Annotated in this window: 43 protein-coding genes (1 of these 43 only partly in view); 16 read left to right on the forward strand and 27 right to left on the reverse strand. The window is 41.3% G+C overall.

Annotated features, from left to right (window positions below; all coding sequences use genetic code 11):
- A protein-coding gene (locus H5058_RS05650) for an OmpA family protein (RefSeq protein WP_182677254.1) crosses the window boundary here: on the forward strand, positions 1–738 show its 3' portion. 141 nt of this gene lie to the left of the window's left edge; 738 of the gene's 879 nt are visible here — the last part of the coding sequence; the start codon falls outside the window, past its left edge; it ends in the stop codon at positions 736–738.
- A gap of 10 nt (positions 739–748) precedes the next feature.
- On the opposite strand, the gene H5058_RS05655 is transcribed toward H5058_RS05650, so the two are convergent.
- Positions 749–1,639 carry a DMT family transporter gene (locus tag H5058_RS05655; RefSeq protein ID WP_182677256.1) on the reverse strand — a complete coding sequence of 297 codons (891 nt, stop codon included), beginning with the start codon at positions 1,637–1,639 and terminating at the stop codon, positions 749–751.
- A gap of 220 nt (positions 1,640–1,859) precedes the next feature.
- On the opposite strand from H5058_RS05655, the gene H5058_RS05660 reads away from it, so the two are divergent.
- Both H5058_RS05660 and H5058_RS05665 read left to right on the forward strand, forming a co-directional pair.
- Positions 1,860–3,062, forward strand: coding sequence for an aromatic amino acid transport family protein (locus H5058_RS05660; RefSeq protein ID WP_182677258.1), 1,203 nt, complete (start codon positions 1,860–1,862; stop codon positions 3,060–3,062).
- A 194-nt stretch (positions 3,063–3,256) separates the two neighbouring features.
- A complete protein-coding gene (locus H5058_RS05665) occupies positions 3,257–3,622 on the forward strand; it encodes a hypothetical protein (RefSeq protein ID WP_058373827.1) in 366 nt (121 codons plus the stop codon).
- Between the two features lie 73 nt (positions 3,623–3,695).
- On the opposite strand, the gene H5058_RS05670 is transcribed toward H5058_RS05665, so the two are convergent.
- Entirely contained in the window at positions 3,696–5,882 is a 2,187-nt protein-coding gene (locus H5058_RS05670) for a TonB-dependent receptor (protein ID WP_011328776.1), read from the reverse strand.
- Between the two features lie 385 nt (positions 5,883–6,267).
- On the opposite strand from H5058_RS05670, the gene H5058_RS05675 reads away from it, so the two are divergent.
- The gene (locus H5058_RS05675; protein ID WP_182677260.1) at positions 6,268–6,858 is read left to right on the forward strand and encodes a LuxR C-terminal-related transcriptional regulator; all 591 of its coding nucleotides are present in this window, start codon (positions 6,268–6,270) and stop codon (positions 6,856–6,858) included.
- Here H5058_RS05675 and H5058_RS05680 read toward each other — a convergent pair.
- From H5058_RS05680 to H5058_RS05705, 6 genes are read right to left on the reverse strand one after another with little or no spacing between them, the layout of a single operon-like run.
- Complete coding sequence (locus H5058_RS05680) at positions 6,848–7,699, reverse strand: hypothetical protein (RefSeq protein WP_182677262.1); 852 nt, start codon at positions 7,697–7,699, stop codon at positions 6,848–6,850. The genes H5058_RS05675 and H5058_RS05680 overlap by 11 nt on opposite strands.
- A complete protein-coding gene (locus tag H5058_RS05685; protein ID WP_182677264.1) occupies positions 7,689–10,094 on the reverse strand; it encodes a fimbria/pilus outer membrane usher protein in 2,406 nt (801 codons plus the stop codon). Before H5058_RS05685 ends, H5058_RS05680 begins: the two co-directional genes overlap by 11 nt.
- 5 nt (positions 10,095–10,099) lie before the next feature.
- Positions 10,100–10,825 carry a hypothetical protein gene (locus tag H5058_RS05690; RefSeq protein WP_041454511.1) on the reverse strand — a complete coding sequence of 242 codons (726 nt, stop codon included), beginning with the start codon at positions 10,823–10,825 and terminating at the stop codon, positions 10,100–10,102.
- The gene (locus H5058_RS05695; RefSeq protein WP_179807442.1) at positions 10,825–11,523 is read right to left on the reverse strand and encodes a molecular chaperone; all 699 of its coding nucleotides are present in this window, start codon (positions 11,521–11,523) and stop codon (positions 10,825–10,827) included. Before H5058_RS05695 ends, H5058_RS05690 begins: the two co-directional genes overlap by 1 nt.
- A gap of 56 nt (positions 11,524–11,579) precedes the next feature.
- Positions 11,580–12,056, reverse strand: a complete 477-nt coding sequence (locus H5058_RS05700) for a hypothetical protein (protein WP_089368583.1) — start codon at positions 12,054–12,056, stop codon at positions 11,580–11,582.
- A gap of 51 nt (positions 12,057–12,107) precedes the next feature.
- Positions 12,108–12,578 (reverse strand): hypothetical protein, encoded by a 471-nt coding sequence (locus tag H5058_RS05705; protein ID WP_182677266.1) that lies wholly within the window; start codon positions 12,576–12,578, stop codon positions 12,108–12,110.
- Positions 12,579–13,738: 1,160 nt separating this feature from the next.
- Between H5058_RS05705 and H5058_RS05710 the strand changes: the two genes are divergently transcribed.
- Positions 13,739–14,944 (forward strand): acetyl-CoA C-acyltransferase, encoded by a 1,206-nt coding sequence (locus H5058_RS05710; protein WP_182677268.1) that lies wholly within the window; start codon positions 13,739–13,741, stop codon positions 14,942–14,944.
- Between the two features lie 55 nt (positions 14,945–14,999).
- Positions 15,000–15,794 carry an SDR family oxidoreductase gene (locus tag H5058_RS05715; protein WP_011328786.1) on the forward strand — a complete coding sequence of 265 codons (795 nt, stop codon included), beginning with the start codon at positions 15,000–15,002 and terminating at the stop codon, positions 15,792–15,794.
- A gap of 205 nt (positions 15,795–15,999) precedes the next feature.
- On the opposite strand, the gene H5058_RS05720 is transcribed toward H5058_RS05715, so the two are convergent.
- From H5058_RS05720 to H5058_RS05745, 6 genes are all read right to left on the reverse strand, one after another.
- The gene (locus H5058_RS05720) at positions 16,000–17,193 is read right to left on the reverse strand and encodes an acyl-CoA dehydrogenase family protein (protein WP_179807447.1); all 1,194 of its coding nucleotides are present in this window, start codon (positions 17,191–17,193) and stop codon (positions 16,000–16,002) included.
- Between the two features lie 25 nt (positions 17,194–17,218).
- Positions 17,219–18,376: an acyl-CoA dehydrogenase family protein gene (locus H5058_RS05725; protein WP_182677270.1), complete on the reverse strand. Its 1,158-nt coding sequence runs from the start codon at positions 18,374–18,376 to the stop codon at positions 17,219–17,221.
- Positions 18,377–18,397: 21 nt separating this feature from the next.
- Entirely contained in the window at positions 18,398–20,008 is a 1,611-nt protein-coding gene (locus H5058_RS05730) for a FadD3 family acyl-CoA ligase (RefSeq protein WP_182677272.1), read from the reverse strand.
- A gap of 10 nt (positions 20,009–20,018) precedes the next feature.
- On the reverse strand, positions 20,019–21,743 hold the full coding sequence (locus H5058_RS05735; protein WP_182677274.1) for an FAD-binding protein: 1,725 nt from the start codon (positions 21,741–21,743) through the stop codon (positions 20,019–20,021).
- A 79-nt stretch (positions 21,744–21,822) separates the two neighbouring features.
- Positions 21,823–23,517 carry a class I adenylate-forming enzyme family protein gene (locus H5058_RS05740; RefSeq protein ID WP_182677276.1) on the reverse strand — a complete coding sequence of 565 codons (1,695 nt, stop codon included), beginning with the start codon at positions 23,515–23,517 and terminating at the stop codon, positions 21,823–21,825.
- Positions 23,514–24,617, reverse strand: a complete 1,104-nt coding sequence (locus H5058_RS05745) for an MBL fold metallo-hydrolase (RefSeq protein WP_182677278.1) — start codon at positions 24,615–24,617, stop codon at positions 23,514–23,516. Before H5058_RS05745 ends, H5058_RS05740 begins: the two co-directional genes overlap by 4 nt.
- Positions 24,618–24,770: 153 nt before the next feature.
- On the opposite strand from H5058_RS05745, the gene H5058_RS05750 reads away from it, so the two are divergent.
- Together H5058_RS05750 and H5058_RS05755 are read left to right on the forward strand one after the other, a co-directional pair.
- A complete protein-coding gene (locus H5058_RS05750) occupies positions 24,771–26,171 on the forward strand; it encodes an MFS transporter (protein ID WP_182677280.1) in 1,401 nt (466 codons plus the stop codon).
- An 18-nt stretch (positions 26,172–26,189) separates the two neighbouring features.
- Positions 26,190–27,284 carry a Rieske 2Fe-2S domain-containing protein gene (locus H5058_RS05755; RefSeq protein WP_011328794.1) on the forward strand — a complete coding sequence of 365 codons (1,095 nt, stop codon included), beginning with the start codon at positions 26,190–26,192 and terminating at the stop codon, positions 27,282–27,284.
- 79 nt (positions 27,285–27,363) lie between these two features.
- Here the strand turns inward: H5058_RS05755 and H5058_RS05760 are convergent, their stop codons facing one another.
- Both H5058_RS05760 and H5058_RS05765 read right to left on the reverse strand, forming a co-directional pair.
- Positions 27,364–29,532 (reverse strand): TonB-dependent receptor, encoded by a 2,169-nt coding sequence (locus H5058_RS05760; protein ID WP_011328795.1) that lies wholly within the window; start codon positions 29,530–29,532, stop codon positions 27,364–27,366.
- Between the two features lie 352 nt (positions 29,533–29,884).
- A complete protein-coding gene (locus H5058_RS05765; RefSeq protein WP_182677282.1) occupies positions 29,885–31,324 on the reverse strand; it encodes a coniferyl aldehyde dehydrogenase in 1,440 nt (479 codons plus the stop codon).
- A gap of 400 nt (positions 31,325–31,724) precedes the next feature.
- Between H5058_RS05765 and H5058_RS05770 the strand changes: the two genes are divergently transcribed.
- Genes H5058_RS05770 through H5058_RS05800 form a run of 7 tightly spaced genes read left to right on the forward strand, consistent with a single transcriptional unit; the run spans position 31,725 to position 39,129 of the window.
- Positions 31,725–32,705 carry a flavin reductase gene (locus H5058_RS05770; RefSeq protein ID WP_182677284.1) on the forward strand — a complete coding sequence of 327 codons (981 nt, stop codon included), beginning with the start codon at positions 31,725–31,727 and terminating at the stop codon, positions 32,703–32,705.
- Positions 32,702–33,490 (forward strand): fumarylacetoacetate hydrolase family protein, encoded by a 789-nt coding sequence (locus tag H5058_RS05775; RefSeq protein WP_011328798.1) that lies wholly within the window; start codon positions 32,702–32,704, stop codon positions 33,488–33,490. Before H5058_RS05770 ends, H5058_RS05775 begins: the two co-directional genes overlap by 4 nt.
- Before the next feature lie 24 nt (positions 33,491–33,514).
- On the forward strand, positions 33,515–34,417 hold the full coding sequence (locus H5058_RS05780) for an acetaldehyde dehydrogenase (acetylating) (RefSeq protein ID WP_058373846.1): 903 nt from the start codon (positions 33,515–33,517) through the stop codon (positions 34,415–34,417).
- Positions 34,418–34,428: 11 nt separating this feature from the next.
- Positions 34,429–35,463: a 4-hydroxy-2-oxovalerate aldolase gene (dmpG, locus tag H5058_RS05785; RefSeq protein WP_011328800.1), complete on the forward strand. Its 1,035-nt coding sequence runs from the start codon at positions 34,429–34,431 to the stop codon at positions 35,461–35,463.
- Positions 35,460–36,773 carry an MFS transporter gene (locus H5058_RS05790; RefSeq protein WP_182677287.1) on the forward strand — a complete coding sequence of 438 codons (1,314 nt, stop codon included), beginning with the start codon at positions 35,460–35,462 and terminating at the stop codon, positions 36,771–36,773. The genes dmpG and H5058_RS05790 overlap by 4 nt, the downstream gene beginning before the upstream one ends.
- A 49-nt stretch (positions 36,774–36,822) precedes the next feature.
- Positions 36,823–37,590: an SDR family oxidoreductase gene (locus tag H5058_RS05795; protein ID WP_011328802.1), complete on the forward strand. Its 768-nt coding sequence runs from the start codon at positions 36,823–36,825 to the stop codon at positions 37,588–37,590.
- A gap of 33 nt (positions 37,591–37,623) precedes the next feature.
- A complete protein-coding gene (locus tag H5058_RS05800) occupies positions 37,624–39,129 on the forward strand; it encodes an FAD-dependent oxidoreductase (RefSeq protein WP_011328803.1) in 1,506 nt (501 codons plus the stop codon).
- Between the two features lie 246 nt (positions 39,130–39,375).
- Here the strand turns inward: H5058_RS05800 and H5058_RS05805 are convergent, their stop codons facing one another.
- The 8 genes from H5058_RS05805 to H5058_RS05835 form a co-directional block, all read right to left on the reverse strand.
- A complete protein-coding gene (locus H5058_RS05805) occupies positions 39,376–40,302 on the reverse strand; it encodes a TauD/TfdA family dioxygenase (RefSeq protein ID WP_011328804.1) in 927 nt (308 codons plus the stop codon).
- Between the two features lie 39 nt (positions 40,303–40,341).
- Entirely contained in the window at positions 40,342–41,112 is a 771-nt protein-coding gene (locus H5058_RS05810; RefSeq protein ID WP_011328805.1) for a class II aldolase/adducin family protein, read from the reverse strand.
- Between the two features lie 130 nt (positions 41,113–41,242).
- On the reverse strand, positions 41,243–41,653 hold the full coding sequence (locus H5058_RS18460; RefSeq protein ID WP_257025469.1) for a helix-turn-helix transcriptional regulator: 411 nt from the start codon (positions 41,651–41,653) through the stop codon (positions 41,243–41,245).
- A 26-nt stretch (positions 41,654–41,679) separates the two neighbouring features.
- Positions 41,680–42,258 carry an AraC family transcriptional regulator gene (locus H5058_RS18465; protein ID WP_257025470.1) on the reverse strand — a complete coding sequence of 193 codons (579 nt, stop codon included), beginning with the start codon at positions 42,256–42,258 and terminating at the stop codon, positions 41,680–41,682.
- 152 nt (positions 42,259–42,410) lie between these two features.
- A complete protein-coding gene (locus tag H5058_RS05820) occupies positions 42,411–42,872 on the reverse strand; it encodes a MaoC family dehydratase (protein ID WP_179807452.1) in 462 nt (153 codons plus the stop codon).
- 9 nt (positions 42,873–42,881) lie between these two features.
- On the reverse strand, positions 42,882–43,667 hold the full coding sequence (locus H5058_RS05825) for an SDR family oxidoreductase (protein ID WP_058373853.1): 786 nt from the start codon (positions 43,665–43,667) through the stop codon (positions 42,882–42,884).
- Positions 43,668–44,125: 458 nt separating this feature from the next.
- Complete coding sequence (locus H5058_RS05830) at positions 44,126–45,046, reverse strand: glyoxylate/hydroxypyruvate reductase A (RefSeq protein WP_182677289.1); 921 nt, start codon at positions 45,044–45,046, stop codon at positions 44,126–44,128.
- A gap of 50 nt (positions 45,047–45,096) precedes the next feature.
- Entirely contained in the window at positions 45,097–46,515 is a 1,419-nt protein-coding gene (locus H5058_RS05835) for an MATE family efflux transporter (protein WP_011328811.1), read from the reverse strand.
- Between the two features lie 242 nt (positions 46,516–46,757).
- On the opposite strand from H5058_RS05835, the gene H5058_RS05840 reads away from it, so the two are divergent.
- Positions 46,758–47,411, forward strand: coding sequence for an OmpW family protein (locus H5058_RS05840; protein WP_182677291.1), 654 nt, complete (start codon positions 46,758–46,760; stop codon positions 47,409–47,411).
- 95 nt (positions 47,412–47,506) lie between these two features.
- Here the strand turns inward: H5058_RS05840 and H5058_RS05845 are convergent, their stop codons facing one another.
- From H5058_RS05845 to bcsG, 3 genes are all read right to left on the reverse strand, one after another.
- Positions 47,507–48,043, reverse strand: coding sequence for a thioesterase family protein (locus H5058_RS05845; protein ID WP_179807456.1), 537 nt, complete (start codon positions 48,041–48,043; stop codon positions 47,507–47,509).
- Between the two features lie 128 nt (positions 48,044–48,171).
- Positions 48,172–49,728: a transcriptional regulator TyrR gene (gene tyrR / locus H5058_RS05850; protein ID WP_011328814.1), complete on the reverse strand. Its 1,557-nt coding sequence runs from the start codon at positions 49,726–49,728 to the stop codon at positions 48,172–48,174.
- A gap of 128 nt (positions 49,729–49,856) precedes the next feature.
- Positions 49,857–51,434 (reverse strand): cellulose biosynthesis protein BcsG, encoded by a 1,578-nt coding sequence (gene bcsG, locus H5058_RS05855; protein ID WP_182677293.1) that lies wholly within the window; start codon positions 51,432–51,434, stop codon positions 49,857–49,859.
- Positions 51,435–51,623 lie beyond the last annotated feature (189 nt).

Genomic DNA, 51,623 nt, shown 5'->3' on the forward strand with positions numbered 1-51,623 from the left:
CAGTTAAATCATGAAGTTCCATATTATGGCGAAGCCATATTTAATGTTAATGCAAGTAAAAACAAAGACCTTACTTTTAATTTAGATATGGTTGTTCGCCCTGATAATTACGCTATTGCGGGCTTAAAAGCAGTGCCACCAGCATGGCGAGCCGGTACGCCAGTTCGCGATATAGCTGACATGAAGTTACTTAAAAAGTTTGACGGCGAACTGGGTAATAAAACCGCATGGGAAATGCTCACCGAACTTGAAAAAGGTAATCAGCCTACTTTTTATTATCAAGACTGGCAAAATAGTGCCGATAAAATTGCCGTAGGCATGTCGGGGGTTAATTTTAAACAAGCCTATTGGGCCTTTTTACAATGCCGCGATGAATTATTGCCATATAGCTTTGAAGATATTTCGTTTACGGTAATGAACTATCAGTCTAACAGCAGTAAATTAACTAAATCTTCGCAGCAACGTTTAGATAAAATTGCTGAATACTTAAAAAATGATCCAAGTATTAAGTCAATTAATATAGCGTCTTATACCGATAGCTATGGCGGTCGATGGAATAACCTAGACCTTTCTAAAACACGCGCTAAAGCAATTAAAGATTATATGATTAGTTTAGGTGTTGATGAAACTAAAGTGCATACCGATGGGTTAGGTGAAAAACGTTTTGTAGACACTAACGATACTATTTTAGGGCGCAACAAAAACCGTAGATTAGTAATTCAAATAGCGAAAATATGATGCTTTAACATCATATTTTTTGCTTATTTCGATTAACTATTTGCTCGCCAAACTGAAACACACCTAAGCTTAGTAAAATAATAACCGCACCACTAATAAGCTCCTTGCTAAGCGGTTCATTATTAAGCCATGCGCCAAGCCCTAATGCAAAACTTGGGGTAATAAGCGTGGTAAGTGCAACAGTACTGGCATTTAAGTTTTGTAATACATGAAAATACGCCAGCGCTCCTAACAATGAGCCAAATACTCCTAAATAACCAATAGCCCATATTGATTTAGCACTCCAATTTTGTATATTTAATTCACCGTCTAGCAGCAACCAAGCAATAAAAAATAAAGGTGTTACAAACACCAGAGCACCAAATGTAGTTGCCATAGGATGAATAGCAATTTTAACCCGCTTGATCATCACTCCACTTAAACTAAAAAAACACACCGCTATAAACACATATAACAAACCAAGCCCCTGAGTTTGCGAGTGCTTAATTTGGTTATAGCTGACAAAATATAATCCGATTAGGGCACATGCAAGTGCGATTAGCTTAATTGCACTAAACTTAGGCTCGTTAAGGAGTTGCTGGGCAAGTAAGCCCGATAAAATAGGCGCTAAGCCAAACATTAATGAAATAATGCCTGAGGGCACTGTTTTAGCCGCCATATAACTAAGTAACATGCCACCAAAAATACCTATGCTAGAGTAAAAATAAAGTAAGCAGGCATTTTTATTCCACGGCACCCTAATACGCGTAATAGCTATAATTACAGCACCTAAAGTAAGCCCTACCAACATACGTAATAAAACCGCTAATGTTGGCGATACTGTATCGCTGCTCCACACTATACCTAATGGTGTGGTTGACCATATAAGAACCATTATAAAGTACGATACTTTAATTGGCACATGCCGCTCCTTAGCCATTAACAATAAAACTCAAAAAACTTCAAATAAACTATACGCTTAAAGCACTTTTTTAATAGTTAATATTAATAAAAGATGCATTTAAATTACAGTTGTAAATAGATAATTACACTTTATTTTATTTCTTTTATAACAAAACTATTTAAGTTTTGGTTAACTAGTTATATCTTGCGTACCTCTCAAGATTGATCAGGATCATTAAGTGCTTAAAAATAAAACAATAGGTAGCATGTTAATTGTTGCAGGTACTACCATAGGTGCAGGTATGCTGGCCTTACCAATTGCATCAGCCGGACTAGGGTTTAGTACTGCGCTGACATTAATTGTCGGTTGTTGGTTATTAATGACCTACACTGCACTGCTAATGCTTGAGCTCCATCAATATGCTCCTCGCGATGCGACGCTAAATACCTTAGCTAAACTTTGGCTTGGCAAACGTGGGCAATATGTAGCTAACTTTTCGGTGATATTTTTATTTTACGCTTTGTGTGCAGCTTATATTGCTGGTGGTGGCGCACAACTTCAAGATCGCATAAACACGGGGTTTAACGTGAGTATTGCACCGCAACTGGCCTCTGTTTTACTGGCGGTTTTAATTGCTGGTGTCGTAACTCTGGGTACCAGTAAGGTCGATAAATTTAATAGAGTGCTGTTTTCAATAAAAATAGTGGTACTTGCCAGCCTGTTTTATATGTTAACGCCTTATGTACATGGCCAACATTTACTTGAAATGCCAGTAGAGCAAGGCTTAATACTCTCGGCTATTCCGGTGGTATTTACCTCATTTGGTTTTCATGGCTCTATTCCTTCAATTGTTAAATACGTAGGATTAGAAATAAAAACACTGCGTAAAGTAATGATAGCGGGTGCAACGCTACCGTTAGGTATTTATATTTTTTGGCAAATATTAAGCCAGGGTATTATGAATCAAAATGATTTGCTCAATAGCCAAGGTTTAAGTGGCTTTGTACAAAGCATGGCGAGCATAGCGCACAACCCAAACGTTGCCACTGCCGTTAAGTTATTTGCTGATCTTGCATTGGCCACTTCATTTTTAGGTGTAAGTTTAGGTTTGTTTGACTTTTTTGCCGACACTTTCAAAAAAGCAGATACAAAAGCGGATCGAATTAAAACGGCATTAATTACCTTTATACCCCCTCTTGGCTTTGCCATATTTTATCCGCAAGGATTTATTATGGCGCTTGGCTACGCGGCTATTGCTTTAGTTATTTTAGCCGTTTTTTTACCCGTTGCTATGGTTTATAAGCAACGTAAAAGTACAGAAAAAACAGGTTATAAAGTACGCAGCGGTAATATTGGCTTAGCCATTGCGACATTATGCGGTTTAACTATTATTAGTGCCCAAGGCTTACAAATGGCCGGATTAATACCCGCAATTGGCTAATTCGAATAAGCCTCAAGCTCAATGCTCGGGGCTCAATAAAACGTAGTTACACCCGAGTATTTAGCCAACTTAAACAGCTTAGACCAATCATTTTTATTCATTCATTTAAAATTTAATCGCCTTGTTACGGGTATGTTCATTTTCGTTATTTATAATAGTGTTAAATATTATTTTATATCGATGGAAAATTACACATGAACAAATTAGCAGGTTTAGCATTACTAGGCACTTTAATTACATTAACCGCGTGTGAAGATGCCAAAGAGATCAAAGAAGACGCTAAAGACACTGGTGCTCAAGTACAGCAAGAGCTAGATAAAGCGTGGACTAAAGTAAAAGAAACCACTCACGAAATTAAACATGACGAGTCGCTTAATCAGTTATTACAGCAAAGTAAAGCAATGGGTTTAGATATGTACGATGACGGCAAAGAAGTTGCTGTTGATGCGTGGATAAAAAGTAAAGAAACGGCAGGCGAGCTAACCGAAAAAACCAAACAAAAAGCACGTGAAATTGCCGAAGAAATTGAGCAAGCACGTAAAGATCTAAACAAAGATTAATTTTGCCCTACTAATATTAAAAAAGGTAAGCCGCGGCTTACCTTTTTTGTTTAAATGCGTTAGCTAAATTAGTTTACAGCTCGAAGTCTTTTTTGAACTTTAAACCAAATTCACTGCGGTCATTACTGCGCATAACGCCAACAAAACCAGTTTGTTGTAGGCGTCCTACATCGTACACTTCGTTTAATACGTTTTCACCATATAGCGTTACTTCCATATCGCCGTACGGGTTAGTGTAAGAAATATTAAAGCCAACTAACTCACGAGAATCAATTGTTTCGCTATAGTTAAATACTGACTGACCTTGCATTTCACTGCGGTACGAGTAGTTTGCATTAAAAGCCAGAGTGCCACCGTTATTTAAATCCATAAAATATGAAGGCGCAATCATCACAGTCCAGCGTGGTGTTAATGCAGGCGAATCGCCTTTACCAATTCCTTGTACGCCTGCTGCTACTTCACTAATTTCTGAATCTAAGTAACCCACTGCACTGCGAATAGTAAAGTCGTCAGTAATGGCTACTGTTGTTTCAAGCTCAATACCTTGCGCTTTTGATTGACCAGCATTTTCAACGATAGTTACAAAACCACCGCCCGAAGTAGGGTCTGAAAATGGCAGCGCTAAATCTGTGTAGTCAGTTACAAATACAGCCAACATCATAGATACATTTTCGTGTACTTGGCCTTTCAAGCCGATTTCGTAGTTAATTGCTTTTGTTTCATCAAATGATGAAAACTGATCAGGCCCGCCAAATGGACGCGGTGGAAAGCCACCTGTTTGGTAACCTTTTTGAACTTGACCATACACATTCATATTATTACTAAGCTGGTACGAAGCATTTATATCCCATGTCACAGCATCAAAGTCTGCAGATACATATTTACGTTCGGCAAAAGATGGAAAAATCGCATTCGCTTCTTTTTTATCTTTTGAGTAGCGCAGGCCACCACCAATGCTTAAATCGTCGGTTAAATCGTAGCCGGCATTAAAGTAAGCAGCATAAGAGTTGGTTTCTTGATTTATTTCGAAGAAACCAAAACTGTCTGGCGTATTGTATGGGCTAAATACAAAGTCTTCTGAACGGGTAAAGCCATCTTCATTAAAGAAGTACAAGCCAGATACAAAGTCCATGTTGTCAAACGTTGCGTTTAACTGAACTTCAAATGAGTATTGATCAGCACCACCTTGCTCTGGAAACTCAGATAAATTAAGCGCTGATGCATCATCATCTAAACCACCTTCATACTCAGAGGTACGGTAGCTTGAGATAAACTTACTTGTATAAGTGTCGTTAATTGCCCAATCAGCAGCAAATGAAGTACCCCAACCTGAGTAAGAAGTTGATTCAATACCCGCAACGGTTGTGCCTAAATCATCTGGATTTGCCGGAATTAAATCTGGTGTTAATAATGGGAAATCGCCATTGTTCTGATCATTTGGATCAAGTGGTGCGGTAAGCTCAATTGTATAAGGCGATTGGCCCGATTCGTTATCAACGCCATCTAAAGAAAAAGTAAATGCAAGGTCGCTAGTTGCTTGGTATTTAAATGCAACACGGCCACTAAACTCTTGCTCTTCACCAATTTCCTTTTCTGGGTTAGCTAAATTAACTGCTGTACCCACCCCATCACGCTGCTTGTAAGACGCACTTGCCGACATACTCAAATCATCAGTTAATGCGTTATTAAAGTAAATATCGCCTGCTACACGACCGCGGCTACCCACTTTTGCAGTCGTTGTTAAAATGCCTTCATCACCTGGTTGCTTGGTTATTACATTAACCGCGCCACCTAAAGTATTACGGCCATATAAAGTACCTTGAGGGCCACGTAATACTTCTACACGCTCAACATTCGGTAGCGATAAATTTGACCCCATTTGACGGCCTAAATACACACCATCTAAGTAAACCCCAACACCAGGATCGGTAGTAATAACATGATCTTGAAGGCCTATACCGCGAATAAACACAGATGCATGTGCAGAGTTACCCACGCCATAACGAGTAATATTTAAATTAGGTACATACTTACCAATATCTTCTAAATTACTCATATTGGCTTTATCAATGAGGTTTGCACCAATTGATGTAATTGCGGTTGGAGACTCAAATAAGCTTTCTGTACGTTTACGAGCGGTTACTTCTATTTTTTCAAATGCGTCTTGCTTTGCTGTTGTTTTGGTTTCTTCTGCATTTACTGAGGTAGTGAGTGCAGCAATAATTGCTAAGCTTAACGGTGAGAGGTTGCGTAATTTCAAAAATAATCTCCAAAGGGTATAGGTTTTGTTATGCGTTATATTTTTATAAAATATAAATTGTAGGCATAAAAAAAGATGCGTTGTAGCATCTTTCCTCTGGATGTAAATTATATGATATAAACAAGATGATATGTATCATTTTCTAATATTTTATTAATAAAAACCCTGCCGCGCCACAACTCCTCGCTAAAAGTTATTCAGTAAAACGCTATTCACCTTAAATTATTAAAATGAAGAGGTAAATAAACCCACAGAGCCTATTGCGTATACTACAATTAAATAAGCGATTTAAGTTAAACAACAAACAATTTGTACATTATTCCGCCGTTGATATTAACTGAACTTAGGAATATAGTATTAATACTTAAGTATATGGAATAAATTTATGGCAATTGAAAATGTAACGAATAAACAGATAAAGTGTTTAGATACTTCCGGGTATACTTCTTTATTTTGTGTGGCGACACAATACAATATACTGCTGGTAAATTATCAAGCACTTAACGTTATCACTAACTATGAACTAATTAATCAGTTTATGTTAAAAAATGAGCACCAAGGGCTTGTTATTTTTGACGTGCCTAAAGACAGTGATGTTATTCCATTAAAAGAATGGCCTAACTTAAAGGGCTTATTTTATGCTAATACAGACGAAGCTCTTTTTCACCAAGGGTTAGAAGCGATTAATAAGGGAGAACTTTGGTTTCCTCGCGCGGTTACCGATTGTTGGATGAGGCAAATGCTGGCTAGCGAGCAACAAACAACTCTGCAGTCGAATAATCTTACCTGTAAAGAAATTAAAGTTTTAAACTTACTGTTTTCAGGAATGCACTCCAGTGCGATTGCCGATAGCCTGTTTATCAGCGAAGCAACTGTGCGAGTTCATTTACATAAGGTGTATCAAAAAATCGCCGTTAAAAATAAGCAGCAAGCACTTGCATGGTGTCAAAAAAACTTAAACAAAGTTAATAGTTAAGTGGGCTAATTTGAAACCTTATAGTATCTGTATACTCACCAGCGGCTTGCTCTTTAAAGTCAGCTAACTGTATTTTAAGTGGCAATAAAAACACAGTTTGCCCAGCGTATGAAAACGTTTTATTTGTATCTTGACTCAATACTAACCAATTACCCGCCAAATCTAAATTATAATCTATCGCATATTGTTGCTGATACATACTGTGCACTAACTTACCTTTATTATCAGAGCTAACACGCAGCCGAACATCTGAATTAGTCACTACTTGCAGGCTAGGTAACATAGCGTATTCTTGCAGAGGTATTAACTCTCCTAAGTTAATGGTATTTGCAAAAGTATTATAACCAAGCACCGACAGGCTGGTTCTTGGGGCAATATCTGTTTCAATGTCAAGTTGACGCTCATCGAGCAGCTGATTATTTTGATCATAAAGTTTTATTTGCAATCTATCTGTGTATAACCCTGCCTTTACCGGTGTACCCGATGGGATCAAAAGTTCAACTTCAGCCGCTGACTCTACTAGTTGTAAACGACTAATTGATGAGCTGACTAATTGCTGAGTATCGCTGCGAAATTGATAAGCAATACTTTGAAAAGCGCCTTTTAGCTGCGCTTGGTTTTCACTGGTTAGTATAATATGTAGCTGGCACTGTTCGTCATTTATTACATTAATGCGCAGCTGCTTTTTTGCATCTACTTTTTGTAATGCATGGTACTGATCAAAGTCATCAAATAAGTGGTCAATATTATTTAACCTTGCATCACACTGTGCGTAGCTAATATAAGGTAAAAGTAATAAAGCTAAGCCGCTAATAAAGGTAACCGTTTGTTTAGTGTACATAAATCTTTCCTTTTCTTTGTAGTTGCTCACCTTCTTTTACATCTAAAATAAATTGCGATTTTTCGCTATTATTTAATGTCACTTCATAGCTACAAGGGGTAAGCCCAGTTAATGCAAAACGACCCGATTTATTTGTAAAAAACTTATGTTCTTTTTCAGTATTATCTGAACATACAGCAACACCCACTTGTAATGCTAACGGCTGTTGTTGTTGATCTAGTAAAGTGGCGATAACCGATATATTTGCAGCAGTACCAATCATTACACTATACCCACTGCGATAAGATGGGAAAAACACCACTAAACCCGCCCCAATATCATACCCAGGCTCCAAATCTTCTACATCTACTGAAATAGCCGAATTATCGTATGAGCTAATATCATGTAATAAAATAGTATCAAAATCTGCATTGTTTGCTCTGTATTGATCTTTGTATTGGCCCAAGGTTATTTTTTTATCTTTTAGGCTCGAGTGGGGTTTAATTAAAGCAAAGCTGTCGTATATAGGCTTACCTATTGCCCAATCATCTTCTGCAAATGCTACGCTGGATGCAAAACTAACCCGACTTTGATGATAAGCTGAACTTGCATTTAATTGCTCATAAAAGCTAGCATGGTCTAAACTAGCTAAGAACCGGTTGCCATTATATTGTGTGTTTAAGTCAAATAATGCTTCATTTTGGTCATTATGTTCAATTCCCGTTCTTAAACTAAAGGCACCTACATAACGTTGATTAGCATCTTGGGTATACTCTAAACGTGTTTTGTTTCTACGTGATTGGTGAGATAACTTTAAACGTCGATCATTACTAAACTTATAGGTTAAAGAGAGCCTAATTCCCCACTCTGCATTATCTGCTATTTCATCCCATTGAGCGCCTAGGCTATAACGCCAACGGTTGTTACTTAAATCACCAGATAAACTTAACCCTACTGATTTATCAAACTGAGCTTCATTATGTGCTCTTGATAGGTTGGCAAAAAAAGAAGTACGTAAAGTAGGGCTATTAAAAAAGCTATAGTTTGCCTGAATAAAGTGTTCTCGTAGTCGAGCACTACCTTGTAGATCAGGTCGATAGCCTACAGCACGGAAGTTTTCAGTAGAGTACTCATAACCAAAACTAATATCTTGTGGTAATTCACTTCTGTCTGTAAAGCTACTATATACCAATCGGTAAGCGTGTCCTGTTTCGTCGCCAAAACTCACTGCATTTTCAAATGCAAATTGGCCAATATTGGCAGCATAAATACTTTTAAAGCCTGCTTGTTGTATAAATTCATCTGCCTGCGCTGTAAAGCCAATAGTCCAACTAGGCGATACCCCATAATCAAGATAGGTACTTATCAATGGGCTGTCATTATCGTAATTTAGCTGATCGGTTAATGTCGATGGCACTCCAATATGAATCTCATATTCTAGCTGTCCCTCTGCAAATAAATCTAAGCCCGTGGTTACATCAAAATTAACGTATCGTACTACCCCTGCAATATCAGTGATCCGCAAACTTATATTATTACTTCCCTCATTCAACGGTATATCATCTAATGAATATATGCCTGCAGTTAAATTTAATCGCTTTACAATCCTATCGTCAACCAATACTTCTACAGAAGATGGGCTTTCTAAAGTAAAGCTTCTAGAGGCACTGGGTCTTATTGGCCTATCGGATACTAGCGAGAAGTCATGAGCAAGTGAAATCCCCAAAATACGTGATGTAGATTGAAAGTAACTTCCTGAGCTGTAGTTATCGCCTATTGATACACGCATGCCTTTTAACGGTAAGTCATGCACTAAGCGTGTGCCTAAACGTTTAACATTTGATGATGTTGCCTCAACATCTGATAAATACTCAAGTTCATTTTCTACTACCCAGCCCCCCCAATTCATCACCATTTCAGCACGAAAGGCTAGCTGTTTGTCTGTCGTATCTGTATTGTTATTTTGTTGATATAAGTAGCTAGAATACAGGTTAACAAAGCCACTTAAATTAGCCACTTCTGAAGCTTTTAGTCGCCTAGAGTCTGATTTTAAACTTAATGTTTGCGGGCGGGTTAAATTAAGAGGGGCATTTATTTTTAAACTAAAATCGCTTAGGTCAAAGTTAACCACAAAGCCAAACTTTTCTAATGCTTGCTTGCTAAGCAAACCATCAACAACCTTAGCTTTTAATATGGCAAGGCCTTTAGGGTATAACACTTCCTTTAATACTGTTTCAACTTCGTTCCACTTAAGTAATAAATTATCACCTGGCTCCACAGCAAGTGTTACTCTGCCAATATCTGTTTTATTAAGCTCAGCCTCAACACTTAGCTCAATGGTTCGGTTAGATGGATTTATTTTTGCTAGGCTTACTTGAGTGAATACAATTAATAATAAACAAATAAATATACGCATATTTATTACCTCATCAATTCTAAGCGTAAGCTTTTAAAACTATCCTCTTTTATCGATTTTGGTTTAGGTATTTTTATATAGTGGCTACTATTAGGTGCAAAAAACACGTCATACCCTTGTGCCTTTAATTGCTGCTTTAAAATGCGCTCTATTAATACTCCAGAACTTTCATCAGTTAACTTGATCTCATAATCACTTAATCGACTCGCACCTGGGCCTTTATTTATTATATTTACCATAATGTCTGTTCCCTCAATATGAGACTCTCCAACGGCTAAATCTGCTGTTAACTGTGGTTGATCTACATGCACAATTAAGTTCACATTAAGCAGCATGGTCAATTGCGATGCTTTGTCTGCTAAATGAGCGTTTAATGGTTGCTCAATCAAGCTAACTTGGTAACTTTTATCTGTGGTTGGCAGTACTTTATCTAGCCATCTAAATTGAATACGCTGACTTTGCCCTGCTTGTAGCAATAATGACGGCGGAAACACCCACAATGGCGAATCTTCTAACGGCACTAATTGTGGTTCATCTTGTGTAAATTGAATTTCGTATACCTGTATATCAAAGGCAATATCACGTGGTAACTGGTTATGTATTAAACTAGATGCACCATTTGACACGCCATTTGGTGAAAAAGTAACTACCATGGGCGTTACTTCTAAAGCGTAGGCGGGCAAAGCTAACATTACAAATAATAATAAGTAATAATTCAGCAGCCTACACATTAAAACAGCACCTCTAACTCACTTTGCTCTGCATTAAATTGCGCTGGTATTTTTATTGTTACTTCTCGACTTGAGTTAGGTAAAAGCAGCTTTCCACTTAACGCTTTACTTAAGCTTTCTCCTTCAAGCACAAATTTTTCATTATTACCCTTAATTACCCACTGTGCTTGCGATAAGCGAATATATTTATTGCCGGTATTTTCTAATAATACTTTCCACTCACCAGTTGCTGCTTGTGCTTTACTTTTAATCATTAACTTGGCTTCTGCTCCTTGCGGAACCACATTAAGTAACGTTCTAAAGCTCAAGCTCATACCAACACCTGATGTATTATCATCTTGTAAATTAACTTTTACTTGATCAATCATTAAACGATAAGCTTTTGAAGCGGAAAGTACAGGCTCACCAATATACCTAACAATAACTGACTGGCTTTTTCCTGCAGGAATAATAGTTGTCATAGGTATAATTAAAAAGTCATCTTCATTTTCACGTAACGACTCATCTCCTTGATCCGTTATTAATAAATCATATGCTGTAATTTCAATAGTTAAAGGATTTACTGATGTATTTGCTATGCGTATTGTTTGTTGCGATTGGCTCCCCATAGGTTGTACCTCTGCAACCATAGGTTGTACTTGAAAAGACAATGCCGAGTAAGAAGCTGTAAATAAAATAAAAATTATAAATAAACGCATAAAATTCCCTCTAAATAATAAAAAGGCAGTTAAAAACTGCCTTTTAAAGTGACGAATTAATTAGCTGTTATACCTAATGTAAGCGTATCTGCATACGTCCCTGACCATGTAGGTGTTTGTGTAACAGTAACTAAAATTGTACCCGCTAGACCACCTGCAGCAAGTGCAGCTGTGCCTGCTTGGCTTTGAGATGCTGACTGATCATTAGCACCATCATCTGCAGTTAAAGTAAACGCAAATGGACCTGCACTTAATGCTGCAGTATAACCAACGCCCATATCTTCATTATCTGAATTTTGTAAATGCCCTTCAGAAGTTGTTAGCGATATTGTTGCGCCGTCTACATCATTACACTGAAGATTAAAATTAACTGTAGCACTATTACCTAGAGCTAGAGCTGGGAAATATTTAACAGTCTCTGTGTTACTAACTCCACACACAGACTGTACAGCCGCGCCTAAGTTTATGCTGTCTGCTAGTGCTGCACCTGATGTAAGTGCTGCGATTGCTGATAATACGATTAACTTTTTCATTGTTATATTCCTTTTCCATGTGACATATGTTTATGTTTAATAATTAATGGTTTACCGCACGCCACCAGAGACTGCAGATGGCGTCATTTCTATGCGAATAACATCCTGGTAATTTCCTGCATAAATTAAAGGGTCTACTAGCTCTAACTGTAGTTTTGCTACACTGTTAAATAAAATTTTATCAACATTCACTGTTTGTGATACTGTTAAGGTCTGTGACGAAACAGACATACTTTGATTAGCATCTGCAATTGACAAGTTAACGTTATAAGCATTTAAGTGAGCACCATGCTGGTGGCGCAAACCACCGTTTTCTGACAGCATAGATACCCGCATAGGTGAGTTACAATTAATTGCTAACTCTGTATTAGCGAAGCCATCTGAAGAAATAATTAAGTTTTTATCTGCTGCCGTAAACTCACATTTAGGTGAAATGTATCCAACTAAAGTAAGTGCTACTTCATCGTTGCTATATGCATTACATGCAAAGCAACATAATAAATAACCTAGATATTTTTTCATTATTGCCATTTCCTTTGAGCAACTTCGGTAAGACGATTTAATCTTAAGATAAAATAACGGTTTAGTGAGTTTTCATTTGCTTACTTATCAAACAACCCTGCAATTAAATGTAATAGTATTAGTACTTAGTTTTTATAAATATACGTACTAAACAATTCACAAGCCTCAACGACCCATAAATTAAAAACCGTTTTAATGGTGTGTAAAATATGTGTTTATAATTTATAAACAACGTAAAACTAGGTAAACAAAAAATAAATTGTCTTTATTTGATCCTAATAACTTTTATAAACTTTGTTAGCTAAACATAATTAAATACCTCGTTCATTTTTTATTCATTACGTGTGGTTTTTTAGTCTGTTTAATTAATAAAAAGCAACTTTCCCACTTAAAAAATTCTTTTTAATTAGAGCCTGTTTACCATCTAAGGTTTAATTTTTAGCAATTTGCTTGGCTTTTAGGTTAGACAGAGCCTATGTAATGTCGTTATTTCCCACATACTAGGTGATATCGACGTATAAATGCCAAACACACGCTGATCGAGTAGTTTTGCCAAGGGTGATGAACTATTTTTATCTACATGGGTATAGGTGAGCGGCGGAAGCTTTGCTCGTTTTTACTTATTTTTACTTGGTTTTAAGCTAGTAGAATAAGGAAAAAACAGTTACCGAGAATACTAGGTTACAAATCTCGCACCGCGATTAAAGCCCCCTAGAGTGAAAAAGGTTCAACCATGAACGGTCAATATACCCTAACTACTTTCAATAAATTGCAGGAACCACAACGTAAATTCATTAAAATCAATTCCGTTTGTAACTGTTTCCCTTTCTAAAATCCGCGGCAAATATTGTCTTGCTTTACTCATCACTATTAAAGCTAAACTCGCCCAATAAGCGAATTAATAAGCAGTACAAACCAATAACTAATTCTCTTTATTTTACTAATTAGTTATTGCCTACCTCAAATGGTCGATGTTCACAGTGACGCGATAAGGGTTAATGTAGATATGGAAAACTCTATTTTTACCCGTGGTAATAATTGCAATTAATCTGACTAATTTAACCAATACACACGTGTTATTGCAGCAACTCAGCATTATTACCTAGCTAAAATTTAACCGTAAGAGTGCCTTTGCACTTCAAAATAAAAAAGGAATAATCATGCGCGAAGCAGTTATAGTTTCTACCGCCAGAACGCCTATGGGCAAAGCCTTTCGTGGTGCCTTTAACGATACCGAAGCGCCTGCATTATCAGGTCATGCAGTTGAGCAAGCCGTTAAACGCGCGGGTATTGATGGTGCTGAGGTTGATGATGTGATCATTGGTTGTGCAGCGCAGCAAGGTACTCAAGGCTATAACTTGGGCCGTTTAACAGCGACCGCTGCAGGCCTACCTAATAGCGTGCCGGGTATGACTCTTGACCGTCAGTGTTCGTCTGGATTAATGAGTATAGGTTTTGCGGCGCAAAATATTATGCTTGGTTCAATGGATATTGTGGTTGCCGGTGGCGTTGAATCTATTTCTATGGTGCAAAACAAACACAAAAATACTTATCGTAATATTTCAAAAAAAGTACTGTCGCATTCAGAGCATGCCTATATGCAGATGATCGAAACGGCTGAAGTGGTTGCTAAGCGCTACAACATTTCACGTTTAGCGCAAGATGAGTACAGCTTACAGTCGCAACTGCGTATTGCTGCGGCGCAAAAAAACAACCTGTTTGATGACGAAATTGTGCCAATGGCATCTACTAAATCAGTATTTAACCGCGAAACCAAAGAAGTGACCTTTGAGGACGTATTACTAGCTAAAGATGAAGGCAACCGCCCTTCTACAACTATTGAGAGCCTACAAAGCTTAGAACCGGTGTGGAAAGATGGTCGCGTTATTTCACAAGGTGAATTTATTACAGCAGGTAATGCAAGTCAGTTATCTGATGGCGCATCAGCCTGCGTGGTAATGGACTCACAATTAGCGGCGCAAAAAGGCTTAGCGCCAATGGGTGTGTTTCGTGGTATGGCGGTTGCAGGTTGCGATCCCGATGAAATGGGTATTGGCCCTGTGTATGCTATTCCTAAGCTATTAAAACAACATGGTTTATCAATTGATGATATTGGTTTGTGGGAAATTAACGAAGCGTTTGCGTGTCAGCTTATTTATTCGCGCGACTACCTAGGTATTGATAACAATAAACTTAACGTTAATGGCGGCGCTATCGCCATTGGCCATCCCTTTGGTATGAGTGGTGCGCGTATGGTGGGCCATGCCCTTATTGAAGGCAAGCGTCGCGGTGTTAAATATGTTGTGGTGAGCATGTGTATTGGCGGTGGCATGGGTGCTGCGGGTTTATTTGAGGTATGCCTGTAAGGCAACCTTAATTTGCACAGCAACATGTTAGTCTAATTTAAGTAAGGAGATATTAATGTCTATACTCGATAGATTTCGCCTCGATGGCCAAGTCGCTATTGTTACCGGCTCAGGGCGTGGCATAGGTGCTGCCATAGCACTGGCATTAGCCGATGCGGGTGCCGATATTGTAGTCACTGCCAGAACCATCGAAGATATTGAACAAACAGCAGCGCAAATACGCCAACGCGGCAGCCGCGCTTTAGTCGTTGCGTGCGATGTACTTGATGAGCAACAACGACAGTCATTAGTTGATAAAACAATTGAGCATTTTGGTCGACTCGATATTTTAGTCAATAACGTCGGTGGCTCAGGCGCAATTAAGCCTACACTTAGCAGCAGCGCAGCAGAGTTAGAAAATTGCTTTAAGCTCAATACCGCTACCGCGTTTGATTTGTCACGTATTAGTGCCCCGCACATGGTAAATACCAGTGGCCAAGGCAGTATTATTAATATTTCATCGGTAGCTGGGCAGTTAGCTCAGCCCGGCTTTATCAGTTACGGCATCGCCAAAGCGGCATTAAATTTTATGACGCTTAATTTAGCGCAAGATTTTGCACCTAAAGTGCGCGTTAATGCAATTAGCGTAGGCTCAACCCTTACCGAAGCACTTAAAGGCGTAATGAATGATGAAATGGAGCAGGCTATTGTTAAACGTACACCTATGAATCGCTTAGGTCAGCCTGAAGATGTAGCGGCTTGTGCGCTATTTTTAGCCTCGCCGGCGGCGGGCTATATCACTGGTGAAATTTTTGGTGTTAATGGGGGACTAACCGACGCGCCAATGCCTATGCCTCGCAGTAGTTTTTAACGTCCTTACTGTATTCAAATAAAGCCCGCTGATTAAGCGGGCTTAGCTTTACAGCCCTTCTTACTCTTTAGTTAATTTTTGAACTCACAGCCTTCGCTAAAAATAACCCCACCAGCCCAGTCGTAATGAGCAATAAAATAAGTAACCTGATGTGCTGGTTAAGCGATTTTTTATCCGTTACATCAGGTTAAGTAATACAATTATTTTATGCGGTTATTTTAGGCTCTTTGGGCATACCTAAGCCACGTTCAGCAATAATGTTACGTTGTATTTCGTTAGTGCCACCATAAATGGTATCTGAGCGAACAAACAAATACATAGCCTGTAAACGGGTTAATGTATAAGGGCCTGACTCTAGTATTTCGGCTTCGGGGCCAAGTACATCCATTGCCAGTTCGCCTAAATCACGGTGCCATGTTGCCCAAAATAACTTATAGATCAGCGCTTCTTTTTGTAAGCCGCCATCACCTGTATCTGAGAGCATACGCATACTGTTGTAGCGCATTATTTTAAGCCCTATATGAGCGTCAGCAATGCGTTGGCGAATAGTTGGATTTTGGCTTTTACCATTGGCTTTGGCTATATCAATAATTTGATTAAGCTCATTTTGAAACTGCATTTGCTGACCTAAGGTCGACACGCCACGCTCAAAATTAAGTAAACCCATAGCAATAGCCCAGCCTTCACCTGGTTGCCCTACAATATCGTCGGCATCACATTCGGCTTGATCAAAAAATACCTCATTAAACTCAGAGGTGCCGGTAAGTTGCCTTATGCCACGCACTTCAATACCTGGCTGATCCATTTTCATTAAGAAAAAGCCTAGCCCTTTGTGAGCGCTAGAATTTGGGTTAGTACGCGCTATAACAAAAATATAGTCAGATTCATGCGCAAGCGATGTCCACACTTTTTGCCCGCTAATAATCCACTTACCTTTGGCTTCGTCAAAATGTGCCTTGGTATTAACATTAGCTAAGTCTGAGCCTGCACTAGGCTCAGAATAACCTTGGCACCAAAGTGCGGTTCCGGCTGCAATGCCTGGCAAGTATTTTTGTTTTTGCGCTTCACTACCAAAGGCAATTAACGTTGGCCCAGCAAGCCCTTCACCTATATGCCCAACACGACCCGGTGCACCGGCGCGAGCATATTCTTCATTAAAAATAACTTGCTGCTCAATAGAGCACCCTCGGCCACCATATTCTTTAGGCCAACCAATGCAGGTCCAACCTCCTTGCGCGAGCTTTTGTTCCCACTTTTTACGCTCCAGAGGAAACATGTGTTCATCCCCTGGGCCACCGCGAAATTTAAGCTGCTCAAATTCACCCACTAAATTCTCAAAGAGCCAAAGTGCCACTTCGGCGCGAAATTTTTCGTCTTCATCACTAAAACTTAATTTCATCTGTTTTACCTTTTTTAGCAGCCGTTTAATCTAATAACAATGTTGCGACGTGTTCACGATGATAAGCTGCATCACCTAAAAATAACTCAGACGATTTAGCTCGTTTAAAATATAAGTGCACGTCATATTCCCAGGTAAAACCTACTCCACCATGAAGTTGCAGCGCATCTCCGGCATTTTTAAAGTAGCCTTCTGAGCAATACGACTTAGCTACGCTGGCTGCTTCGCCTAACTCATCGGCCAACAAACCACCACTGAGCGCCTCCTCTGCTACGCACGCAGCGTAATAAACGGCTGAGCGCGCCACCTCGGTACGCAGCATCATATCTGCCGCTTGGTGTTTAACTGCTTGAAAACCCGCTATAGGCCTACCAAACTGCACTCGCTCTTTGGTGTACTCTACAGTTAAATCTAATACTTGTTGCGAGCCACCTACTTGCTCTGCTGCAATGGCTATAGCAGCTAGTTGCAATACTTTATTTAGCTGTGGCCAAGCATTATTTTCCTCGCCCATTAATTGGCTGCTGCTCACTCGCACATTATCAAACGCTATTTCTGCCTGTTTACGTGTTTGATCCATAGTTGGCAACCAAGTGCGCTTTACTCCAGGGGTGTCTGAGTCTATTGCAAATAAACTTATTCCTTGCTCGCCCTCACTGCCTTCACTACGTGCGGCAACTATTAATAATTGCGCCGTGTGGCCATCTAGTACATAACGATATGTGCCATTAAGTACATAATCATCGCCCTGTGCAGTTACAATGCCTTGCACTGCTGTTGCGTCCCACTGGCCATTTTTACTGGTATAGGCAAGCGTAGCGGTTAAACTACCTTCACATATTTGCGTTAAATATTGTTGTTTTTGCTCATCAGTGCCGGCAACTATTAAGGCATTACTGGCTAAACACACGGTTGAAAAAAACGGCGAACATAATAAATAACGTCCCATTTGCTCCAGCATAACCACCAAATCTACATAGCCTAGTCCCATGCCGCCATATTCTTCCGGTATATGAATTGCCTGCCAGTACATTTCTTCGCAAATACGTTGCCATATTTGTGGATCAAAGCCTTGCTCAGTGTCCATTGCGCTGCGTATTGCATTCGATGACGATACTTCAGCTAAGAAGGCTTGCGCAGTATCGCGGATCATTTTCTGCTCTTCGGTAAATGAAAATTCCAAATGTTTGCTCCTTCTAAAATTTTACTGTTGCAAAAAATGCTTTATCAGTTCTGCTTTAACTACTTTGTTAGAAGCATTTACTGGCATTGCGTCAATTATTTTGATTTTTCTGGGTACTCGATAATTTGCCATGCGCTCACGACACCAAGTCATTAACGTTGCCTCATCAAGTTCTGCTGATGATTTTAAAGTAATAAATGCACAGCCAACTTCTCCCATGCGCTCATCTTTAATTCCTACCACTGCAACTTGTGCAATAGCGCTGTGCTCAATAAGTACTGCCTCTATTTCTGCCGGATAACAATTAAATCCGCCCGAAATGTACATATCTTTTAGTCTGTCGGTAATGCTTAAATAGCCATTTTTATCTAAATGCCCAACATCGCCGGTGTGCAGCCAATTGTCTTTATCTATGGTTTCGGCGGTGGCTTGTGGTTGCTCAAAATACCCTTTCATTACATGAAAACCACGAATACAAATTTCGCCAGTTTCATTAGCACCGAGTATTTCACCCTGCTCAGACATTATTGCTATTTCGGTGCCTTCTATTGCACGGCCACTGGTACTGGCGATGGTGGCAACGTCGGTATCAATGCCACAAATACTTGCTAAACCACCGCACTCAGTTAATCCATAGGCTGTGGTTACCACTTTAAAACCTAATAACTCACGCATTCGCTCTATTAAAATAGGCGGAATAGTTGCAGCGCCAGTAACGGCTATGCGCAGGCTACTTAAGTTAGCGCTTGCCAACTGTGGATGAGCAAGCAATGATAAATAAAGTGTTGGTGGCCCAGGTAATACGGTTATTTTATCTTGGCTAATTCGGGCAAGTACATCATCGGCGTCAAACACTGCTTGTGGTAAAATAGTCGCGCCTGCTAATAAACAACTTACCCATCCGGCTTTATAACCAAAGGCATGAAAAAACGGATTAACCACTAAATAGCGATCGCCAGGTACTATGCCTAAGGTTTTTACAAATACGCTAAACGCTTTAATTATTGCCCCATGGCGACTCATAACACCTTTGGGTTTGCCTGTAGTACCAGAGGTAAACATAAGATCAGACAGATTATCTGCACCAACCCCTAAGGCAATTTCACGGGCACTGCGCTCATCTATGCTGTCTTTTCTAGCTAAAAAGCTTTGCCAATCACAACAAATATCAAGTGGCTCCCCTTTACGTGGGGTTAAGGTTACAATCGACAGTTGCTGTGGAGTGAATAATTTTGCCAATTCGCCGGGGTAGTCACTTTTTAAAAAGTCACCAACACTAAACACTAACTTTGCGCCACTGCGATTAATAATTTCAGCCGCTTCAACTGCTTTCATACGGGTATTGATAGGTACTAACACTGCTCCGGCCATTTGCAAACCAATCGCGGCAAGCACCCAGCGCCCAGAGTTTGCTCCCCAAATAGCCACGCGATCGCCCGGTTTTATTCCAAAAGCAATAAGTGCACGGCTAACATTTAAACTCTCAGTAGGTAAGTCTTGATAGGTTGTTTTTGCTTCGCCATCTTCAATGGCAATAAGTTGTCCATGGCGCTTTGCAGCAGCAAACACTAATTTAGGAATACTATCCACTTCGCTGCTAATGCCAGGGTCTAATGAATTATTGATCGTCATATGCAATTCTCTAGTCATTGGCTTCTGCGCCGCGGTTAGCTGTAATGTGATTAGCCGCAACGTAACCAAAGGTCATAGCTGGGCCAATTGTTGCACCCGCGCCTGGGTAACTTGTGCCCATAACTGAGGAGGAACTATTACCTATGGCATAAAGTCCTGCAATGGGCTCACCCGATGGGCGCACCACTTGGGCATACTCATTAGTAAGCAAGCCACCTTTAGTGCCAATATCGCCCGGATGAATTTTTAATGCGTAATAAGGGCCTTTTGTTAGCGGTGCTAAACAAGGATTAGGTTTTACTTTGGTGTCGCCGTAATAACGGTCAAACACATTACCGCCACGGTCAAAGTCTTCATCTACACCCGTTGCTGCGTAGTGGTTCATCTTTTGTACTGTTTGTGCTAATCCATCAGCATCAATATTAACTAGTTTTGCCAGCTCTGCTAAGCTATCGGCTTTAAAATAAACCGAGCCTAACCAGGCTTTGGGCGCTCTGCTATCTGGCATAATTTTGCCAGGCATCAGTGGTCCCATAGCGTATTCATGGCGAAAATGGCCATCAAAAACCACCCAAGCAGGAATAGAATTACCCATTTTTTGATGATTACGATACATAGCATCACCAAATTCTAAATAAGGCGCTGCTTCGTTAAAAAACCGTTGCCCTGCACCATCAACAACAATAGCACCAGGAAAGGCTCGCTCGGCAAATAAACCACGAGCGTTGCGCTCTTTAGGTACATTTAAGGTAGGTGTCCACCAGCACCAATCAAGTAAATCGGTGGCTGCACCTAGTTTTTGCCCCGCTTCTAATGCCGCGCCAGTGTTACCGCCTTTAGGTGTTGCACTCCAGCTTTGTTGTGACGGTGCCGGTAAATATTTTTCACGTAATGCTTGATTTTGCTCAAAGCCACCACTGCCCATTATTACGCCATAACGCGCATTTAATGTAAGTTCTTGGCCATCGCGTAGCACTTTAATACCGGTCACTTTGTCGTTATTAATAACAAAGTCGGTAAACTCTGTATCGCGCCATAATGGAATATTACGATCGCATAACGAGTGGCGCAGTGATGCCACTAAACTCGCGCCTAACCCTGCTCTGCGATCGCGGCGTCCTTTTTTACGCTGCTTAAAGTCCAATTTATAACGTAGCATTAAACCAATTATCATCAGCATCCAGCCGCGCTCCTTCGACACTGCTTTATGTGCTTGGCGCGCAGTCCACGACATTTTCCCCATCAGTAATGCATTACCGGCAGCAGGCTGTTGGTTATCCATTTCATCGCCCAGCCCTGTGGTATCGTATAGCTCTGGATCCATACTACGCCCACCCGGTAATGAGCCTTCAAGGTGTTGATAGTAATCGGGGTACTTATCGGCAACCGCAAATTTAACGCGGCTATTAGCTTGCAGCTCGCGCAGCATTTTTGGTGCATTATCTAAATAGGCACGAATACGCGTCTCATCAACACTGCCTTGGCTGGCCGCTTTAATATAAGTGAGTGCTGCTTCATAGCTGTCTTTGCCGCCAAGTGCACGAAATTCATCGTTATTTGGGATCCAAATACCACCTCCAGATATTGCAGAGGTGCCTCCGTATTTATCGGTTTTTTCAACAATAAGTACTGAGTTACCCTGATCGGCGGCAAACAGTGCTGCAGTCATTGCACCCGCTCCCGAACCGACAACAATTACATCGTAATTTTTTTCAACATCATTGGCTGTGGTCATCTACCTTCTCCTGTTCAATTATTTTTATTCACTAATGACTAATCTGCGCTTTATTGGCTTTTTTAACGGCGATTAACATTTATTGATAAAGCTTTGTTTTTAATTTGTTTCTTAAAATTTTACCAGCCGGATTACGCGGTAATTTATCTTCCATAAGATGAATTTTCTGCGGTACTTTATATTTAGCCAGTCGTTGTGCTACATGTGCGAGCAATTGCTGCTCTTCAATAAACTCGCCTTCTAATGGGCAAACAACAGCAATAACGGCCTCACCGGTTTCTTCATCTGGAATACCAAACACTGCTACTTCGGCTACCGCAGGGTGTTCAAGCAAACACGACTCTACTTCGGCTGCGGGAATATTTTCCCCCGCGCGGTTAATCACATCTTTAATACGGTCAACAATAAACAAAAAGCCTGCGTCGTCTATATAGCCCAAGTCGCCGGTATGTAACCACCCAGAGCGTATTGCATCTTGAGTTGCTGTTAAGTCGCCAACATACTGATCCATTAAAGTAATACCGCGCATACATACTTCGCCCACACTATTGCTAGGTAACGACTGTCCATCTGCTGCGCAAATACGTACTTCCATAATGGGCGAAATAAGCCCAGAGCTTTTGGGTGCATGACGAAATAAATCGCCAGACGCGGCTGCGCCCACACCATTGGTTTCGGTCATACCAAAGCCAATTCCTATCATTTGCTCAGGTAGGCTAGACAGCGTTTTATCAATTAAGCTTGCTGGTAGTCCTGCGCCGCCAAAACCTAAACCACTAAACGAGGCCATAACTTCTGCACTATGAAAACTCGGCTCTCGTAATAACTGCATCACCATAGATGGCGCACCATTAAATTGTGTTACTTGCTCTTTTTTGATCAGTTCAATTGCCTCTAGCGGATCCCACTTATGGGTAAACACTAAGCGCCGCCCGCCACGTAATGCCGACAATAACTGGGCATGTAAACCACTTACATGAAATAACGGCACCGCGGTTAAAATAGTAGGCACCAGTCCTTTTTCCATAATTAGCGCTAATGCTTTAGGTGAGGTCATTGCCGATATTGCACCAATAAAGTCAATATTATAAAGTGCTTGGCACACTGCAATATGGCTCGACTCAACCGCTTTAGCCACGCTGGTCGCACCTGAGGTAAACAGTACTAAAGCCGCATCGGTCGCTGTTATTGTGGGTGGTTCAATGCTGTGCGCTGAATAATTAAGCGCCTCTGTAAAGTCTATTGCAGCAGCAGATTGCGATAAATCTAATGCTGTATCGTTTAATACTAAGGTATCGGTTAACCACTCATTACTTTGGCTAATTCGCTGCCATCTTGGGCCATCACAAATTAATAATTTAGGCGTAATACCATTAAGTGCAGTTATTAGCTCTTGCTGCATCCCAAAACTGTTGAGTGGTGCAGGTACTGCACCTATCAATGCTATCGCGCAAAAAGCAATAACCCACTCAGGTCGGTTACGCATTGCAATAGCAACACGATCCCCTTGCTTTATGCCATGTTTCTGCAAGTAACTGGCAACATTATCAACGTGTTGAAAAAACTCTTTATAGCTGCAGTGCTCTCCCTGATAAACCAAAAATGATTGCTCATCAGTGCGCCTTGCATCATTAATCACTTGCGCTAAATTAAGCGGCGCGTTGCAATACACCTGATAACTTTGACCATTGATTTGCTTATTAGTGATTTCAAATGGTGCGCCAGGTGCCATTAATTGTGATTTAGTGGCAGTGACTAAATTAAATAAACTCATAATGTATTCCCAGCTGCTAATTTTTTGTCCGTGAGTAAGTAACTATTAATGCCTGAATCAGTTTTACGCTGACAAAATAATTCATCATTACTTTCTAACCAATTTAGGTGCGCTAAGGTTTCGCCCAATGCCATCATACTTTCTATGGGTGAAAGAGCGCGTTTAAATAAATGCTTCATTGCCTGATAGGCATTAAATTCAGGAGCTTGCAGTGCAAATGCTCTTAATATATCTAACTGCTCAAAATGATGATCAATCAACTGTTGTACTCGTAAATGCATGTGGCGAAATACTGGGCCATGGGCAGGTAATACTAAGGTTTGTGGGTCGAGCGTTTGTAGTTTTTCAAGCGAACGTAGCCAGTTTTTTAATGGCTGACCTTGCGGCTCTAACTCAGACACTAAAATATTTGAACTAATATTGGGCAATAACTGATCGCCAGCTAGCAGTAGTTTGTCGGCTTCACAATAAAGGCACGCATGCTCTGGCGAATGCCCCTCCCCTATGACTATTTGCCAACGGCGCTTACCTATGGTGAGCACATCCCCTTCACGCAGACGATTAAATGACGGCGGGCTAAATTTTATAAAGGGATCTTTACGGCAACTAGTAATGATCACGTCTAACTCATCTCGTGGTAAACCTGCACTATGATAAAAATCTAACTGGTTGTCACTGCCTAGTGCTGCGGTGTTATTACTCAGCGTTTTTAGCATGTAAAACTCACCAAAAGTCATATATAGCGGCACATTAAACGTGGCCATTAACCAACTAGCTAGGCTGCTATGGTCATAATGAAAATGCGTACAAATAACGCCTTTAATTACTTTTTTGTTGCAATGTTGTTCTATTACCGTTAACCATAATTGCCGTGTTGTGTCATTATTAAGCCCGGTATCGAGAATATACCAACCGTCGTTATCTTCGAGTAAATAAAGATTTATATGATCCAACGACATCGGCATAGGCATACGTAACCACAACAAACCTTCAGCTATCTCCACTACCGAACCATCCGCATTGGGTGGAGTAATTGGATATTCTAAAAGGCTATGCAGCTGATGGCCTTGTGATTCTTTGGGTAAAATCATCGATTTCATTATTTCTCCAAAAATAAGTGATCAGCGCGTTTATATTTTCTTAACTTAATAAGAAGCCATTTAGCGATTCTGTAATACGTCCAAAAGGACGATGCTGAAATTATTAGCAAAGTTAAGGTAGCTTAAAACAATATCAAAAAGAGAGTGCAATAAATGCAAGTAGGTCAAAGTTCATTAAGCGCAGGTCGGACTCGTCTGACGCTATTATTGCTTTCTATTATTTACGTTTTTTCGTATATCGATCGCAATTTAATTGCCATTGTTCTTGAGCCAATTAAATTAGAGTTTGGCGTATCAGATACTATTATGGGCGCGGTGAGCGGCCTTGCATTTGCCGTTTTATACTCTGCGGTTAGCTTTCCGTTAAGCCGTATGGCCGATAGAGGCACCGACCGTAAAAATATTATTGCGGTATGTTGTGGGCTCTGGAGCCTTGCCACTATGGCCAGCGGTGTTGTTACCCAATTTTGGCAATTTGTAGTTGCCCGTATGACAGTTGCCATTGGTGAAGCAGGCGGTACATCACCGTCTATTTCTATGGTATCTGATTTATACCCTCCACATCGTCGCTCATTTGCAATTAGCTTATATATGCTTGGCCCACACATTGGTTTGTTAGCCGCCATGGCATTAGGTGGTTGGATAGCCCAAGAGCACGGCTGGCGCGCAGTATTCATCTTTTTCGGTATTCCAGGGCTATTACTAGCATTGCTACTTTATGTTTTTGCAAAAGACCCTGGCTTAGGTGTTTATGACACCGATGCTGAGCGTAATATTCGTGCCCAACCGCAAGAAAACTTTTTCCGTGCTGTTGCCGATATTATGAAACTAAAAGGGTTTTTCTTAATTTGTATGGGTACTGCCGTTGCTGGCATGGTCGGCTATGGTTACGCCATTTGGGCCCCTACTTTTATGGTACGCAATTACGATATGTCACTTTCACATGCAGGCCTTACCTTTGGTATAGCCAGTGGTGTTTTTGCTGCTACTGGGTCAATGTTTAGCGGTTATTACTGCGACAAACTAAGCCAAAAAGACTGTCGTTGGCAATTACGTATGCCTGCGATTGGCGTATTAATTAGTATTCCTTTTGGCTTGGCTTTTTTACTTTGGCCTGCCGGCGCCTTTTGGCAATTAGGGAGCCTTAAAATACCGCACGCGATTATATTTGCTGCTGGCTTTAGCTTTTTTAATAGCTGGTGGCCAACACTTGCATTCGCTGCAGTGAGCCATTTAGTTAACAGCTTTCAAAGAGCTACTAGCATTGCAATCTTAAGTTTATTTTTAACCTTTTTTGGTGCCGGTATTGGCCCATTGCTAACCGGTACACTCAGTGACTTATTTTCTGCTGGTGATGCGGGTGAAGGCCTTAAATACGCCATTGCAGTGATGATTGCTTTATCGTTGTTTTCGGTTTGGTTTTACTACAAAGCCATTGGCCCTTATCAACAACGAATAGCAAGTAAAGTAAGTGATAACGATAAAACAGCGCAATCTTATAATAATAAAGCAGATTGCACCTCAGACAATAATTCAAGTACATCTACTACCTAAATATAAAAAGGAATACTTATGGCCACTACACAAGATTATCGCCTCGGCGATTATACATTCCCAAGAGGTTGGTTCATGATAGCTACGGCTGAAGAGATCAACACGCATAAGCCCCTAGCCGTACGGTTTTTTGGTCGCGATTTCGCACTATATCGCGGTAGAGCAACAGGTCGAGTGGTACTACTCGACGCATATTGCCCGCATATGAAAACGCATTTAGCCGCCGAAAATGATACCTCTTACGTTATTATTGATGGCGGTGGTACCAACATCGAAGGCGATAGCATTCGTTGTCCTTATCATGCATGGCGTTTTGGCCCTGATGGCCAATGTGACGACATTCCTTACCACGACGGACCAATCCCAAAAACAGCCTGTATTAAAGCGTGGCCTGTGGCCGAGAGCATGGGTGCAATTTGGATATGGCACGATCCTGAAAATGGTGATCCTGAGTGGGATCACCCAAGTTTGCCACAATGGGACGATAAAGCGTGGGTACATTGGCGCTTTGACGACTTGGGAATACTTGAGCAGCATCCGCAAGAAGTTATTGATAACATTTGTGATTATAGCCATTTAGCACCAATTCACGGCTCTACCGTACAGCGCTACGAAAATGAATTTGATGGCCACGAAGCAATTCAACGTCAATGTGGTCCGCACCGTACTTTAGTAGGCGAAGATGGCGCAAGCCCAGTGCTGCATACAATAACTAAATACCATGGTCCGGGCGTATTAATTTCACATTTGACTGGCTATTACGAGTCTTACTTAATGATAACGCATACCCCTGTAGAGGATGGTTCAATTAGAGTTTGGCACGCATTATTAGTTAAATCACCGGGTGGCAATGAAGTAGCCACAGTAGAGGATGAAGTAGCAGCACGCCAGTTCCAAGACGCAAGTAAGTTTGCATTTATGCAAGACTTCCAAGTGTGGACAAATAAAGCACCTTGTTTTAATGGGTTGTTTTTACCAAGTGATGGCCCGTTTATGAAAGCGCGTATTTGGTACAAACAGTTCTTTAATCCAAGAGCGCGTAAAGAAGAGTTCCAAAGCAAAGTAAATGGCGTATATGTGCCTAAAGGCACCGTAGCTTATACCCAAGACTAATCTATTTTTAAATAAATTATAGATACAAAAAAGAGCCCCTACTTAAAAAGTAGGGGCTCTTTTTAGCTGTAACTCTTTATTAAAATGAGTAAGTTATTTCTGCTCCATAAGTTACTGGGTCGCCATAGTAATTTAAGCCACCAATGAATACCCCTGACGAATCACCCAACGGCACACCGTTAATTCGGTACTCTTCGTCGGTCATGTTTTTACCCCAAATAGAGGCACTAAAGTCACTGCCGGCAATTCTTTTAAGTGAAACTCGGGCGTTAAGTAAGTTGTATTTTTCAATCCGAGTATATTGGGCTGAAGGTTGATTATGAAACGCAAAGTGATCGTCCACAAAGCTGTAGTCGGCGCCGGCGCTAAACTCACCAAGGGCTGTTTCACTAATGTAATTTAACCCAAGCGACCATTTATTTTTTGGACTATAGGGAAACTCGGCACTGTCGGTAACATCGTTTGCTACCCCAGTGTACACATCGTAAGTAATAAACTTGTCGTATTTAGGGTCTAACAAACCGTAATTAAAGTTTAGCGTTAAATCATCGGTTAATGCCGCTACTAATTCAAACTCTAACCCCGCCACTTTTGCCGAGCCTGCGTTTTGAATATCTGAGTACGCACCTAAGTATTCCGACATTTGCATATTGGTAATATCGTTATAAAACACCGCTATATTGGCTTGAATGCGTTGATCTAACCAGCGCGATTTAAGGCCCCATTCGTAGGCAATTACTTCCTCTGGTGCATAGGGTTTTACTGCTAATGCTTGAGTTGCTGCTTCACCGTTAAAACCACCCGCTTTCCAGCCTTGTGATACTTTAACATAGCTGTGAATATTGTCTGCTAACTCATAGTTAAGTGATGCCATAGCCGAGGTGTTATTCCAAGTATCGCCCGCTGTGGTGTATGGCAGTGGGAAAAAATAAGCAAAGCTAAAGTCATCTGGGTGTTCTATATAAAATGATTTTTCTTCTGTGGTCCAACGCAGACCCCCTGCCAACATTAGCTTGTCGCTTAGTCGATATTCTACATTACCATAAGCGGCAACCGAGGTAGACTCAACACCATAATAGTTATTCACTGTGCCAAAACCCAGTACATACGGGTTGTTTACATCAGATTCTTCTTTAAAGTAAAACAAGCCTGCAACGTAGGTTAAATTATCTATATCGCCGATAAATTGTAGCTCTTGTGATACTTGCTCATGCTCTACATGGCGGTAGGTATGAAAGCCAAGAAAATCAGCGCCATCGTAGTCATTGCCATCATCGTAATCTATTTCACGTAGTGCCGTAATTGACTTAATAGTTAAGTTATTACTTTGCTGCCATGTAACTGTAAGTGCATGGCCCGAGCTTTTAGAGCGATCGAATATAGCGCCATCTAATGCAGCACTTTCTTGGCGATCTTTCGTATCTTCTGGCATCGCACCGGCAATATAGACTTGGCCCAACGGAGGAGTGTTTTTTTTATTACTGCTATCGTAAGTGTAGTAAAACTCTAGATTATCGCTGTGCTCATACAAGGCACCAAAACGCAGTGAGGTAGAATCAAGCTCTTTAAACTTATCAATATCAGAACTTGTCGAAAGGTTATCGTAAAAGCCGTCGCGCTGTTTTTTATTAGCGGTAAAATTAAAACTGAGTTTGTCGTTAATTTGCGCCGAGTCGGCAGTAACATAAACATCTGTCATACCGTAGTTACCTGCCCCTACGCGTACTTCGCCGGTAAACTCACCACTGGGTTTACGCGTTACAATATTAAGCGCCCCACCTATTGTATTTTTACCATAAAGCGTACCCTGCGGCCCGCGCAGTACTTCAACGCGCTCTATAGCAGCTACATCAAATAAACCACCGACATTTTTAGATACAAATACCCCGTCTATATACACACCAGTAGTGGGCTCCCAGGTAACTGCAGGGTTAATTGTAACCGAGCCACGAATGGCAATTGTAGCACCAGTACTGCCGCCTGGAGTTTCTGATATTTGCATGTTTGGCGTATATACACTGAGATCTTCAACATCAGTAATGCCTTTATCGGCCAATGCTTGGGCATTAAACACGGTAACTGCCGTAGGTAGCTCTTGTAAGTTTTGTACCCGCTTTTGCGCGGTTACTTGGATCACTTCCAAACCTTCTTTTTTAGTACTTTGCTCTTGAGCCGCTAGTGTCGAATTTGCCATGCTAATTAAGGCTAACGCTATCGCTGCATTTAGTGGTTTTTTATTAATATTCACTATTTAGTCCTTGTTTAAAATTGAACGCGAGTAAAATTAACTAACAGGAATATCGCCAGTTACGCGCGCTGTACCTAACACTACATAAGTTAATTTTGAGACCGCTTTGCACGGCCTAAAAACTTAACGTATTGCGTTTTCATAATTACAAAAAGCAAATTGCTGTATCACGTTATAATCGCGTGTTTATCAACAATAAATGTAAGGTTTTTATCCTCGCACACTATTACAAAAACTAAATAGTCCGCATGAACGATAACTAAAAATAATGAGGAATAACAAAGACTAAAAGGCAGGAATTAATAAGTAATATTAGGCACTGTTATTATTAAAGTAACAGTGCCGGTTAACGTCAGTCGGCCGTTACTTGCGCGACCATCATGGCTTTAAATTGCTCATGATGCGGCGGTAATAAGCCCCACTCACCACGAGGGTCGTGTTTTGGGGCAACAAATACAGTACGCTGATGGCTAAAGGCTAAAAAGCCTTCACGACCATGATAATGCCCCATACCCGATGCACCTACGCCACCAAATGGCGCATCGTGCATTGCCGCATGCATTAAGCAATCATTTACCGCTACTCCACCCGATGAAGTGTTTGCTAAAAGCTTACTCAGCTCTGCGTCTTTTTCGCCAAAATAATACAGCGCTAGTGGTTTAGCACGGCTGTTAATATCGTTAATAACGCCATCTATATCATCATAAGGAAGTAGCACTAATGCAGCGCCAAATATTTCTTGCTGCATAATATCCAGCTCTTTATCTGGGGATATAACTAATTGCAGTGGTAAACGTTTATCGCTTGTGACCAACTCTGCTAAATTAGCAACCTCATGACTACTAAGAACTTGGCATCCAGCATCGCGAGCTTGCTCAACTAAATCGACAACTCGCTGGCAATGTTGGCGGTTAACGCTAGGTACAAAATCTGGATTATGAGTGATTTCTGGATAAAAGTGACGAAAATTTTCGAGTAATAATGCAGCCACTTGATCAAGCTTATTACGCGGTACATAAATAATGTCAGGGCTAACACACACTTGGCCGCCATTATTACTTTTTGCTAAGGCTAAGCGTTTGCAACTTTCGCTTAAATCGCAATCTTGGCTAAGCACTGCCGGCGATTTACCGCCAAGCTCTAAGGTAACTGGCACTAAATTTTTAGCCGCTGCCGCCATAATTTTTTTACCTACTTGGGTACTACCAGTAAATACTAAATGATCGAACGGCAGTTCGCTAAATTTAGCACCAGTGTCGGCGCCACCTGTAACTACACTCACTAGTAATGGGTCTATGTGTTTGGCAAATAATTGCGCTACTAAGGCCGCTGTTTTAGGCGTGACCTCAGATGGTTTAAGTATGGCGCGGTTACCCGCCCCTAATACACACGCCAACGGGGCAAATAAGGTATAAAGTGGCGCATTCCAAGTACCTATAATACCCACACTGCCTTTGGGTTGGTATTCAACCCGTGCGGTACTACCGAGTTGATCATAAGGGGCAAACACTTCGCGGCTTTCACTTTTAAGCCATGGCTCTAAGTTGTCGCGGGTATATTTAAGGCTGGCTAGCGAGCCGAGCACATCATTCATAATAGAAAAGCCTTGGCTGCGACCATTAAAGTCAGCTTCTATTGCCTCGGCAAATGCTTGGTGATGCTCTACAAGTAAATTTATAACTTGTTGAATACGCTCTCGCCTTTGCGCTGCAGTTACCAACATTTGCAATTTATGCGCTTGTTGCTGATGCTGCAGCAAAGCTGCCATTGAACCTGAATCTTTGCTGTTCATGCACTATATCCTTACTAGGTTTTACACTTGCCTGGGCCTGGCGAACAATATTTGCTTACACACTATATTGCAGCTTTTGCATTGCAAGTAAACTAATTGAGCTGTGCTTCCTTTCTAGCTGTTTTTACTCAAATAAACCTCGTCCACTTGGACGAGCTCTCGTATTTAAATTATTTAATGTACGGTTGCTGCAGTCACTATTTTGCCCTATTTAAATAGGCCACTTAAAGCTAACCTTCGTAATAAAACTTAGCCGTTGTTTAATATAAAATAACCTAAATAAATTGCTGAGTAATCATATAAATAGCAAATGCCTGTGTTGTTTAGTCCATTAAGACGATGATGAAAAATAGCCAGATCATGATACTGAAGTTATATAACAGTAATAAGGCGAGTTAACATGGCACAAGCAGAATTTGATAGTCAGGCATTTAGACAGGCGCTCGGTAGTTTTACTACTGGCGTAACAATTATTACTGCCACCGCTCCAGATGGCACCCCTGTTGGTCTTACCGCAAACAGCTTTAATTCTGTTTCGTTAGACCCACCTATGGTGCTATGGAGCTTGGCAAAAACCTCTCTTAGTGTGGCTGCCTTTAGCGAGGCCGAGCACTGGAACGTTCATGTTCTCTCGCAGCACCAACAAGAGCTGTCAAATAAATTTGCTGCAAAAGGCGAAGACAAATTTAATGACACTAATCTCGAAGCGGGGATTAGCTCTGCACCACTTATTGCCGATTGTAGCGCGCGTTTTCAGTGTCGTAATATGGTAACGCACGATGGGGGTGATCACCTTATTTTTATAGGTGAAGTACTGGGGTTTGATCATCAAGCACTACCGCCACTGGTGTTTCAGCAAGGTCAGTACGCAATGACTGCACGTAAACCGTGGGCAGCGGTTAACTTATCTAGTGAACCTACAGCGCCACAGTGCAGCTACAACGAAGATTTACTAGGTTACTTGCTTGGGCGTTCACATTTTCAAATGCTGTACCGCATGCGTAAAGTACTCGATGAGCAAGCGCTGGAAGATTCACACTTTTTTGCATTATCGGTATTAAATATTCAGCAAAATCTGAGTTTAGAGCAGCTAAATACCCACCTTGATTATACCGGCCACAGTGTCAATCTTGAAGATATGGCCTTTTTAGAAAAGCAGGATCTTATTTGCCAAAAAAGCGAAGACAATTACCAACTTACCACCGCTGGGCGAGAAACCTCACTACACCATATTGTGCAAGCAAAAGTAATTGAAGAAGAGCTCATTACAGAGCTTGGTGCAGGCGACGTAATGGCATTAAAGCTATTACTTAAACGCCTTATTCATCAAACCGATCCTGGCTTACCTGATCTTTGGTCTACAGAGGATAAAAGCGCATGAGCGAACTACAACAGCATTTAGCACAAATTCTTTATGATGCGCAGCAACAGCGCACACCTATTGCGCCATTAATTAAAAATAACCCTGAGCTTACAATCGACGATGCCTATCAAGTGTCGTTAAAAACACTGGCAATACGCACTCAGGCTGGCGAAAAAATCATTGGTAAAAAAATTGGTGTTACCAGTGAAGCAGTGCAAAAAATGCTTAATGTGCATCAGCCTGACTTTGGCTTTTTAACCAACACTATGCACCACCCTGATGGCAGTAATATTAGCCTTAAAAAATCACATTTAATTCAACCACGCGCCGAAGGCGAAATTGCGTTTTGCCTTAAACACGACTTACAAGGCCCAAACGTTACCGCAGAGCAAGTACTTGCTGCGACTGATTGGGTGGCACCGTGTTTTGAAATTGTTGATTCGCGTATCGAAAACTGGCAAATCACCATAGTTGATACCGTGGCCGATAACGCCTCATGCGGGGTATTTGTAATTGGTGATAAACATACCGACCCAAGCACACTCGATTTAGCTGCAGCCACTATGGTAGTTAAACACAATGGTAAACAAGCGGTAACCGGTGTGGGCTCAGCAGTACAAGGGCATCCTGCGCAAGCAGTTGCATGGCTGGCAAATACGCTAGGCGAGTATGGTATAGAGTTTAAAAAAGGCGAAATTATTCTGTCGGGAGCTCTGGCTCCTCTAATAGATGCTAACAGCGGCGATCATTTTAGTATGGAGATCGAAGGTCTCGGTTCATGCTCTGTCAGCTTTTGCGATTAACAGTTAACCCACGAGGGAAGTAACATGAAAAAGATTAAATGCGCCCTGATCGGTTCAGGAAACATTGGTACTGACTTACTTTATAAGCTCAAACGCAGTGAGATATTAGAACCCGTTTGGATGGTAGGCATAGACCCAGACTCAGAAGGCTTAGCGCGCGCACGCGAATTAGGTATTAAAACCACCGCTGAGGGTATTGATGGCTTAATACCGCATATTGAAGCCGATGAAATCAAAATTGCTTTTGATGCAACCTCAGCCTACGTGCATGGTGAAAACTCAGCTAAAGTGAATGCAAAAGGCGTGTTGATGATAGATTTAACCCCAGCGGCTATTGGCCCTTTTTGTGTGCCTCCGGTTAACCTAAATCAACTTAATGCTGATATTAAAAACGTTAACATGGTGACCTGTGGCGGCCAAGCAACTATTCCTATGGTTGCTGCGGTATCGCGCGTACAGCCGGTTGAATATGGTGAAATTGTTGCCACTGTTTCATCAAAATCAGTAGGCCCAGGTACACGCCAAAATATTGATGAATTTACTCGCACTACCTCAGGCGCAGTGGAGCAAATTGGTGGCGCTAAAAAAGGCAAAGCCATTATTATAATTAACCCTGCTGAGCCACCATTATTAATGCGCGACACCATCCATTGCTTAACCGAAACAGAGCCAGATCAAGCAGCTATCACTGCATCTGTGCATGAAATGATTGCTGAAGTACAAAAGTATGTTCCAGGCTATAAACTAAAAAATGGCCCGGTGTTTGATGGTCGTAAAGTGTCTATATTTTTAGAGGTTGAAGGTTTGGGCGATTACTTGCCTAAATATGCCGGTAACCTTGACATAATGACCGCGTCGGCCGCGCGTACTGCAGAAATGTTTGCACTACAAATGCTAGGTCAATCGCCATCAGATAGTCAATCTTAAGGAGTAATATCATGGATTTAAAAGGTAAAAAAGTTACCCTGCACGATATGTCATTACGTGATGGTATGCATGCTAAGCAACATCAAATTAGCTTAGATGAAATGGTGTCTATTGCCACTGGCTTAGATCAGGCGGGCATTCCTTTAATTGAGGTTACCCATGGCGACGGTTTAGGCGGCTCTTCACTTAATTATGGTTTTCCTGCTCATACCGATGAAGAATACCTAAGTGCTGTAGTGCCAAAAATGACCCAAGCTAAAGTCTCAGCGTTATTAATTCCGGGCATTGGAACGGTTGATCACTTAAAAATGGCTTATGATCATGGCGTAAGTACAATTCGAGTGGCTACTCACTGTACTGAAGCTGACGTTTCAGAGCAGCATATTAGCGCAGCGCGTAAAATGGGTTTAGATACCGTTGGCTTTTTAATGATGGCACATATGATCAGCCCAGAGGAGCTACTTGCACAGGCTAAATTAATGGAGTCTTACGGTGCTAACTGTATTTACTGTACGGATTCTGCTGGTTACATGTTGCCCGACGACGTAAGCACCCGCATTGCGTTACTGCGCAGCGAGCTTAACAGCGAGACCGAAATTGGCTTTCATGGCCATCACAATTTAGGCATGAGTATTCCAAATTCGCTGGCAGCAATCGAAATGGGCGCTAATCGCATCGATGGTTCGGTGGCCGGTTTAGGTGCCGGTGCAGGTAATACGCCGTTGGAAGTATTTACCGCGGTACTTGATCGTATGGCAGTTAATCACGGTATTGATTTATACAAAATTATGGATGTTGCTGAAGACTTAGTCATGCCAATGATGGATCAACCTATTCGTATTGACCGAAACTCATTAACTTTGGGTTATGCTGGTGTTTATTCGTCATTTTTATTATTTGCAGAACGCGCCGAGAAAAAATACGGTGTACCTGCACGTGATATTTTACTTGAACTAGGGCGCTTAAAAACCGTAGGCGGACAAGAAGATATGATAGACGACACCGCAATGACTATGGCTAAGGCCTTAAAGGCGGCGAAAGCTTGAACATAAAAAAATCTAATTGGCGCCAACATGCTTTATTGTTGGTGCTTACTTTATTTTATATAGAAAGTTTTGTTGGGCGACAAATTATGGCGGTGATGATTGAACCCATCAAAGCTGAATTTGGCGCCTCAGATGCGCAAATGGGCTTATTAACCGGCCTAGGTTTTGCCATTGTATTTACTTTAACCGGTTTATCGGCCGGCAGACTTGCTGACAAAGTGAGCCGCACACGTTTGTTAGCCGCCAGCGCATTAGTGTGGGGCATTATTACAGCACTTAGCGGCATAACTGCAGGCTTTATTAGTTTACTAATAATGCGTATGTTGGTGGCAGTAGCTGAAGCACCGGTTACTTCGGCCTCTTTATCGTTACTTTCGGACAGTTACCCGGTTGAGCGACGCTCATTTGCGATTAGCTGTTTTACCTCTGGCGCTACCTTTGCCGCCATTATTGCGCTTACCTTAGGTGCATATTGGGTAGAGCTGTATGGATGGCGAGAAACCTTTTTTATTATCTCTACTCCCGCTTTGTTTATTTCTTTTTTGCTATTTTTTGTGATGCCCGAACCTAAACGCGGTCAATACGATGATGCCATTAGCTCTCCAACTTCACCGCTGCAGCCTGCACTAACCACAGGTTTTAGAGCATCAACAAAAGCATTGTTAAAGCGCAAAGATTATCGACTATTAGTTTGCTCAAGCGCCATTGCAACGTTAGGCGCAAATGCGTTTGGCATGTGGAATGCCACTTTTTTAGTACGCAGCCACGACTTAACACTGAGCCAAGCCGGCATGATGGCAGGCTTTTTTGGCGGCGGTGCGGCAGCGATTGGAATTCTTTCTAGTGGCTATTTGGCTGATAGAATCGCCAGACGAAAAGGTGTTTTATGGCTACCTATACTAGGCCATATACTGGGGTGGGTATTTATTGTTATATATTTTTTATGGCCTAAAGGCTTAGGCGATGACCTATTTTTTGTCGGTATTCCATTTGCTATGCTGTTTTGCACCTTAGCGAGTTTCTTTTCTGTATGGTGGGTTAGCCCTTGTCTCACATTACTCACTTCAATTGTACCGGGCACTCAGCGGGCATTGGCTATTTCAATGCAAACCGTGCTGATTACTTTTTTAGGCATAGGTGTTGGGCCTATGTTGGTGGGCGTGCTTAGTGAAGTATTTAGCGAGGTGGCCGGTGTTGAATCCTTACGTTATGCTTTACTTATTAGTACGAGTACAACATTAATATCGGTATTTTTACTGTTTAAATTAAAATCTTATCAAGCAAAACAACTCATAAAACCCATTCAGTAAATTAAACTTTGTTTTAATTACTATTAACCAATAATGCTAGGAGTTTATTATGTCAGTTACCGCAGTTACAGGTTCAGCATCAGGGATTGGCGCCGCCGTTTGTGAAAAACTACGCGCAGCAGGTCATACTGTGATCGGCATAGACCGCCATCAAGCCGAGGTTAATGCCGATTTATCATCCCCCGAAGGTCGCGCTAATGCCGCAGAGCAAGTTATCAAATTAGCCAATGGTAAACTAGATGGCCTGGTTTGTTGCGCGGGCCTTGGCGTTACCGCACCAAGTAGCAGTTTAGTGGTTTCGGTTAATTATTTTGGCTCAACCGAGTTAATTGAATTACTTCAACCTGCACTCGCTAAAGGTGAGCAGCCAGCTATTACCGTTATTGGCTCAGTGGCCGCCAGTCAACAAGTGGCAGATCCACATCCTATTATTGAGTTAATGCTCAACAATGATGAGCCAGCCGCTCGCGCACTGGCAGATGAGCTTGGCCAACCACAAATAGCCTATTCGGCATCTAAATACGCACTCACTGTACATTGTCGTCGTTTAGCCGTTAAAACGGGGAGTACCGGCGTACGTATTAACTTAGTTGCGCCTGGTGCAATTGAAACTCCACTGCACGAAGCCTCTAAGCAAGATCCGCGTTTTGGCGAAGCCGTACGTAACTTTGTTGCGCCTATTGGTCGCAATGGTCAGCCAAGTGAAATTGCCGATGCGGTCAGTTTTTTACAATCAGCCCAAGCCTCTTTTGTGCATGGCAGCATTATTTATGTAGATGGTGGTATGGACGCCATGATGCGCAGTGGCAAGTTTTAAACACTAAATATTAAATACTTATAAGGATATAACTTGAACCCAATACTAAGCACACACAAAGTTCGCGCTTTTGAATCGATTAGTCACTTTGATATTAGCACCGACGTACTCGTGTGCGGTTATGGCGGCGCAGGAGCCGCCGCCGCACTAGAAGCTGTAACCTTAGGTGCTAAGGTTACTATTTTAGAACGTGCCAGTGCTGGGGGTGGCTCGACTGCATTATCAAGCTGTGAAATGTATTTAGGCGGCAGTGGCGGCACTGCATTACAAAAAGAGTTAGGTTTAGAAGATAGCACCGAAAACATGCTGGCTTATTTACGCGAAGCACTTGGCCCGTATGGCGATGAAGATAAGATGCGTTGTTATGCACAAGGCGCTGCAGGACATTTTGATTGGGTTGAATCCCTTGGTGTACCTTATAAACGCGCAGCCTTTTTAGAGCGTACAGTAGTGCCACTCAGTGATGAGTCGTTATTATTTACCGGTAATGAAAAAGCTCACCCTTTTAATACCATTGCTAAGCCCGTTCCACGCGGTCACGTGCCCTCTAAAGTGGGCGACGAAGGCGGTAAAATATTTATGGATGCCATAATGCAGCGCATCGCAGGCGCGGGCGCTGAGGTAATTAATGATTGTCGCGCTATTGCTTTATTAGTAGATAAAAACAATCGTGTTTGCGGCGTAATTGCTAAGCGCGACAACCGAGAAATTGCGATTCGTGCAACTCGTGGTGTGGTATTAGCCACCGGTGGCTTTGTAATGAACGACACCATGACACGTCAATATATGCCTGAGCTACTTGAGTATTGCGTACCTTATGGCAACACCTTCGATATGGGGGATGGTATTCAATTAGGCCAAGCAGTCGGCGGGCAAACAATTAATATGGAACAGGCTTTTATGTCGTTTCCGCTCTATCCACCAGCAAAGCTAACCTACGGTATTTTACTAAATAAACACGGTCAGCGTTATATAAATGAAGATGCGTATTTAGCCAGATTGGCGCATTATTCTTGCCAACAAGCTGAGCAAAAGTTTTATTTGTTAGTACAAGAAGAGGATTTTGAGGCGTCGCATTATTTACAACGTGCAGCCATTGTTGCCACTGGCGATAGCATAGCAGAAGTTGCCAGTGAAGCGCCCTTCCCGGCCGGTATACTTGAGCAAACTGTTAGCTACTTTAATCAGCACGCCAGTAATAAACAAGACCCACTATTTCATAAAACCGCCGAGTGGCTAAAACCGTTAAACAAGCCCCCTTTTGCCTTATTAGAATACTCTGCAAGTGAAATGACTGCTGTAATTATGCCCGGCACCAAAGGCCCGCTCATATTTACGCTTGGTGGGCTAAAAACACTCACTACGGGTGAAGTGGTTAATTTAGACAATGAAATAATAAGTGGGCTTTATGCAGCTGGTCGAGCCACCGCGGGATTACCACGTACAGCCAAGGGATATGCCAGTGGTATGTCGGTTGGAGATGCCACTTTTTTTGGCAGACTCGCTGGGCGCAGCGCCGCTAAACACCTGCCAATTTAACCTCGAATAATAAACACGCCCTAGCACTTAATTTAACAACCGTTATAGCAAACAGCGTAACGGTTTAACTTACTTATTCTGCTTAGGTAATAAATCTGCGTATTAAACGCAAGTATATTAAGTGCATGCTATAGATTAAAAATTAGCAGATTGAAATGTCGTGTAGAGGCTGGTAAGTATTAATGAAAGATATAAAAAAGCAGCAGCTGGTTAATTTAAGCTGCTGCAATTGATGTATTGTATAAGTTATTCTGTTTTTAACACACGGCCAAGCGTTATATCGCCCTCAATGGTGGTGCGGTTAATAACGCGATTGATCCCTGGCTTAGTGCCGGTAGTGCAGTGCATTGCACGCCAGTTATCCCACAGTACCATGTCGCCTTCGCGCCATTTATGAAAGTAAGTAAATTCCGGCTTTTGTACATGCGCAACAAGTCGCTCAAGTAGCTCTATAGATTCATCATTCGATAAACCAAATTGCTGTGGAGTAACAACTCTATCTAAAAACTGCTCTACCACCTCAAGTACTTTACGGCCACTGATCGGGTGTGTAACTACCATAGGGTAAGCAGCGTCTGAAAAGTCAGGAAAGCCAATGTCGGTTGGTTTTGTTGGGCTGTTAGGGCCAGGCTCATAACCGTCTAAGTTAACGTAGCGCATATGGCGGCGCTGCATACTAAAGCTGTAAACCACTTCTAGCTGTTCAATTAAAGCTTTAGTGTCGTCGTCGAGTGCATCGTACGCTTTTGCTAAATCGCCAAAGCCGGTCATGCCATCTTCTGCTGCCACCACCACAGCGCGCAACAATGCACCATGATTTGGACGCGCTGTATAATGCAAATCCATGTGCCAATCTAACCGACCCACAATTTCTTCGCCTTTATAAAAAGCAGTTTGAAACTTATCCATAGGGCCACCATTTTGTAGCACAAATAACTCTGGATATTTATCACTGGTGGTAACTTTTAACGGATGTAATTCTAACGGGCCAAAAATGCGACTAAACTCAATTTGCTTTTCAGGGCTAATATCCTGATCACGAAACACTAAAATAGCGTGTTCGTACCATAGTGCTTTTAGTTCAGCTTTTATTTCATCGGTAAGTGGCTCGTTAATATCGAAACCCGACACTTCTACGCCAACATTATCAAGCGGAGTTACTGTAAGCTTCATTTTTTATTCCTTCTACTTAGCTAAGTGAATCCGACAAATTTAGTCGACTAAACCTGGATCTAGGCGTAATTCTTTACGCGCCATTGCTTCCCAAACAAAAGGGAAACCGTTGTCGTCAGCAATAGACACTTTTTTAACTTCTTCATCACTTAATGGTCGTCCGCCACCTGCTAATTCCACTTCATACGCGCGTTTACTGCGCCACTCTAAAGTAATTGCTCTCAGGTGTGCTTGGCGCAGATTTTTACCCACCACTAACGAGCCGTGGTTTGCCAGTAATGCCCACTTAGCATCACCGAGCGCTTCAACTGCTGATAAGCTAGTTGCTTCGTTTTCAAAGGTGCCTTCATATTCATCATAAAGTGGTAATTCAACACCACAATAAGCACTTGCTTGGTCATATACTGGCGGCACTTTTTGCATACAAGCCCAAATACCACTCCAATGCGGATGATTGTGAATAACAACATGTACATCAGGTCGCATTGCGTGCAGCTGTAAATGCAAACCTATCGCTGGGGTCACATTCCAATCACTATCAAGCACATTACCCTTTGGGTCTAGCGTAACGATATCGCTGGCGGTTAACTCCCCCCAAGCGAGCTCCCATGGATTAGTTAAAATATTACCGTTTTCTAATCGGTAAGTAATATGCCCTGCAATATGCTCATCCCATCCTTCACGAATAAGCATGCGACACATAAGCGCAACTTGCGCTTTTTCGCTTAACTCTGGTAATAATTCTTTGCGACCCGGACGAGTTGCAAAGCGCTCTAGCATTGATTGATTAAGGCCATCATATTTTTTCATTATTATTATACCTTCCTGTTGCTGTGCAAAATAAACATGTTAAATCATGGTTAAAATAATAGGTCTGAGTGGTTAATAAAGCTTGTCTCATTGCGCCAAGTTGTTATCCGATCTAGCCATTAACTAGCGATTAGCGCACCGCAAATAACGCATGGCGAAAAGCACTTGGCGACAACCCAGTCCATTTTTTAAAAGCGCGATGAAACCCCGAACTATCGGCATACCCAAGTTGCTGACCAATGCGAGTGATTGATAACGTAGGATCGCTCAAATGTCGCCGCGCATGTATCTCTCGTACTTGATCGATTAATTGTTGATAGCGCCAACCTTGCGCCAATAACTTACGGCTCAAGGTACGGCAACTACAATGCAGCTTTAGTGCTGCATCGTGCAGCGATGGAGGACTGGCAGGATCTTCAACAATAATTTGCGACAAGCGCCATGCTATGTCGCCATGATTTCGAGTAATGCTTTTTTCTTCGCACAGTTTTTTATAAAAGTTGACACTTTCTGGGCTCGACTGCGGGAGTGGTTGATCCAAAATCGCAGCATCAAAAAATAGCTGGGTTACTGGGCATCAAATTCGACGGGGCAATTAAAAATGGCTTGGTAACACTCAGCATGAACTGGCGCCGGATAATTACAACGTAGTTTAGTAATAGGCAATGCTTGACCAAGCACCCAACGACAAGTCGTGACTATATTGGCAAGTAAATCTTCTATTGCTAATACACGCAATTCACCCAGCTCAGCTTTAGCGTCAATTTGATAACAGCCTTCGGCTTGAATTTCACTAAAGGAGGTCACTACTAAATTACCAGAAAAGCGGCCTGAGTAATTTTGATATTTAAGCCCAATATGGCTGGCATCGCGCAGCGTCGCGCTGCTCATCATTAAATATGCAAGTTGGTCGTGGGTAGCAATAGAGCGTTTTAAACCTAATATGAGTCCAAGATCGCTGCCCTCATAACACTGCTGTGCATCAGTTAGTAAACCTCGATGCTGTTTAGCATTAATGAGCACATTAGGTTTGTGGAGCTCACTGCGACTGATACCATTGTTGGCAGCAATGGTGTTGGTATCCATTCCCAAGCTAGATAAAAAATCCAGCAACCAAATAATATAACGCGTATCAGTATTGACCATGTTACCCCTCGTTTGTGTAATTAAATCCAACCTTTTATCAATAACCGTTATTCTTAAATTGCACTCTTATATTAAGCAATTTAATACTATTATTTGTAACATAACCGCTAGCTGTTTAAGTGTTATGCTTTAGTCGTGCTTAACCAAAACATTTAGACAAACGAGTAACGGCTAATGGTATCTACCACGCAGGCTGGCCTTTGTTGCTCTGCCACTTCAATGGTTACTCGCGTGATCACTTGCACACTGCCTTTAACTTCTTCCACACTAATTATTTGCCCTGTGCCGCGTACTTTACTGCCCGCTGTAACCACATTAGGAAAGCGTACTTTATCGCAGCCGTAATTAACTCCCATGCTTATATTTTGCACATCTACCAACTGAGGTAAAAAATAATTAACTAATGACAGGGTTAAATAACCATGCGCAATACATGCGCCAAATGGGCCTTCTGCAGCCTTAATGGGATCGACATGGATCCATTGATGATCTCCCGTTGCCTCGGCAAACATATCAATACGGCTTTGCTCTACTGCAATCCAGTCGCTTACGCCTAAATCAAGTCCGGTTGAAGCAAGTAATTGCGTTTTGCTAGTAATTATTTTATTTGCCATTTTGCCCCCCTAAGCACGCTGTGAACTAACAGACACAACTTCGCCCGTCATGTAAGACGAGTAATCGCTGGCTAAAAACATCATCACGTTGGCGATTTCCCATACTTCGGCAGCACGACCAAAGGCTTCTTTTGAGGCTAATTGCTCAAGTACGTCGGCACTTGAGGCTTTTTTAAGAAATTCATGTAAAGCGATTGATGGCGATACCGCGTTAATTCGCACTCCATGCTCAGCAGCTTCTAATGCCGAGCAGCGAGTAAATGCCATAACACCGGCTTTAGCAGCGGCGTAATGTGCTTGCTCTTTTTGTGCTCGCCAACCCAATACTGAAGCATTATTAATGATTACACCTGCCTTGCGTTGTTGCATAAATGGCAGCATTGCACGGGTCATACGAAATGTACCGGTAAGAGTAATGTCCATCACCTTACTCCACTGCTCGTCGCTCATATCTACTACAGCGGTTTGACCACCTAGTCCTGCATTATTAATAAGCACATCAACACCTGCGAGTTTATCCTCTGCTGCATTGATCAATACCTGAACCTGTTCTTCTTGGCTTACGTCGCACAATTGGCCAAATACCTGTTGCAAACCTGTTTGCGCTTTTATATTAGCTACAGCTTCATCTAAACGACGTGGATGAATGTCAGATATCATTAATGCCCGGCACCCTTCTTCGGCTGCACGTAATGCGGCTGAAAAGCCAATGCCCGCGCCTGCGGCGGCCGTTACTAAAACCGATTTCCCGCGTAACAGGTTATGCCCTTCTACGTACTTAGGTGCTGTCGTCATTCTTATCTCCGATGTCGTGCTTATTAATTTAGCACCCAGCATAAGGCTGACGCTGAGCAACTATCATCGTCAATCTGGACTAACCCGATAACTATTAGCAATATAAGAATGAAATTGTGGTGTGATACAACAAGCAGCATACTGAGGACTTAAATTAGATAACTAATTAAGGAGATAATTTTAGTGCTTATAGCAAAAACCTATGCTAGGTTTGATAAAAACTCAGCATAGGTTTTGTTTTAATAGAGTATTAGCGCAAGCTCGCAAGCATTTGCTTGGTTAAACCATGCCGATACTCCTAAAATTATAATAGATATAACCACTAAACTTAATTTAACGCCGCCCTGATTAGACTTCATAGTATTCTCGATATTATTTTTATTAGTAAGAATAAGTTTCATACAATAATAAAAATTACACCTGTTAACAAGATGTTTATCAAATCATTTTCTTCGTGGCTAATAGCCTTTGGTTCTATCAACCCGGTTTTTAAGTGGTGTGCCATTAGTTAAGCATTGAATACTCACTTCAATTTGTTCAATAACGCAGTTAACATCTGATAATGCAGCGCAATGTGGTGTTATGGTTATTTTAGGATGCAGCCAATATGGATGCTCACTTGGTAATGGCTCTTGATCGAATGCATCAAGCGTGGCGGCGCGTAAACGGTCACTATTAAGTGCCTGTAATAAATCAGCTTCTATTACGTGCTGGCCGCGTGCCGCATTTACTAATACTGCATGGGCGGGTAATTTAGCCAATAAATCTTTGTTAATAATTCCGGCCGTGTTTTCGGTCAGCGGTAATAAGCACACTAAATAATCTGTATTAGGCAGCATTTCGTTTAGCCCATGTTCTCCATAATACATGGTCACGTTATTCACGTCTTTATGGCTTTGTGCCCACGCGCTCACGCTAAAGCCATTATCAACGAGTCTTTGCGCACAGGCTCGACCTAATTGACCAAAGCCTAAAATAGCCACTCTGTTATAGCTTAATACTCGCTTGGGTTTCCATTGCGTTGCAGCTTGTTTTTGATAATATTCTTTTAATTGTAGCTTTTGCGCCAATACGTGAGTAAGTACATACTCGGCCATATCTACTTCTAATTGGGAGTCAACAATACGTACCACTTCAACATGCTCTGGCAGCAAGTCTAAATCAATGCTATCAACCCCAGCACCAAACGACGACACCACTTTTAAATTAGGTAATTGTGCCCATAGTTCTTTTGGTGCATACCAGGCTAATACAAACTCAACTTTACTGAAATCTTCACACTGTGAATATTGCTCAATGTGTATATTAGGTAAGCGTGCTTGTAACTGCGACACCAGCTTAGAATTATCACGATCCCCTATAGCAACCAAAACAGACATAGTTATTCCTTATAAAATTAATTATACGGCAGCAAACCCCACCGCAATGTTTAGTGACTGCCTTCTTCGATGAAAGCTTCTTGGCTAATTTTAGCTATGTCTTTGTCTTCTTTGGTTAAAATAGTTTTTTGCCACGAACCTTGAGCAAACCACGCATAGGTAATAAGCGCAATAACTACGTTGGTAATGGCAAATGAATACCAAATACCGTGATCTCCTAATTGCGTATGTTTAGATAAAATATACGCCGCAGGAAACTGTACAACCCCCTGTGATAACAGGGCAACTAACATAGCATTAAGCATATTGCCAGATGCCCTAAAAGCAGCCACGACACAAAGTTGTACACCAATTCCCCCCCAAGTTAAACACATTATGCGAATAAATTTTGCGCCTTTAGCGATTACAGCCCCATCATCGGGAATAAAAAATGCAACTAAATGCTCGGCAAAATAATAGGCTACCCCTCCCACAAACGACAGGCCTAGTAAGCCCCATAAACTAGCAAGCTGAGTTATTTGCGCAGCGCGTTTGGGGTTTCCTGCGCCCATATTTTGCCCCACTAATGTAGACACAGCCATCGACAAACCCATTGCTGGGATCATCACCATTTGTAAAACATTGGAGCCAACACCGTAAGATGCAATCGTTTGCGTGCCAAAACTTGCCACTAAAAAAGACATGATAATTAAACCAAAAGCACGAGCCGACAATTCAATTGAACCCGGAGCGCCTAAAAAGAAGGCTTGTTTTATATATTGCCAATCGGGGTAAAAGCTTTTTAGCTGTAATTGAATACCATGACGGCCGCGTAAAAATATAATTACCCCAGCAAGTGCAGCTAAGCTCTGCGTTACTAAAGTTGCCAGTGCAGCTCCCATTACCCCTAAGCCTTGAAAACTGCCATAGCCAAAAATAAATAACGGATCGAGTACAAAATTAAGCAACACGGTCACGCTCACAATAATTAGCGGTACTTTTGTTTGGCCAATACCACGCATTAACGATTGGAACATGGCATAAATAAATACAAAAATAACCCCAATAAACGATACATGCATAAACTTAAGTGCATCGCCATAAACAGCGTCTTCTACCCCTAAAAGGGTTAAAAAATAAGGCGATAGCATATAACCTATGCCCCCCAGCACTATGGCTGTTAGCGTCACCATTAACATAGTTTGCGCGGCAACATGATTTACTTTGTCTTGCTGCCCTGCTCCCATATATTGTGCCGATAAAATAGCTCCCGCCATCGCCAAACCTGCACCTATGGCAATGACTAAAAAAGTAACAGGCATACTAATAGACACAGCAGCAACTTGCGCAGCCCCTAAACGCCCCACCCAAAAAGCGTCAGTGAGTTGATACGCCGACTGTAAAACATTGATTAAAATTATAGGAATACCTAACTTAAGCAGCGCTTTAGAAATTGAACCATGAAGAAACAGCTGCTGGGTAGCGTTCATTTAACCTGCTTAATATTGAAAAGGAGACATAAAGATAAGTTTAACAAACTTGGCTGATTTTATTCTGAATATTACCTAAATAAGTCAATAGCTTTTGTTATGTACTGTGGAGAAACTTAATCTAAATCAATAAATGATTTTGCTAACTTCAAACATTTCTGAAACCTTGATCTAAAACAAGTTATTGTTTGTGTTAATGAATAATAATAGCGGCAATCACAAAGTAGTTCTTGGAGAACAACATGAAAACTAAATTAAGCATTGCATTACTCACCTCTTTATTAGCACTCTCTCCTGCTGCACACGCTAACTTTAGCGTAAACGTGGGTGCTATAAACGTAAACCCTGATAGTACTAGCTCACCAATTAACGAAAATTCTGCCCAAGGACTTAATCCGGGTTCAGATACTCAGTTAGGTATTACTGTTGATTATGCTTTTAATGAGCAATGGGTGTTAGAGTTAATTGCAGCTACACCGTTTTCACATGATATAAATGGCGCGGGTGATTTAGCGGGCAATAAAATAGCTAACATTAAGCATTTACCTCCTTCGTTAGTAGCGCAATATCACTTTTTAGATTCAAGCTACGCGTTTCGCCCTTTTGTTGGTGTAGGTGTTAACTATACAACTTTCTTTGATGAGCAACCTTCTCAAGCACTAAAAACAGTACTTGGAACAGATGATGTAGAAGTTAAACTTGATGATTCGTTTGGCTTTGTAGCGCAAGTGGGTGCTAACTATAAAATAGATGAAAAATGGGGCCTACACGCTATGGTTTCAATTATGGATATTGAAACTGATGCAACTGTCTATGCCGATGGCGCTCAAGCATTAACGTCAACCGTTAAAATTGACCCAATTGTGGCGATGTTTGGGGTTAAATACAGCTTTTAATAGTAATAAGCATGTGTGTTAAAAAGGCCGTAAGGCCTTTTTTTTTCAACTATTGATTATTACTCATAACTAACCAGAGTTCAGGTTAACTATTATTATCGTGGTAAATTAGTTACTTTTTTCTGCTCTAACATTTCTTTCCAGTGCATTACTTCACTTGGTAAAATAGGGGCTACACCTTTAAAGTCAGCTACTTCCAGCATTTCTTCAATGCTAATTATGCCCTTTTTACTTTTAAATACGCCGCGCACATAAGCAATTGCGTGTAAGCCACGCTGAGAGTGAAATTTTTGCTCTATATAAAAGTACTTATGATCCCAGCCCACTAAGCGCGTGCTAATTGTATAACGCTGCATAGGTTTTATATCGCGAATATAAGTAATAGCAGTCGCGTTTACAATTGGAAACCAACGACGTTTTAATATGTGCTTTAATAAACCCACCCGCTCTGTCATCCAAGTGCGCGATAAATCCATCATAGCCAAGTAACGTGAATTAGTTAAATGTAAGTTTATATCGCAATCTGTAGGTAGGGCTTTGTAATCAATATTTACCGTATCAAGTAAGTGTTGATAGTCATGGTTACGTTTAATTTTAAAAAACAATAAAATAAGTCGAATGTATAAGTTCACGGCAGAGGTCTTACCAGTTAAAATTAAATTAAGTGTATCACACGCGTTTAGCCAAAGTTTACTTTATTAAAGTAAATAACTATAAGCTACCCGCGCACGTTTAAGCTTATAGTTATTACTTTGCGTTACTAAACTTTTACTGTTTTACGATTAATACCATAATCACGTAACTTGTTTGCCACCGCGGTGTGGCTTAAACCAAGGCGCTTTGCTAGTTGGCGTGAGCTAGGATAAGCAGGATATAGCTTACGTAATAACGTAGCTTCAAAGCGTTTAACTGCTTGATCAAGTGAGCCTTCAAAATCTGATTCTAAATACCCTAAATCATGGGTAAATGTAGGGAGCTGTAAATGCTCAACGCGTAATTCACTGTCATCTAACAAAGACACAGCACGGTAAATTGCGTTTTCTAATTGGCGCACATTACCCGGCCACGGATAATCTTGTAAAAAGCTTAAACACTCTTGTGATAACAACGGCACGTCATGACCATTTTGCTGTGCGTACTTTTGAATAAAGTGCTCAGCAAGCGGCCCCACATCGGCTTTGCGATCTCTCAGTGGTGCTATTTCTAGCGTTAAAACGTTAATACGGTAATATAAGTCTTCTCTAAAAACACCTTCTTGCACCATAGCAGGCAAGTCTTTTTGAGTGGCAGCAACAATACGTACATTAACTTTTACTTCGTTTTCATCGCCTACTTTTCTAAATGTGCCATCTTGTAAAAAGCGCAGTAACTTGGTTTGTAATTGAGTAGACATTTCGCCCACTTCATCCAAAAATACAGTACCGCCATCGGCTTGTTCAAGTACGCCACGTTTTGGCGCGGCGTTTTCTTCGTAACCGGCATAACCAAATAATTCAGATTCGGCCACATCATCGGGTAGCGAAGCACACGACAAAGCAATAAAAGGCTTAACAGAGCGATTAGAAGCGTAATGACATGCACGTGCAAGTAACTCTTTACCAGTACCGGTTTCACCAGTAATTAAAATAGGCGCCTCTAACTGCGCCATTTTGCGTGCTTCACGCACTACTCGGCGCATTGCAGTGCTAAAGTTATGAATAGTAGCAAAGCTCTCTTGTCCATAGCGTCTAAAAGCACTTACTTGTTGGCCTAAGCGACTTTGCGATTTAATATTTATTACCGCCCCGGCTAGCACATCGCCTTCGTTACTTTGCGGAACAGCAATGGGTAAAATATCCGCAATAAAATCTTCACCTGCCACTTCTACGCGCGTAGTTTGGCCAAGTACTTCTTTACCCTCAAGCCAGCGAGTAAAATTAAAACCTTTAAGTAAGTTATTAATATTGGCACCAATAACTTCTTTTTCTGTTAGTTGTAAATCTTTGCACGCTGCGTCATTACATAAACGCACCCAACCTTTGGCATCTATAGAAATAACGCCATCGGGTAGTGCTCTTAGTAGCGTATTTAATTCGTTATGTTCACGCTCTGAGGGTAAAAATGCCGTGGTGCGTACATCATGCACACCATCAATTAAGCGAATTGATGGCATGATTTTTTGAAACTGCTCAAATTCTATTTCAGGAAAGCTAACATACATACGACAATTAACTGAGTCGACTTCAATCCCTTTTAAATCAACATTATAGTTAACTAAAATATTAAGGATTTCTTGAGCAATACCAACTCGATCCGCACAATGAATATCTAAACGCATACAGCCTCAAATAAGGGGAAACTATTTGCGCTGAATAATACGCTAACTCTGATCAGCTGGATAGTTTAATGTAAACAAATTTGGACATATATGCGTTTTTTTTGCTTGAGCTAAATATAAAAAATAACTCACCCTCGGGGATATAAAGTCCACTCACCGCCATCCAATTGAATATATGGACGTTTATTAACATACATCATTATTGTTCCGGCATTTTCTGCTACTTTTTGCGAAGTGGGTAACTGGCTCACTAATTCTGCCATATTATTACTTTTCCCTGCAAAGTAATTACTCTTCATCACCTTAGTTATCAGCTCAGATAGAGCAAAGTAGCTGCTTGTATTTGCCACTGTTATTTGCGACATACGAGGCAAGTCAGGACCTATAAACTTAATTGCCGCTGGCACTGTTACTATTGAAGGGCTTGGTATTTCGCGCAGCCCTGCAAATTGTACTTTGTCGCCTTGCAGTGCAGCGCCATGCTCTGGCACTAACATTAGCATCACGTTGCGGCCGCGTTTTTCTAAGTTTTTAATAAACTGATTAATATCTGAAAATAAATTTTGTTGTCTAACAGGATAACTTTCATTACTATTCATGCGCCTGCTATTAGCCAGTTGATTGCCATCGTGCAAGCTAATCGTATTGTAATACATAGCGCATGGTGCGCAGCTATCGCCTTGCTCTTCAAGCCAACTATTTAGCACCGCCTCGTCTGAATAAATAGGTTTACTGTCAAAGCTATACTGCGCAACAGGTAATGATGTGGTATCAAATAGTGGGCTATTTAGCTTACCTTGTTTTTTCACTAAATCTTTAAAGCCGTCAAAATGGCCATCATGATTCATAACTAAATGACTGTCGTATCCTAGCTTTTCTAGGTTATTAAATAAGTGACATTGCTCTGGCGCATCATTAAACAGTGCTGGTTGGCTTGTTTGCCCACAACTTGCCCGTAGTAACCTAATGGCGGCAGGACCACTGTAGGACGTAGCTGAATTAAAATCAGAAAAAACAATATCAAAATCACTATAAACATCATCTAAACTAACGCCTATAGCGTTTAAGTCTGCAATAGCTAGGGAGCATATATTTAAAACAACAACGTCAAATTGCGTGCCGTTATACTCATCTGGAAAGTAGCTAACTAATTGGCTCTGCTGCTTATAAAAATCATTTAATTGCTGATCTGCTGAATCTAGCTTTTGGGTAACTACAGCAGTATTACTAAACTCTTGCTCTTGATTAGGCGCATTTTGCACCGACACTGCCATATCATTTGGCTTTAACGCCCCCTGGTAACCTATAAAAATTAATCCAGCTATTGTTACTGTAGTAAAGCGGATCCACTGCGAGGTATACCAAAAACAAATAACAATAATAAATAAGCCCAACAGCATATCGTAATTAACTATGCGGCCAAACAACTCAACAAAATAACCTAAACTAAAATCTTGAATATTTCCCGCTTGTTTGGTTAATCTATCAATTGGAGGTAACCATGAATCTTTATAAAGCAATACAATCGCAAACACCGCGCCAATAAAGTGCTTTAGCTTATCTACTTGTGAATTACTAAAGGTAAGTGCAAATAAGGCAGCTAAAGCAGCATTACTTAAAAAATCAAATTTTATGGCACCATAATAAAAAAGTACAAACTTTACTAAAAAATAGAGATTCCAAATACCTAAACCCGATAATTTCACGGTTTGTCCTTTTCATTTTTTTTAAACATGTACGGCTCTAAAACTTGGTGTTTAAAAGTGAGCTTAGTGAAGCGCTACATAAATTACCTCGATTGCTTTTACCAAATAATACCCAAGTCTTGGCCTGATTTGGCGTCGGTCGTTTTATCCACTTCATCATTAATGACTTAACGGAGCAACGATATTTCC

Source organism: Pseudoalteromonas sp. SR45-4, from assembly GCF_014163535.1.
GTDB classification, from domain to species: domain Bacteria; phylum Pseudomonadota; class Gammaproteobacteria; order Enterobacterales; family Alteromonadaceae; genus Pseudoalteromonas; species Pseudoalteromonas nigrifaciens.

What these genes read in the sequence shown, in the direction of transcription:
- H5058_RS05665 (WP_058373827.1), top strand. Translation starts at nt 3,257, where the DNA reads ATGAACAAATTAGCAGGTTTAGCATTACTAGGCACTTTAATTACATTA.
- H5058_RS05675 (WP_182677260.1), top strand. Translation starts at nt 6,268, where the DNA reads ATGGCAATTGAAAATGTAACGAATAAACAGATAAAGTGTTTAGATACT.
- H5058_RS05680 (WP_182677262.1), bottom strand. Translation starts at nt 7,699, where the DNA reads ATGTACACTAAACAAACGGTTACCTTTATTAGCGGCTTAGCTTTATTA.
- H5058_RS05685 (WP_182677264.1), bottom strand. Translation starts at nt 10,094, where the DNA reads ATGCGTATATTTATTTGTTTATTATTAATTGTATTCACTCAAGTAAGC.
- H5058_RS05690 (WP_041454511.1), bottom strand. Translation starts at nt 10,825, where the DNA reads ATGTGTAGGCTGCTGAATTATTACTTATTATTATTTGTAATGTTAGCT.
- H5058_RS05695 (WP_179807442.1), bottom strand. Translation starts at nt 11,523, where the DNA reads ATGCGTTTATTTATAATTTTTATTTTATTTACAGCTTCTTACTCGGCA.
- H5058_RS05700 (WP_089368583.1), bottom strand. Translation starts at nt 12,056, where the DNA reads ATGAAAAAGTTAATCGTATTATCAGCAATCGCAGCACTTACATCAGGT.
- H5058_RS05705 (WP_182677266.1), bottom strand. Translation starts at nt 12,578, where the DNA reads ATGAAAAAATATCTAGGTTATTTATTATGTTGCTTTGCATGTAATGCA.
- H5058_RS05710 (WP_182677268.1), top strand. Translation starts at nt 13,739, where the DNA reads ATGCGCGAAGCAGTTATAGTTTCTACCGCCAGAACGCCTATGGGCAAA.
- H5058_RS05715 (WP_011328786.1), top strand. Translation starts at nt 15,000, where the DNA reads ATGTCTATACTCGATAGATTTCGCCTCGATGGCCAAGTCGCTATTGTT.
- H5058_RS05720 (WP_179807447.1), bottom strand. Translation starts at nt 17,193, where the DNA reads ATGAAATTAAGTTTTAGTGATGAAGACGAAAAATTTCGCGCCGAAGTG.
- H5058_RS05730 (WP_182677272.1), bottom strand. Translation starts at nt 20,008, where the DNA reads ATGACGATCAATAATTCATTAGACCCTGGCATTAGCAGCGAAGTGGAT.
- H5058_RS05735 (WP_182677274.1), bottom strand. Translation starts at nt 21,743, where the DNA reads ATGACCACAGCCAATGATGTTGAAAAAAATTACGATGTAATTGTTGTC.
- H5058_RS05740 (WP_182677276.1), bottom strand. Translation starts at nt 23,517, where the DNA reads ATGAGTTTATTTAATTTAGTCACTGCCACTAAATCACAATTAATGGCA.
- H5058_RS05745 (WP_182677278.1), bottom strand. Translation starts at nt 24,617, where the DNA reads ATGAAATCGATGATTTTACCCAAAGAATCACAAGGCCATCAGCTGCAT.
- H5058_RS05750 (WP_182677280.1), top strand. Translation starts at nt 24,771, where the DNA reads ATGCAAGTAGGTCAAAGTTCATTAAGCGCAGGTCGGACTCGTCTGACG.
- H5058_RS05755 (WP_011328794.1), top strand. Translation starts at nt 26,190, where the DNA reads ATGGCCACTACACAAGATTATCGCCTCGGCGATTATACATTCCCAAGA.
- H5058_RS05765 (WP_182677282.1), bottom strand. Translation starts at nt 31,324, where the DNA reads ATGAACAGCAAAGATTCAGGTTCAATGGCAGCTTTGCTGCAGCATCAG.
- H5058_RS05770 (WP_182677284.1), top strand. Translation starts at nt 31,725, where the DNA reads ATGGCACAAGCAGAATTTGATAGTCAGGCATTTAGACAGGCGCTCGGT.
- H5058_RS05775 (WP_011328798.1), top strand. Translation starts at nt 32,702, where the DNA reads ATGAGCGAACTACAACAGCATTTAGCACAAATTCTTTATGATGCGCAG.
- H5058_RS05780 (WP_058373846.1), top strand. Translation starts at nt 33,515, where the DNA reads ATGAAAAAGATTAAATGCGCCCTGATCGGTTCAGGAAACATTGGTACT.
- dmpG (WP_011328800.1), top strand. Translation starts at nt 34,429, where the DNA reads ATGGATTTAAAAGGTAAAAAAGTTACCCTGCACGATATGTCATTACGT.
- H5058_RS05795 (WP_011328802.1), top strand. Translation starts at nt 36,823, where the DNA reads ATGTCAGTTACCGCAGTTACAGGTTCAGCATCAGGGATTGGCGCCGCC.
- H5058_RS05805 (WP_011328804.1), bottom strand. Translation starts at nt 40,302, where the DNA reads ATGAAGCTTACAGTAACTCCGCTTGATAATGTTGGCGTAGAAGTGTCG.
- H5058_RS05810 (WP_011328805.1), bottom strand. Translation starts at nt 41,112, where the DNA reads ATGAAAAAATATGATGGCCTTAATCAATCAATGCTAGAGCGCTTTGCA.
- H5058_RS18465 (WP_257025470.1), bottom strand. Translation starts at nt 42,258, where the DNA reads ATGGTCAATACTGATACGCGTTATATTATTTGGTTGCTGGATTTTTTA.
- H5058_RS05820 (WP_179807452.1), bottom strand. Translation starts at nt 42,872, where the DNA reads ATGGCAAATAAAATAATTACTAGCAAAACGCAATTACTTGCTTCAACC.
- H5058_RS05825 (WP_058373853.1), bottom strand. Translation starts at nt 43,667, where the DNA reads ATGACGACAGCACCTAAGTACGTAGAAGGGCATAACCTGTTACGCGGG.
- H5058_RS05830 (WP_182677289.1), bottom strand. Translation starts at nt 45,046, where the DNA reads ATGTCTGTTTTGGTTGCTATAGGGGATCGTGATAATTCTAAGCTGGTG.
- H5058_RS05835 (WP_011328811.1), bottom strand. Translation starts at nt 46,515, where the DNA reads ATGAACGCTACCCAGCAGCTGTTTCTTCATGGTTCAATTTCTAAAGCG.
- H5058_RS05840 (WP_182677291.1), top strand. Translation starts at nt 46,758, where the DNA reads ATGAAAACTAAATTAAGCATTGCATTACTCACCTCTTTATTAGCACTC.
- tyrR (WP_011328814.1), bottom strand. Translation starts at nt 49,728, where the DNA reads ATGCGTTTAGATATTCATTGTGCGGATCGAGTTGGTATTGCTCAAGAA.